40 protein-coding genes and 1 pseudogene (1 of these 41 cut by a window edge) are annotated in these 57671 nt (G+C 33.2%); 26 read left to right on the plus strand and 15 right to left on the minus strand.

Features of this window, described 5'->3' with window-relative positions:
- The 3 genes from ACF91D_RS09350 to ggt all read left to right on the plus strand — a co-directional run.
- On the plus strand, positions 1-105 hold the 3' portion of the coding sequence (locus tag ACF91D_RS09350) for an ABC transporter permease (protein ID WP_107527896.1). It extends 1059 nt beyond the left edge of the window; 105 of the gene's 1164 nt are visible here — the last part of the coding sequence; the start codon falls outside the window, past its left edge; it ends in the stop codon at positions 103-105.
- A gap of 16 nt (positions 106-121) precedes the next feature.
- Positions 122-1903 carry an ABC transporter substrate-binding protein gene (locus ACF91D_RS09355; RefSeq protein WP_107527895.1) on the plus strand — a complete coding sequence of 594 codons (1782 nt, stop codon included), beginning with the start codon at positions 122-124 and terminating at the stop codon, positions 1901-1903.
- A gap of 147 nt (positions 1904-2050) precedes the next feature.
- Positions 2051-4054 carry a gamma-glutamyltransferase gene (ggt, locus tag ACF91D_RS09360; protein ID WP_232161447.1) on the plus strand — a complete coding sequence of 668 codons (2004 nt, stop codon included), beginning with the start codon at positions 2051-2053 and terminating at the stop codon, positions 4052-4054.
- Positions 4055-4469: 415 nt separating this feature from the next.
- Here the strand turns inward: ggt and ACF91D_RS09365 are convergent, their stop codons facing one another.
- Positions 4470-5351 carry a LysR family transcriptional regulator gene (locus ACF91D_RS09365; RefSeq protein ID WP_107527994.1) on the minus strand — a complete coding sequence of 294 codons (882 nt, stop codon included), beginning with the start codon at positions 5349-5351 and terminating at the stop codon, positions 4470-4472.
- 93 nt (positions 5352-5444) lie between these two features.
- Here ACF91D_RS09365 and ACF91D_RS09370 point away from each other — a divergent pair, with 93 nt between their 5' ends.
- The 9 genes from ACF91D_RS09370 to gtfB all read left to right on the plus strand — a co-directional run bounded on the left by ACF91D_RS09370 (position 5445) and on the right by gtfB (position 19583).
- The gene (locus ACF91D_RS09370) at positions 5445-6014 is read left to right on the plus strand and encodes a LysE family translocator (protein ID WP_119503614.1); all 570 of its coding nucleotides are present in this window, start codon (positions 5445-5447) and stop codon (positions 6012-6014) included.
- Between the two features lie 405 nt (positions 6015-6419).
- The gene (locus ACF91D_RS09375) at positions 6420-8891 is read left to right on the plus strand and encodes a KxYKxGKxW signal peptide domain-containing protein (protein WP_392436911.1); all 2472 of its coding nucleotides are present in this window, start codon (positions 6420-6422) and stop codon (positions 8889-8891) included.
- 182 nt (positions 8892-9073) lie between these two features.
- Positions 9074-10276, plus strand: coding sequence for an accessory Sec system protein translocase subunit SecY2 (gene secY2 / locus ACF91D_RS09380; RefSeq protein ID WP_232165735.1), 1203 nt, complete (start codon positions 9074-9076; stop codon positions 10274-10276).
- Between the two features lie 10 nt (positions 10277-10286).
- Positions 10287-11846, plus strand: coding sequence for an accessory Sec system protein Asp1 (asp1, locus tag ACF91D_RS09385; RefSeq protein ID WP_157946372.1), 1560 nt, complete (start codon positions 10287-10289; stop codon positions 11844-11846).
- A complete protein-coding gene (gene asp2 / locus ACF91D_RS09390) occupies positions 11836-13395 on the plus strand; it encodes an accessory Sec system protein Asp2 (RefSeq protein ID WP_107526915.1) in 1560 nt (519 codons plus the stop codon). Before asp1 ends, asp2 begins: the two co-directional genes overlap by 11 nt.
- Complete coding sequence (gene asp3 / locus ACF91D_RS09395; protein WP_107526914.1) at positions 13382-14353, plus strand: accessory Sec system protein Asp3; 972 nt, start codon at positions 13382-13384, stop codon at positions 14351-14353. Before asp2 ends, asp3 begins: the two co-directional genes overlap by 14 nt.
- Complete coding sequence (gene secA2 / locus ACF91D_RS09400) at positions 14337-16730, plus strand: accessory Sec system translocase SecA2 (protein ID WP_107526913.1); 2394 nt, start codon at positions 14337-14339, stop codon at positions 16728-16730. Before asp3 ends, secA2 begins: the two co-directional genes overlap by 17 nt.
- Positions 16731-16747: 17 nt before the next feature.
- Positions 16748-18256 carry an accessory Sec system glycosyltransferase GtfA gene (gene gtfA, locus ACF91D_RS09405; RefSeq protein ID WP_119624610.1) on the plus strand — a complete coding sequence of 503 codons (1509 nt, stop codon included), beginning with the start codon at positions 16748-16750 and terminating at the stop codon, positions 18254-18256.
- On the plus strand, positions 18249-19583 hold the full coding sequence (gene gtfB, locus ACF91D_RS09410; protein ID WP_392436913.1) for an accessory Sec system glycosylation chaperone GtfB: 1335 nt from the start codon (positions 18249-18251) through the stop codon (positions 19581-19583). The genes gtfA and gtfB overlap by 8 nt, the downstream gene beginning before the upstream one ends.
- A 238-nt stretch (positions 19584-19821) precedes the next feature.
- On the opposite strand, the gene ACF91D_RS09415 is transcribed toward gtfB, so the two are convergent.
- Complete coding sequence (locus ACF91D_RS09415; RefSeq protein ID WP_107526910.1) at positions 19822-20211, minus strand: tautomerase family protein; 390 nt, start codon at positions 20209-20211, stop codon at positions 19822-19824.
- Positions 20212-20481: 270 nt separating this feature from the next.
- Here ACF91D_RS09415 and ACF91D_RS09420 point away from each other — a divergent pair, with 270 nt between their 5' ends.
- The gene (locus ACF91D_RS09420; RefSeq protein WP_107526909.1) at positions 20482-21909 is read left to right on the plus strand and encodes an aldehyde dehydrogenase family protein; all 1428 of its coding nucleotides are present in this window, start codon (positions 20482-20484) and stop codon (positions 21907-21909) included.
- A gap of 297 nt (positions 21910-22206) precedes the next feature.
- On the opposite strand, the gene ACF91D_RS09425 is transcribed toward ACF91D_RS09420, so the two are convergent.
- From ACF91D_RS09425 to ACF91D_RS09435, 3 genes are all read right to left on the minus strand, one after another.
- Positions 22207-23562: a dihydrolipoyl dehydrogenase family protein gene (locus tag ACF91D_RS09425; protein WP_107526908.1), complete on the minus strand. Its 1356-nt coding sequence runs from the start codon at positions 23560-23562 to the stop codon at positions 22207-22209.
- A gap of 18 nt (positions 23563-23580) precedes the next feature.
- Entirely contained in the window at positions 23581-24030 is a 450-nt protein-coding gene (locus ACF91D_RS09430) for a MarR family winged helix-turn-helix transcriptional regulator (RefSeq protein WP_107526907.1), read from the minus strand.
- A gap of 268 nt (positions 24031-24298) precedes the next feature.
- The gene (locus tag ACF91D_RS09435; RefSeq protein WP_107526906.1) at positions 24299-24874 is read right to left on the minus strand and encodes a LysE family transporter; all 576 of its coding nucleotides are present in this window, start codon (positions 24872-24874) and stop codon (positions 24299-24301) included.
- Between the two features lie 131 nt (positions 24875-25005).
- Between ACF91D_RS09435 and ACF91D_RS09440 the strand changes: the two genes are divergently transcribed.
- Positions 25006-25554 (plus strand): helix-turn-helix domain-containing protein, encoded by a 549-nt coding sequence (locus tag ACF91D_RS09440; RefSeq protein WP_042740521.1) that lies wholly within the window; start codon positions 25006-25008, stop codon positions 25552-25554.
- Between the two features lie 162 nt (positions 25555-25716).
- Here ACF91D_RS09440 and ACF91D_RS09445 read toward each other — a convergent pair whose 3' ends face one another.
- Positions 25717-26574: an oxidoreductase gene (locus ACF91D_RS09445; RefSeq protein WP_107526905.1), complete on the minus strand. Its 858-nt coding sequence runs from the start codon at positions 26572-26574 to the stop codon at positions 25717-25719.
- An 80-nt stretch (positions 26575-26654) separates the two neighbouring features.
- Between ACF91D_RS09445 and panB the strand changes: the two are divergent.
- The 7 genes and pseudogenes from panB to ACF91D_RS09480 all read left to right on the plus strand — a co-directional run bounded on the left by panB (position 26655) and on the right by ACF91D_RS09480 (position 44212).
- Positions 26655-27492, plus strand: a pseudogene (gene panB / locus ACF91D_RS09450) (3-methyl-2-oxobutanoate hydroxymethyltransferase).
- Entirely contained in the window at positions 27464-28315 is an 852-nt protein-coding gene (panC, locus tag ACF91D_RS09455) for a pantoate--beta-alanine ligase (protein ID WP_107526904.1), read from the plus strand. Before panB ends, panC begins: the two are co-directional and overlap by 29 nt.
- A gap of 261 nt (positions 28316-28576) precedes the next feature.
- Positions 28577-30064 (plus strand): malate dehydrogenase (quinone), encoded by a 1488-nt coding sequence (mqo, locus tag ACF91D_RS09460; RefSeq protein ID WP_107526903.1) that lies wholly within the window; start codon positions 28577-28579, stop codon positions 30062-30064.
- A gap of 368 nt (positions 30065-30432) precedes the next feature.
- Positions 30433-30789, plus strand: a complete 357-nt coding sequence (locus tag ACF91D_RS09465; RefSeq protein ID WP_042740516.1) for a hypothetical protein — start codon at positions 30433-30435, stop codon at positions 30787-30789.
- A gap of 124 nt (positions 30790-30913) precedes the next feature.
- On the plus strand, positions 30914-32434 hold the full coding sequence (exaC, locus tag ACF91D_RS09470; protein ID WP_107527708.1) for an acetaldehyde dehydrogenase ExaC: 1521 nt from the start codon (positions 30914-30916) through the stop codon (positions 32432-32434).
- A 255-nt stretch (positions 32435-32689) separates the two neighbouring features.
- Positions 32690-33019 carry a hypothetical protein gene (locus tag ACF91D_RS09475; RefSeq protein WP_107527707.1) on the plus strand — a complete coding sequence of 110 codons (330 nt, stop codon included), beginning with the start codon at positions 32690-32692 and terminating at the stop codon, positions 33017-33019.
- Between the two features lie 333 nt (positions 33020-33352).
- Positions 33353-44212, plus strand: a complete 10860-nt coding sequence (locus ACF91D_RS09480; protein WP_392436919.1) for an Ig-like domain-containing protein — start codon at positions 33353-33355, stop codon at positions 44210-44212.
- An 82-nt stretch (positions 44213-44294) separates the two neighbouring features.
- Here ACF91D_RS09480 and ACF91D_RS09485 read toward each other — a convergent pair whose 3' ends face one another.
- From ACF91D_RS09485 to ACF91D_RS09495, 3 genes are all read right to left on the minus strand, one after another.
- On the minus strand, positions 44295-44747 hold the full coding sequence (locus ACF91D_RS09485; protein WP_042740512.1) for a hypothetical protein: 453 nt from the start codon (positions 44745-44747) through the stop codon (positions 44295-44297).
- Positions 44744-45556: a DUF3100 domain-containing protein gene (locus tag ACF91D_RS09490; protein WP_042740511.1), complete on the minus strand. Its 813-nt coding sequence runs from the start codon at positions 45554-45556 to the stop codon at positions 44744-44746. Before ACF91D_RS09490 ends, ACF91D_RS09485 begins: the two co-directional genes overlap by 4 nt.
- A 347-nt stretch (positions 45557-45903) precedes the next feature.
- Positions 45904-47094: an MFS transporter gene (locus tag ACF91D_RS09495; RefSeq protein ID WP_107527490.1), complete on the minus strand. Its 1191-nt coding sequence runs from the start codon at positions 47092-47094 to the stop codon at positions 45904-45906.
- A gap of 115 nt (positions 47095-47209) precedes the next feature.
- Between ACF91D_RS09495 and ACF91D_RS09500 the strand changes: the two genes are divergently transcribed.
- The 3 genes from ACF91D_RS09500 to ACF91D_RS09510 are packed head-to-tail and all read left to right on the plus strand — an operon-like array spanning position 47210 to position 49220.
- A complete protein-coding gene (locus ACF91D_RS09500) occupies positions 47210-48094 on the plus strand; it encodes a LysR family transcriptional regulator (RefSeq protein ID WP_107527491.1) in 885 nt (294 codons plus the stop codon).
- Between the two features lies 1 nt (position 48095).
- Entirely contained in the window at positions 48096-48335 is a 240-nt protein-coding gene (locus ACF91D_RS09505) for a hypothetical protein (RefSeq protein ID WP_107528058.1), read from the plus strand.
- Between the two features lie 36 nt (positions 48336-48371).
- Positions 48372-49220, plus strand: a complete 849-nt coding sequence (locus ACF91D_RS09510) for a M23 family metallopeptidase (RefSeq protein ID WP_232161496.1) — start codon at positions 48372-48374, stop codon at positions 49218-49220.
- Between the two features lie 301 nt (positions 49221-49521).
- Here the strand turns inward: ACF91D_RS09510 and ACF91D_RS09515 are convergent, their stop codons facing one another.
- The 4 genes from ACF91D_RS09515 to ACF91D_RS09530 form a co-directional block, all read right to left on the minus strand.
- Positions 49522-50466 (minus strand): proline dehydrogenase family protein, encoded by a 945-nt coding sequence (locus ACF91D_RS09515; RefSeq protein WP_392436922.1) that lies wholly within the window; start codon positions 50464-50466, stop codon positions 49522-49524.
- A gap of 12 nt (positions 50467-50478) precedes the next feature.
- Positions 50479-51699, minus strand: coding sequence for a dicarboxylate/amino acid:cation symporter (locus tag ACF91D_RS09520; protein WP_392436924.1), 1221 nt, complete (start codon positions 51697-51699; stop codon positions 50479-50481).
- Positions 51700-51770: 71 nt separating this feature from the next.
- Positions 51771-52745 (minus strand): ornithine cyclodeaminase family protein, encoded by a 975-nt coding sequence (locus ACF91D_RS09525; protein ID WP_392436926.1) that lies wholly within the window; start codon positions 52743-52745, stop codon positions 51771-51773.
- A 30-nt stretch (positions 52746-52775) separates the two neighbouring features.
- Entirely contained in the window at positions 52776-53777 is a 1002-nt protein-coding gene (locus ACF91D_RS09530) for a proline racemase family protein (RefSeq protein ID WP_107527919.1), read from the minus strand.
- A gap of 215 nt (positions 53778-53992) precedes the next feature.
- Here ACF91D_RS09530 and ACF91D_RS09535 point away from each other — a divergent pair, with 215 nt between their 5' ends.
- Positions 53993-54541 (plus strand): helix-turn-helix domain-containing protein, encoded by a 549-nt coding sequence (locus ACF91D_RS09535; RefSeq protein ID WP_107527918.1) that lies wholly within the window; start codon positions 53993-53995, stop codon positions 54539-54541.
- Here ACF91D_RS09535 and pruA read toward each other — a convergent pair.
- Positions 54536-56080, minus strand: a complete 1545-nt coding sequence (gene pruA, locus ACF91D_RS09540; RefSeq protein ID WP_107527917.1) for an L-glutamate gamma-semialdehyde dehydrogenase — start codon at positions 56078-56080, stop codon at positions 54536-54538. The two genes, ACF91D_RS09535 and pruA, sit on opposite strands and share 6 nt — an antisense overlap.
- A gap of 268 nt (positions 56081-56348) precedes the next feature.
- Between pruA and ACF91D_RS09545 the strand changes: the two genes are divergently transcribed.
- Positions 56349-57194 carry a YitT family protein gene (locus ACF91D_RS09545; protein ID WP_392436927.1) on the plus strand — a complete coding sequence of 282 codons (846 nt, stop codon included), beginning with the start codon at positions 56349-56351 and terminating at the stop codon, positions 57192-57194.
- Between the two features lie 367 nt (positions 57195-57561).
- Here ACF91D_RS09545 and ACF91D_RS09550 read toward each other — a convergent pair whose 3' ends face one another.
- Positions 57562-57657 carry a type I toxin-antitoxin system Fst family toxin gene (locus tag ACF91D_RS09550; RefSeq protein WP_107513460.1) on the minus strand — a complete coding sequence of 32 codons (96 nt, stop codon included), beginning with the start codon at positions 57655-57657 and terminating at the stop codon, positions 57562-57564.
- Between the last annotated feature and the right edge of the window lie 14 nt (positions 57658-57671).

Raw genomic sequence — 57671 nt, forward strand, 5'->3', positions numbered from 1 at the left:
AGTAACTTAGCAATATTTCCTGGGTTATGTATTATGTTGCTTGTGCTTGCCTTTAACTTTATTGGCGACGCGGTACGCGATGCACTTGATCCAAAAATTCAATAGAATAGGAGGGCTGAATGTGAAAAAAATCATTGGTATTTCCATGGTTGCTTTAATGATGATATTAAGTGGTTGTAGTATACCTACTAAATCAGAATTAAAGGATTCTAAACAACATGTAAATGTTAAGGGAGAAAAACCTACTATAAAATTTTTAGGTCAGGCTAGTTATGAAAATGATATGAATATAGTTAAAGATCAACTTGAAACAGCTGGATTTAACGTAAAGATGAATATTCAACCTGATTATGGTAGTTATAGAACGCAACGTGAAGCGGGAAACTATGATATTGAAATTGATGATTGGACTACAGTATTTGGTGATCCAAATTACTCAATGAGTTCGTTATTTAGTTCAGAAGGATCAAATAGTTTAATTAAAGATGCTAATGTAGATAAAATGATAAATGATGCTAGCAAAGAGGATAAAAATAAAGCAAAAGAGACATATAAAAAACTAGAGAATGAAGTCATTTTTAAACAAGGATATATGGCACCTTTATATGGTGCTAAGAAAAATCTAGTTTACGATAATAAAGTATTATCTCCAAAAAGCGTAGGTTTACCAAACTCTCGTGCATTAATTTGGCAACAATTTGATTATAATAACAAAAATAATAGAGATACACGACCTCTTGTAATGACACAAGAAGATGGTGAGCTTCAGTCCTTAGACCCAATACGGTCAATTGCACCTTCTGTCTATGGTATAGATATGAATATGTATACTCGACTGCTAACATTAAATGACAATGATCAAATTACAACGGATGGTTCCTTAAGTAAAGATTATGCAGTTGCTAAATCCAATGATGAATTTTATTTCTTGTTAAGAGATGATGATTATTTTGCAAAGGTTGAAAATGGTATAGCGAAGAAAACAACTGAAAGAGTTACTGCAGACGATGTGAAATTTTCTTTAGATAGGGCAAGAGACAAGCATTCAGTACCAGATAATAACACTTATAATATGCATCAACATATTAAAAATGTTGAAAAATTATCAACTGCAGATATGAATCAATTGAAAAATGTTAATAGTAAAGATGGTAAGTCAATCTATGATAAATTGATTAAAAAACATGGAGTTAAATCGTTGGTTACAAATGGTAATAAAGTAAATAACAAAAAAGATGACTATCAGATTGTTAAGATATCTACAGATCAACCTATGCCTAAAGAAGTGAACTATCTAACACATTCTTCAGCAGGTATTTTGTCTAAAAAATATGTTACCCAAATAAATAATGATAAAAATTCACCTGATTATGGTGACGCAAGTGCGATTCCATCAAAAGATCATTTGGATAATCAGTTATATGCTAGTGGACCCTATATCATGACTAAGAAGAACAGCTATCAAGCTTCATTAATGCGTAATCCAGGGTTTAATGAAACTGAAAAAAGTGAATACGGACCTGCAAAAATTAAGCATATTACGATGAAGTTTAATGATGACCCTGATAACACGGTATCAGAAGTTAGAAATCACTCTATAGATATGGTTACTGATGTAGATCAAAAAAACTTTGATTTAATTAAATCTGATAAAGATTTAAGTATCGTTAGAAAAAATGGTCGTAAATCAGTATTTTTAATGATAAATAGTAAGAATGGCATATTTAAAGATAATGCTTCATTAAGACGAGCGGTAGTCTATGCGATTAATCAAGATCAATTTATTAAGTTTTATAGAGGGGATAAATTTAGAATTGCTTCACCAGTAACCCCATTACTAGATACAGGGAATAAGCAACATCAAAATTTAAACATAGTAGAGCAAGAAATGAATAAAAAATAGCATTAAGTATGTTATAGGTCGAACTTATAAGCATATTAACATTAGGAGATAATGTGGAATAATAATTTTATTTCATTTGATAATATGAAAATATCTCATGTTAGCTTTGGAGTTCGACCTTTTCTGCTAATATAGGAGGAACTTTAATTGAATGTAAATAATAAAGTGATAGATGAAGGTGTGACAAGTGATGAAGGTTTGATATCAATTTCTCACCCATTAGCTGCAGATGTAGGAAGACAAATTCTGGATAAAGGTGGCAATGCAATAGACGCTGTTATTGCAATGCAACTCTCATTAAATGTCGTAGAACCATTTACCTCTGGAATTGGTGGAGGCGGTTATTTACTTTATTTTGATAATAAAACTAAAAAAGTAAAAGCGTTTGATGCTAGAGAAACTGCACCTCAAAATATTGATCGACATTTCTATTTAGATGACAAGGGTAACCATAAAAGTTTTTTTGATTTAAGTACACATGGAAAAACTGTAGCTATACCAGCAATCCCTAGATTATTTGAACATCTACAGAAAAACTATAGTAATTTAACACTTTCGGAACTAATAAATCCTGCAATAGAACAAGCAGAAAAAGGACATAAGGCGAATTGGGCAACTGAAAAGTATTCCAAACATCAGATTGAGCGTATAAATAAATTCAAGGAAACACATCGAGTTTATACTAATAATGAAGGGGATTATTTTCATAAAGATGATTGGATAACATTTCCTGATATAGCTAAAACATTTCGAATTATTAGAGATCAAGGTTTTGAGGCTTTTTATACTAGTGAAATTGCTGATAAATTAGTAGATATCGTACATGAAAATGGTGGAACGATTACTAAGAAAGATTTATTGGAATATCAAATTCAAATTAAAGAACCAGTTACATCTAACTATCGTGGATATGATATATATGGAATGGGTCCTTCTAGTTCTGGTGGAATTACAGTTATTCAAATATTAAAGTTGTTGGAGCAATTTGATATAAGCGCTATGGGACCACGTTCAACAGATTATTTACATCATTTGATTGAAAGTATGCATATTGCATATAGTGATAGAGCATCATTTTTAGCAGATGAAAGCTTTTACGATATTCCAGTTGAGGCATTAATTGATGAAACATACTTGAAAGAACGCAGTAAACTCATTCACACGAATCATGCTAATTTTGAAATTGGACCGGGTAGTGCAATTCCTTCTGTTGAATCACATACTGATATAGACGAAAAACATACTGAAACTACACATTTTTCAGTTACAGATAAAGATGGAAATATTGCGTCATTTACTACTTCAATAGGAATGATCTATGGTTCAGGTATGACGATACCTGGATACGGTATTCTATTAAACACAACAATAGATGGCTTTGATGTAGTTGAAGGTGGAATTAATGAAATTGAAGCAAATAAACGTTCTTTAAGTAATATGTCTCCAACAATTGTTACTAAAGAGGGTCACCCAGTATTAGAAGTCGGTGCACCAGGTGCAATTAGTATAATTGCTAGTGTTGTCCAAACATTAGTTAATGTGATTGACTTTGATATGACAATCCAACAAGCAATTGAAGAGCCGCGCATCTATACAAGCAACCCATCCAGAATAGAATGGGAACGCCAGTTTAAACAAAGTACAATACTTAAATTAATTGCCAAAGGTCATGCTTTTGAATTAACACCTGAAGATTATATTGGCGATGTACATGGGTTGCAATTTGATCTTGAAAAAGGATTAGTTAGAGGTGGAACCGATGATACGCGAGAAGGTGTAGTGATTGGGAAAAATGATAAATACGTTAGTTCACAAGAAACTCCAATAGAACGATTAGAAGTCTCACCGTTTCAAGTATATTTAAATAAAGTCGAACTACCTTTATTTAAATCCCAGACTAAGATTATTGATAATGAATTTTTCCTTTTAACTGAAATTACTCAATATATATTTAATATTGAAGTAAACAATAAATACTCAAAAATAATAGAAGGACAAGAATTTGTAAATATCGCAGCACTTGCTAAAAGTTTGGAGTATAAAGTTATAAAAAATGAAAAAAATATTTTCTTATATAAGGATTTTGAGCAAAGAATTGATGAAAATGAAGCAGAATATTATCGATATGATAAAGAGAGTATTACACGATAATATTCTAATGGAATGCCGTTAAATCAACGATTAAACGTGTAATTATAATAAAAATATTAATTAATTGTAAGGTTATATTACTCAGTGTGTAATAACTATTTACACAAATTTTTAATTTTCTGAAAACTATAATAGAATTACATTATGCTTCAAACAAGAGGAGTGATTATATGTTATCTGGATTATTAAAACCAATCGTTGATTTAGTAGCTGCATTAGGTCTGTAAGGTGTAACAGGTGTGTAAGATAGCTTTCAATAAAACAACGCCAAGTTTTATTGATCATATTGTAATCCCAAAAAATGTCTAGTTTGAACGTTGTCGGTATACAATCTTCAGTAAATTTATGTACTGGTAATACTTCCTACATAAAGCCCATTCTATTTTAATTATAGAGTGGGCTTTTGTATTGCTAGTTAGTATTTTGTAAATAAGTTCATTTCTTGTAGAAACAATTTGATTAGCGGGTTATCCCATCCCATTTTCTTAGTTAATGCAAAGGTGTAAAAACTTGGTAATTCGCTATAAACTGGGGAGATTATTTTAAGTTGCTGATTTTGTAATTCTGTGGCAACTGTTCTGTAGGGTAATACACTAAAGCCAATGTTATCTAATAGGAATGTTTTAATTGTATGAATACTCCACAACTCAGTCGTCTTCTTTATTTCAATATTATGTGAATCAATAAATGACTCAAACGCTACTCGATAGGTGCTATCGCTTTCATTTATTACAAAATGATTGTATATATTATGATGCAATAATTCTGGTAAAGTGTCAGGTGCTTCAGGATGCGCAACGAGAACCAACTGCTCAGTAGATAATTTGCGTGTATGAATATACTTATTACTAATTTTTTCATTTACTACAAACGCAATATCCACTTCATTATTCATTAATAAATTTTGATTATGGCTACAAGAGTTGTTAAATATGTCGAGTTCTATTTCTGGATATTTTGCAATGAATGATTTAACCACATCACTCAGTCCAGTTGTCATAATAGATTCAGGAGCAGCAATTTTTAAAGTTCCTTTATTAACATTTTGATTAGAGATATTTAATATTTCCTCATGTGTTGCTATATAATTATTGATTAAAGGTAATAATTGTATTAAAAAATCAGTAGGGACAAGCTGTTTGTTTTTATGCGTAAATAAATTATTTTGTAATTCTGTTTCTAGCTGTTGGATTTGCTGAGAAATGTTAGACTGCGTGTAATTTAGAGTACGAGCAGTATCGGTGTAACTTCGAGTGGCTAATAAAGTTTTTAAAATCGTTAGTTGTTTAATGTTCATTATTTCACCTATAAATTTTATTTATAACATAATGATAACATTAATTTTACTTATTAATATAGCAGTCATAAAATTTCATTAGAGGTGATGAATATGACTGCATTTTTAATATATGTATTTGTAACATCTATTACACCAGGGCCGAGCAATTTATATATATTAGACTCAGCTAAAGCATATGGTATAAAAGGGGCTAAGCAATTTATTTGGGGAATTTTAACAGGATTTTTATTTTTAGCAGTACTTGCTTTATGCCTATTATTTGTATTTGAAAATATGATAATGAAAATTGAAGTTATCCTACAATATCTAGGATTTATCTATTTAATTTACCTAGCATATAAAACCTATCAATCTAGCAAAGAAAATATGAATAAACATACCTACCAATCATTTAAATCAGGATTCCTTCTACAAGTTTTAAATATGAAGTCGCTATTATTTTTTACTACATTAATAGGAGCATTTATTTTACCGATAGCAAATGATTCTACAATATTATATTTATATATGATCATTACCGTGTTTATAGGCTGGATTTGCTTATTAGCATGGGGCTTTTTAGGAAGCTATTTAAAAAAATATATAGAGCAATTCGACCGTCCCTTTAAAATTGTGATGTCCTTACTACTCCTATATTCTGCAATCAGTATTTTTCTGTAACTAAATCAATAATAAGGATAAAAAGAAAGACATAGATAAAGGAATTAAAGCATTAAAAGATAATGGGGAATTAAAAAAACTGTCTAACAAATATTTCGGGGAAGACACAACAAAAAAATAATATACATTGAGACACACTTTTTATTAATAAGTGTGTCTTTTTTGAGTTTAAAATTACAGTATTATGTCATATATTTCACTAATGTATGTTTTTTATAACATTAACCTAAATAAATATAAATTTATACAATCTTAACGTATTTCATAGTTGAAAAAAATAATTCAATAGTGCATAATCTTTTTATAGTTAATACATCTTGAGTACTATCATAGAGCTTTTTTCAATTAATTAGAGAGAATTGAAATGTTAGAGTTTTTGGGAGAAAAAATGAAAAGAGGAAGATCATGTCGAAGAGAGAAAGAGAGTTTAAGCGGAGTTTTAATGAAGAAAAAGCGCGTGTAAAACTTTACAAATCAGGTAAAAATTGGGTTAAAGCCGGCATAAAAGAGATTAAACTACTAGGGATACTTGGTTTACCAATTTTTAGCAAGAGCACTGAAAAAGCGCAAGAAGAAACAAAACGCACATTTGGGGACTCAGTAAAAAGAAATACATTAAAAACCACAGGCATATTAGGTGGAGCATTTGCAGCTAACATGTTACATAATCAACAAGCATTAGCTGCTTCAGAATTACCAGTCACTTCAGAACTATCATCACAAAGTGAAACAGTAGGTAATCAAACATCAACAGCAATTAGCAAATCAGAGACAAGTGAAAGCGAAGCATCAACGTCAGAAACATCTGAAAGCGAAGCATCTACATCAGAAAAAGTAGATAGCGAAAGTGAAACATCAACATCAGAAGAATCAGATAGCGAAAGCGAAACATCAACATCAGAAGAATCAGATAGTGATAGTGAGACATCAACATCAGACAAATCAGATAGTGATAGTGAGACATCAACATCAGAAAAGTCAGATAGTAAGAGCGAGACATCAACATCAGACAAATCAGATAGTGAAAGCGAAACATCAACATCAGAAGAATCAGATAGTGATAGTGAGACATCAACATCAGACAAATCAGATAGTGATAGCGAAACATCAACATCAGAAAAGTCAGATAGTAAGAGTGAGACATCTACATCTGATAAAGATGGAAGTACAAGTTCAGAGAAATCATCAACAAGCGATGACAGTAAGACAAGCAATCTAAGTACATCAGAAGATTTAGGATCAAATGCGATTACTTTATCAACATCAACATCCGAATCGACAAGCACAGCACCAACACAACTAAGAACATTAAGTAGATTAGCTACTACAAGTGTATCTACATTTGCTGCAGTAGCTGCAACAACATCACAAACACAAACGTATACAGGTGCGGGAACAGACACAAGATATAACATACCTATTTATTACAAATTGGTTGTAACAAGTGATGGTCAAAACATGACATTCACTTATACAGTATCTTACGATAATCCGAATACATCAACAGTTGAAAAAGCACCTACTGCTATGAGTAATAGTTATTCAATTAAAAATACAACTACAAGTACATCACCAATGTTTACGTTAGGTGATGGTTATGGGACACCTACTACCTCTTATAACTATGTTGTTAATAAATATGATGGTTCAGAGGTAACAGCAGTTCCATCAGGTAATCTACCAATAACTGCTACTGGTAGTGGTTATTCGTGGTCAAATGATTATGCGATGAATGGTTATTATGCGAAACAAGGTGCAGGGCTAGTTACAACTTGGACAGTACCAATCACTGGTTCTGGCAGTAACTATACTTGGACATTCACGCCATTTTCATCATCAACAACAACATCAAATAACTATTTCACTGGTACTATTACTGGTACTGATCCGGTATCATCAGCAAGTGCAAGCACAAGTACATCAACATCAACAAGTACATCATTGAGTGCTTCGACGTCTAAAAGTACATCAACAAGCACATCAACAAGTACATCATTGAGTGCTTCGACGTCTAAAAGCACATCAACAAGCACATCAACAAGTACATCATTGAGTACATCAACATCAAGAAGTACATCATTAAGTACATCAACAAGTAACTCATTAAGTGCATCAACAAGTACATCGACAAGTAACTCATTGAGTGCATCAACAAGTACATCACTAAGTACTTCAGTGTCTGACTCAGAAAGTGCATCAACATCATTGAGCACATCATTAAGTACATCAGTAAGTGATTCAGAATCAGCAAGCACATCATTAAGTACTTCAGTATCAGATTCAGAAAGTGCATCAACGTCGTTGAGCACATCATTGAGCGATTCAGAATCAGCAAGTACATCACTAAGTACATCAGTGTCTGACTCAGAAAGTGCATCAACGTCATTGAGCACATCATTGAGCGATTCAGAATCAGCAAGCACATCACTAAGTACGTCAGTATCTGACTCAGAAAGTGCATCAACGTCGTTGAGCACATCATTGAGCGATTCAGAATCAGCAAGTACATCATTAAGTACTTCAGTATCAGGAAGTGCAAGCACATCATTGAGTACATCAGTGTCTGATTCAGAAAGTGCATCAACATCATTGAGCACGTCAGTAAGTGACTCAGAATCAGCAAGCACATCATTAAGCACTTCAGTATCAGATTCAGCATTAACAAGTGCATCAACATCAGTGAATACGTCAGAATCAGTAACATCTAATAATGGTTCTGAATCAGCAGTGAATAGTCATAAAGAAAAAGTAGAATTACCTGATACAGGTAAAGATACAGATAATAGAAATGGCTTAGTTGGTGCAACATTAGCTATGCTTGCAGGACTTGGTTTGATTAGAAAATCAAGAAAGAATAAAAAAGAAAGCAAAAAATAAAGTATAGTTAAAACAAATAAATATTAATATCAAACAAAGAGGCTAAAACATCGTACATTAGAAAAATTAATTTTAAAAAATAAATTAATTTTTCAGGGTTAAAAATGATACATGTTTTTAGCCTCTTTGGTATAATATTTCTAAAAAAGAGGTATATTGTGGAAAATAATGTGGTAAAACGTATTTTTAAGCAAAATGAATATAGGGTCTTATATAAAAGGATATTGTTTACTTGCCTAATACTTATCATTTATATACTGGGAAGTAATATATCTATAGTTGCTCAAGAAAATACACATCAAGACGTTAGTTCATTTTACAAATTAGCCGTTTCCAATACTGGTGGAGATTTAAGCACGTTAAATATATTCTCGCTAGGATTAGGACCGTGGTTAACGGCAATGATTATTTTTACATTATTGTCTTATCGAGATATGGAAAAAGCAGCAAAGCAGACTAAGTTAGAGAAGCATTATAAAGAGAAGATATTAACGTTATTAATTTGTTTAGCGCAGGGTTATTTTGTCATCAATGAATATGTAATTAAAGATAAAATACATTCAGAAAATGTCTTTTTATTACTATTAGTATTAGTAACTGGAACGATGTTCTTGGTGTGGTTAGCAGATCAGAATACGCGTTATGGTATTGCTGGTCCAATGCCAATCGTTATGATGAGTATTGTTAAGGCACTATTTCAACAAAGATTAGCACATCTACATGCGAGTACAACTGTACTCGTATTGATTTGTGTTGTTATCGTAATTGCGTTATTAACATTACTAATTATGGAATTAATCGAGTATAGAACAAATTATAAAGACATCATGAATGCTTCAAATCAAGATATAAAAACGTATTTGGCTTGGAAAATTAATCCATCAGGAAGTATATCAATTATGATTAGTATTTCAGTATTTGTCTTACTGAATAATCTTTTAAATCTATTTGTAAATAGTTTTGTATCTGAAAAGCATGTGAATCTACAAACGCTCAGTTTCAATAATTGGATAGGTATAACGTTATATATTGTTCTGCAAATGATATTAGGTTATTTCTTATCTAGATTTTTATTAAATACACGAAATAAGTCTAAAGATTTCTTGAAAAGTGGGAATTATTTTGTAGGTGTGAAGCCAGGTAAAGAAACGAGAAGATATTTAAATCGCATGGCACGACGTGTGTGTTGGTTTGGTTCAATTGTTGTGACGCTGATCATTGGTTTGCCACTGTATAGCACGTTGTTAGTGCCTGAATTGTCGCAACAGATTTATTTTGCAATTCAACTCATCGTATTAGTGTATATCGGTATTAATATAACGGAAACTATTAGAGCGTATTTATACTTTGATAAATATAAACAATTTTTAACTAAGTATTGGTAAGGAGTTTATGATGAAATATTTTGTTCCAGCTTGGTATAACCAAGGTAGTTGGTGGGAAGATAAAACGAAACCTTATTATAGTAAAAGATTAGTCAAAGAATTTGATGACATGATTAGTTTAATGAATATGCATGTCAAAAATGACGAAACATTTGAGATGTTGATACTCAACTATTCACCAGATTTGCGTACATTTTTGCATAGATTTGATTTGTTTGAAGCACGTTATTGGTCTTTATTTGACGATATTCAGGGTTTTGAGTCACGGACACCATTACCGCTTGATTTCAAATCTTTGAATTGGCCTGAAGGTACAGAGTTTGTTTATACACCGTATCTTGTTCGTTGTGTTACAGGAGCAACGACTTATTCTAATGTTTACTTTAACCAAGATGGTTATATGGTTTGGATAGAAGCATTTGAACATGGCCAAAGGGTGCAACGTTCTATCTTTGATGACCGAGGATATTTATCTTCTATATTATATTTTGATGGTCAGGGCGTGCCGTTTAGACAGAAGTATATGACGATTGATGGAGATTGTATTCTTACATCAGAATTAGTTGATGGCACGGTACATGTAAGTGAACAGTATCAACACCGTTTTAATCAAACTGTATACAATAGTATGGAAGATTTATTACAAGAACGTGTTGCATTATATATGAAACAAGAGGTCAGTGTAGACTACCCAATTATTATTGCTGCGGATGAACGACACAATTATTTTTTAAGTGAAATATTAAGCGACTATCAATTGTGTTATTCAATCTTCAAGCAACGAAATAGTGAATTAACATCTTCATTACTTCAATCTATAAGTAATAGCCAATATTGGTTAGTTGATATGTTGGATAATGAGGAAACATTACAACAGTATAAAGTTGAACAACAATTAGACGTTGAAATTATGCGTATTACACCATTTGATGCACAGGTGTTGCCAAACAAAAGTAGTCAATATTATGAAACGTATATTGGTTTGTGGATTGATGGTATCGCTCATGATACTTTACAACAAAGTTTGCAGCAGGTGATTTCGTATATGGAGCGAGTTGAAAATACAAGGATCATATTATTGACGGAAGAAGACAAGAAATTATTGCCACAATGGCTGACAGAGCAAGTCCAAGCAGTAAACGATAAATATAACACGATTAATGAGGATGAAGATGGCATTAATTTGTTATTGGCTGAGGAAGAAGAATATGTCGAAGTGATTGAAATTAAGCATGTGCCTTTTGAACAGGATTTAAGAGCAGCATTGATGAATTTAAGAGTAGTCATTGATTTAAACCGCGAGCCAGATTTATTTTTACAAATTAGTTGTATTAGTGCGGGTATTCCGCAAATTAATTTGAGGAAAACAGATTATGTCGTCGATGAAATTAATGGGCGTGTTATTGAACGTGTTGATCAACTTGTCGAAGCATTGCAATACTTTTTAAATCACTTAAAGAATTGGAACTATTCTTTCGCATATGCAATTAAGTTAGTAGAAACGTTTGCCTCTAAGGAAATAGTCGGACGATTGAATCGATGGATTGAAGGTGAAGTAAGTGAAGCGTAAATTTAAGGCATTGCAAATAGGTGGTAATGATTTAGAGGCGCTATTTGATAGTAATAAGAAAGTGGAATGGGATTACTTTGATCCAGCTATAATGCAGTATGAGGAGAACTATTTGGATGCTGTACGAAATATTATTGATGAGCATGGACAATTTGACTTTGTCTTTGTGCAAGCGAGGTACAGTGAGCAATTAATAGAAATATTGGCATTGGTTGGTACACCTTATAACACTTATATAGATGATACCTATTGGGATACACAGTATGAGCAAGATAATACGATTAGTGAGTTATTAGCACGTCCGTTAAGTTATCAAAGTGAAGCAGATTTACATGAAAAGTTAAAAGCAGTTACATTTTCAGGGCAATATGGGGATAAATTGTATCCGAAACATTGTATTGTCAGTCAAACATTTGATGGCGATGTTGGATTTATGGGGAACAAGTATCTCGTATTGTCTGGAGATTTCGGACCCGAGTTAAAGCAAGTTGTATCTTGGAAGAACAACATTGTATGTGATAAGCATAAAGCTACACAAGTATGGCCTGAATTTGTAGTCAGTGAAGGTGTAGAGTTAGAGTTTACATTACGTATTATTCAAAGTGGTACGGTAGATACAATTATTGACGAGATTAATTTAGATCAAACACAGCTTGATGAGCCTATTATTATCGAGAGTAGACCGTATGATGTATATGCAAGTGTGAGTTTGAAGCTACGTGGTGAAGGACAGGTTAAGGTTGGTGCGATTCATAAGCGCTGGTCACGATATGATATGGGGGAATTCTTGTTTGGCGGTCAAAGATATGTAGATAACAATAGAGAAGAGTTCTTCTATTACTTTAATCCAGGTGATTTGAAACCACCATTGAACGTTTACTTTAGTGGTTATCGTTCACTTGAAGGCTTTGAAGCGTATTTTATGATGAATAAATTAAATGCGCCATTTATTCTGATTAGTGATCCACGGGTGGAAGGTGGCTCGTTCTATATCGGTTCTGATTCGTATGAAACAGCTATTAAAGATGTGATTCAAGATAAGTTGTCCTACCTTGGATTTGAAAGTGATGAACTCATCCTATCTGGTTTATCTATGGGTTCGTTCGGTGCGCTGTATTACGGTGCCCAGTTGAATCCTTCAGGTATTATAATTGGGAAACCCTTAGTGAATATAGGAACAATTGCTGATAATATGCGCTTATTAAGACCGGAAGACTTCGGGACTGCTTTAGATGTATTAATGACTCATGAACAAGATGTAACACCACAAGATATTGATCGTCTAAATAATAAATTTTGGAATGTCATGTCTCAAAGTGATATAGCAAATACCACATTTGCAATTGCTTATATGCAACATGATGATTATGATGCACACGCCTATGCAGAGTTGTTTCCGTTGTTGAGTAGGCAGCATGCAAGGGTGATTAGTAGAGGAGTTCCTGGTAGACATAATGATGATTCGCCGACAATTAACAATTGGTTTATAAACTTTTATCATATTTTACTGGAAACTAAATTTGGGAGAGTTAAACATGAAGGAAAATAATTATTTTGAAGTGTTTTGGAAGCAAGTTAATCCTTCAACATTCATGTATGGTTCGAAGCTAGCATTTAAAGACGGTGTTACAGTATTTGAGAATCCTTTAATGCCTTCAGGTATTATTATTCAAGATTGGGTTATGAAGACAAATTATGATTTGGATAAAGAACTGCCGACTTTACCCATTTTGAAAAGGGGTTCTGATTATACATTTCAATTTAATTATGAAGTTGAGCCACAGGGTGCGCTGTACTTTAAGATCATATTCTATAGCAAAGACGACACGGTACTATCTTCGCAGATTATTAAAGACAAAGAGGTTCATGTCACTTATCCTGAAACGGCACATACGTATAAGGTTCAAATGATTAATGCGGCTGCGCAAACCATTCGATTTGAAAAGTTTACCATCACTGAGCAACGATTAATCGATTCAAAGCAGCGTGATTTAACGATAAGTGGTGTAACGAATGTTGACACAAATGAAGCTGTACGTAATGTGGTCTTTGTAGAGCCTTCTCAATGGTTGGACTACCCATTGTCACAATCTGCAGTGTCACATTTAAAGAATGTAATCACTGTTGAATATTGGTCTGAAGCTGTCACGGATAATTGGAATGAAATCAAAGACTATATCGAGAGACTTGGTGAAGATTCTGAAGTGCATTTAATCAGTTATGGTGAAAAAGGAAATGTATTTGTGTCACATTTAAGTAATTTGCTACAAGTACCATCATTTATAACAGCAGACAAGGATAAGCGATTTAATCAACAAATCAGCGAGATAGTAAATGGAGAAATAACATCCGCAACAGGACCTACTGAAATATACTTTGATCCTAAAAGTGAAACGTATGATGTGGCTGATCAAGCTATTTTCACTGTGCTAAATCCTTCACGCTACTTAAAATATCTTGATGTAGTGCGTGTGAATTATGGAGGGGCCAATGAAACAGAAAATTAATTCAACAATTAACCAAATGCGCTTAAATCGTTTGCAGAAAACCTTACGTAAAATTAATAACTATAGTGAAATGATGAAATCATATTCGGATGAACAATTACAGGACAAAACAAAAACGTTTCAGCAACAATTAGCAAATCATCAAGCTACGTTAGATGATTTATTACCAGAAGCGTACGCAGTTGTTCGTGAAGCAAGTTGGCGTGTCTTAGGTATGTATCCTAAAGATGTCCAAGTCTTAGGTGCGATAACATTACATGAAGGTGATATCGCTGAAATGCAAACTGGTGAAGGAAAGACGCTTACGGCAACGATGCCACTGTATTTAAATGCACTGACTAAAAAGGGTGCATATTTAATTACGACTAATGATTACTTAGCTAAAAGGGACTATCTAGAAATGAAACCATTGTATGAATGGTTAGGCTTAACGGCGTCTCTTGGCTTTGTTGATATACCTGATTATGAGTATCAAAGAGATGAAAAGAAACAGTTGTTCCAACACGATATTGTATATACCACAAATGGCAGAATTGGCTTTGACTATTTGATTGATAATTTAGCTGATAGTTTGGGCGGAAAGTTTTTACCAGAATTAAATTATGCAATTATTGATGAGGTCGATTCTATTATCTTAGACGCTGCTCAAACACCTCTTGTCATTTCGGGTGCACCACGTGTGCAATCTAATTTGTTTCATATTGTAAAGACATTTGTTGAAACATTAGAGGAAGATGAACATATAGAAATAAATAAATCTCAAAAGGAAATTTGGTTAACAGAGCAAGGCATACAAGCTGCGAATCATTATTTCGATGTTGAGAATATTTATGAGGAAGGTTACTTCGATTTGGTGCGCAATATTAACTTAGCTTTACGAGCTAAATTCCTATTTGATAGTAATCTGGATTACTTTATTCAAAATGGAGAAATCGTACTAATCGACCGTATTACAGGACGTATGCTACCGGGGACGAAATTACAATCTGGCCTTCATCAAGCGATAGAAGCTAAAGAAGATGTGGAAATTTCAGATGATTTGAGTGTTATGGCTACGATCACTTTCCAAAATTTATTTAAGCAATTTGACCGTTTTTCAGGTATGACTGCAACAGGAAAATTAGGTGAATCAGAATTTTTTGATTTGTATTCAAAGGTCGTGATTCAAATTCCTACGGATAAACCAATTCAAAGGAAAGATTACGGTGATAAAGTATTTTTGAATGCAGAGGAGAAGAACCGAGCTATTCTAGAGGATGTGGTTGCCATACATGAAACAAAGCGGCCTGTATTATTGATTACACGCACAGCAGAAGTGGCGGAGCAATTTTCAACAGAATTATTCCAAATGAACATTCCGAATAACTTATTGATTGCGCAAAATGTTGCGAAAGAAGCGCAAATGATTGCAGAAGCAGGGCAATTATCAGCTGTAACGGTTGCTACTAGTATGGCAGGTCGCGGTACTGATATTAAACTTGCGAATGGTGTACACGAATTGGGTGGCTTGGCAGTAATTATAAGTGAACATATGGAAAATAGCAGAGTCGATAAACAATTACGTGGACGTTCTGGACGTCAAGGTGATCCAGGGACTTCGCAAATTTATATTTCACTCGATGATTATTTAGTACAACGCTGGGGAGAAGATAAATTAAGTGATAATAAACGGTTACAATCTATGGACACATCACGCTTATCTGATAGTCGTGTGTTTCAACATAGAGTACAAAGAATCGTAACGAAGGCACAACGTGTATCTGAAGAGCAAGGTATGACGATGCGTGAAATGTCGAATGAATATGAAAAGAGTATTAGTGTTCAAAGGGATTTGATTTATCAAGAACGTGATAAAGTGCTGAACATGCAACGCGTAGAGGACTTTAATCTTGAGCAACTAGCACAGGATGTTTTTCGACATGACGTATCGAAGCGGCAAGATAATTTAACACAAGAACAACTATCAGAGTATATTTATAGCAATATTAGCTTTAAATTTGAAGGTGATACATCACAATTAAACTTAAAGCAACACGATAACGTAATCGATTTTTTATTAACAGAATTTCAAAACCAGTTAGCAGAGAATAAAGTCCAATTAAAAAATGATTATTTCTACATTAGATTTGTACAGAAGTCAATTTTAAAAGCGATAGATAGTGCTTGGATTAACCAAGTAGATAATTTACAACAACTTAAAGCAAGCGTAAATAATAGACAAAATGGCCAACGTAATGCCATTTTCGAATATCATAAAGTTGCATTAGAATCGTTTGAGCAAATGAATTATAAAATAAAGGGAAATATAATTAAAAATCTTTGTCAAAGTATTATCACTTATGATGAAGATGGAGATTTGGTCATACATTTTCCATAATTATGAGGTGTAGTGAAATGACAATTTATAATATAAACTTTGGAATTGGTTGGGCGAGTAGCGGTGTCGAATATGCACAAGCTTATCGCGCTAAATTGCTCAGAAATTCTAAGCATCAGATGAAATTTGTATTTTTAGATTTTATTCAATCTGAGAATATTCAAACATTAACACATAATATGGGGTTTTTAGATAGTGAAATTATTTGGTTATACCAATATTTTTCAGATATTAAAATTGCACCGACGACATATACGGTAGATGATATTCAGCGCCATTTAGATAACGATGTCACGCATATTGAAACAACAGGGAAGGTTAAGCGATTAATATTAAATAACAAACAAACCTTTGTGACTTGTTATTTGAAAGATAAGGATAGCGACATTGTTGATCGCGCTGAATTCGTTGTCAATGGTATGCTCATTCGCAAAGATTTTTATAGTTATGTGCGTACATTCTCTGAGTACTATGCGCCTTTTGACAATAAAGCTAAGCTATATATGCGACAATTTTATAATGAAAATGGCAGCGTAGCATATCGAGAGTACATCGATGGTGACTCAAGTGTCTATGTATTTGATGATGCAATTTTATATAGTAAGGAACAATTTGTTGCTTATTTTATTCAAAAATTAAAACTAACAAGTAACGATATCGTTATCTTGGATAGAGCGACTCAAATTGGTCAATCTGTCTTGCAAAATAAAGGAGATAGTAAAGTTGGTGTCGTAGTTCATGCAGAACACTTTAGTAAAAGTATAATGAATGATACACACATTCTATGGAATAATTATTATGAATATCAATTTTCAAATGCGCGAAATATAGATTTCTTTATAACTGCTACAGATATTCAAAATGACTTGTTAACACAACAATTTGAAAAATATACAAGTTATGTACCGAGAGTTAGAACGATTTCTGTAGGTAGTTTGGACACATTAAAGAGACCGAAAAGGAAACGTAAACCTTATACGATGATTACTGCATCGAGGTTAGCCAGTGAGAAGCATGTTGATTGGATTGTACGTGCTGCGATTAAGGCGAAACAAGAAATTCCTGACTTAATATTTGATATTTATGGTGAAGGTGGAGAAAAAGGAAATATACAACAAATTATTGAAACATCTAAAGCAGAGGATTATATCCGTTTACGTGGTCATGTGAACTTAGATGATGTATATAAACAATATGATTTATTTGTGTCTGCCTCAACGAGTGAAGGGTTTGGATTGACATTGATGGAAGCTGTTGGTTCTGGTTTAGGAATGTTAGGATTTGATGTAAATTATGGTAATCCTACCTTTATCAATGACAAAAAGAATGGCTATTTGATTCCTATTGCATTAAATGAAGATAGTGTAGATACGATTGTTTCACGTCTGGCAGACCATATGGTGTCTTATTTCAACAAAGATTTGCGTAAACCACACGAAGAATCATATAAAATCGCCAAACCATTCAAGACAAAACATATAGAACAACAATGGAATAATCTATTGGAAGAGGTGCTCCATGATTAATTTATTTGAACATTTTGACCTGAAAACAGAGAGATTATATGAAACGCTACAGTTAGCTGGACATGATAACCAGACTATAGTATTAAATGATAGTGGTTTTTTACCTGATCAAATGACATCACCATATCAATACTTTGCTAACAACAACATTACCGCAGCGGATAAGCCCAAGTTTTTTAATGAAATCAATATACCGCCCTATTGGGTTATTGAGGGCACCAATGACAATGCAGAAATCAAAGATATGGGTAAGGTGAGAGGGCGTATACTTTACCAACCTAATTATCAAGCGAGAATCGTCAACCGTGTAGAATGGTTGGATGAAGATGGTCAAATTCGATTTGTAGACCACTATACCAAGCATGGCATTAAATTTGCGCAAACAGTCTATGATAAAAGAGGCGTAGCAATATTTAAAAAATACATGGATTGTGTAGGTAAGGATATCATCTATGAAAATTATGTAACGAAGGACATTGTCTTAGATTGGAAAGGGAAATCGTATTTCTTTGATTCAGAAGTAGCATTTATTATGTTTTATTTACAGGCCTTAAATCTAGAAACACAAAGCTTTGTTATTAATTCACTAGCGACATCATTTGCCGTTCTTTATAATTTGTCTACACCAGGAAATGATATGCTATTCTGGCAAGAAGAAAGTCATGGCAATATTCCTGGTAATATGCAACTGATATTAAATCATGAATTACAACGTAATATAATGATTCATATTCCTGAGCAAGATGAATATCAAACGATTACGCAGCAACTTGCTGAAACTAAGCGTAAACAAGTTATCCCTTCAGGTTATCTGTATAATTATAAGAAAAAGAACAGACATACGAAGGAAGCACTTATTATGACAAATTCAGATCAATTGATGAATATTGAGCTTTTTTTAGAAAAATGTCCAGATATTACATTTCATATTGCAGCAATTACGGAAATGTCTACAAAGTTGATGAATTTAAGTAGCTATGCCAATGTTAAACTTTATCCAACTGTTGATGCTGATACAATTGAACGTTTGTATCAAAGTTGTGATTTATATTTAGATATTAATGAAGGTAAAGAAATTATGGGTGCACTAAATAAAGCTTTTGAATACGAATTGTTAATCATGGGTTATAATGATATCGCTCATAATCATGTGTTGACTGCTAAAGCCAATTTATTTAATAAACAAAGCGTAGGTAGTGAGTTTATCCCTACATTGTTGAAGATTACGCAAGATAAAGCAACATTTGACAAACACTTAACAACTCAAAAAGAACATGCTAATGAAGTAAATAAACATTATTTCAATCAGCAATTATTAAAGCGATAAATGAATTAAAGTCATGGATAGTACGATTTGTGTACAGAAACAAAAGCGTCCTACCTTTGTTATAAAACAATAAAAACAGCAGTGAAGGCCAAAGTTAAAGGCTAACACTGCTGTTTTTTGATTTGGAGTAAACGGATTGTTGCTCATTATATTGATTGAATGAGCTAAAGTGAGGCGCATAATTTTACTGGCGATTTCTGATTCGCACCATTTAAAGTGCGATTTAGCATGATGATAATTATAAATCTCCTGTTAAGAATTGAGCTTTACCATTAAAGAAACTCCAGTCTGAATCCGTATTTTCCACTAAGCTAATCATGATATCTTCTGTGCGAATACCTAATTGTGTGTTTAACGCAGAAACTAGATTGTGATAAAAGTTGGTCTTTTGTGATTCTGTACGTGGACGTGTCACAAGTGTAAAGACAAGGACTTGATTAGAACGTTCAACACCTAAACCAGTGTCTAGAATTTGCATTTCATAGTCTTCATGTTGATTAACAATTTGATATCTGTCGCCTTCAGGAGCTTCGAAAGCTTCCAACATTACGCGATACGAAATATCTAAAATGGATTTAATTTCGTCTTTAGTTCTTCCTTTTAACATATCGATTTTTATTAGTGGCATGTGCTGATCACCTATCCTTATTTGTTTTTTGCGAAATGAACTATCACAATATTAACGATTTATCATTCCTAATACCCTAAAATGTGTAAAATAATTACCCAGGAAATAAGCATTTGTGACATATTAAAGGACGATACATTTTATTAACGATTTGGTAAGCCGATTATTTGAAATGTATTACACATGAGCGTAATATTCGTTTGGTCTTAATTTTTATTAGCTTGTTAAGTAAAGAGTTAAGCGTATAAAAGATACATGAGGAGCGGTAATATGTTCGAACAAACTAAACAATATATTAATGGGCAATGGGTTGAAAGTCATAGTAACGAAACAATAGATGTAATCAATCCAGCAACGGAAGAAGCATTTGGAAAAATTGCGAAAGGGAATGCGCAAGATGTTGAAGATGCAGTTAATGCAGCAGACAGCGTATACTTAGAATTTAGAAATACTACTGTTGAATACCGTAAAAATTTATTAAATGACATCGTTAAAGAATATGAAAATCGTAAAGAGGATTTAGTTAAAGCGATGACATTAGAATTAGGTACACCAGTAACTGCTTCAGAAAATGTACATTATGAAATGGGATTATCTCATTTTAAAGCTGCGAGAGACGCATTAGAGCATCTTAACTTTAAAGAACGTAGAGGAAATAATGTAGTCATTAAAGAAGCTATCGGTGTTTCTGGTTTAATCACACCTTGGAATTTCCCAACAAATCAAACAGCATTGAAACTTGCTGGTGCATTTGCTGCTGGTAGTACAGTTGTTTTAAAACCATCTGAAGAAACACCATTTGCTGCAATTATCTTAGCTGAAATCTTCGATAAAGTAGGCGTGCCGGCAGGTGTGTTTAATTTAGTTAACGGTGACGGTATGGGTGTAGGTAATCCAATTTCTGAAAATGAAAAAATTAGAATGGTATCTTTCACAGGTTCTGGTAATACCGGTAGTAAAATAATGGAAAAAGCGAGCAAAGACTTTAAAAAAGTTTCACTTGAATTAGGTGGTAAATCACCTTACGTTATTTTAGCAGATGCAGATCTAGATAAAGCGGCAGACGCTGCAGTGCATAAGGTTGTAGATAATTCTGGACAAGTTTGTATTGCTGGTTCAAGAACAATCGTTCCAGAATCAATCAAAGATGACTTTATTGCAAAGGTAAAAGAAAAAATGGCTGCCATTCGCGTTGGCGATCCACAGGATGCTAGTATCGAAATGGGACCAGTTATCAATGAAAAACAATACAATCAAATTCAAAAATTTATTGAAATTGGTATTGAAGAAGGCGCAACATTAGAATTAGGTGGATTAGGTAAGCCAGAAGCATTAGAAACAGGTTATTTTGTACAACCAACTATTTTCTCTAATGTAGATAACAGTATGACAATTGCTCAAGAAGAAATCTTTGGACCAGTCATGTCTATTATTACTTATAATGATATTGATGAAGCAATTAAAATTGCGAATGATACAAAATATGGTTTAGCTGCCTATGTATATGGTTCTGACATGGATACTTTACAAAAAGTAGCAACTGCGTTTGAAGCGGGTGTTATTGAAATAAATGAATATCCAAGAAGTGCAGATATGCCATTCGGTGGATATAAACAATCTGGTATTGGTAGAGAATGGGGAGACTACGGAATTGAGGAGTTCTTAGAAGTTAAAACTATTTCAGGATTCTTCCAATAATTTTCATCTTTTACTAGCACTACACATATAAATAGTAAAAATTAATTAAAGAAAGCACACATACATGAAGTACATTACATACTAACAAATTAATTAGTGTGTAGCGTCTATCGATGGATGTGTGCTTTTTTTCTATAATGTCTTACTATGAACAATATTATAGCAAAATAAAGATAATATCTTAGAAACGAAGTTAAAATAGAATACTTTGCGCTCAAACAGATTGGTAACACGATATACAACTGAGATGCTACAAACTGTTTGGAAATTAAATAGATTGCGTGATTGAATGACTTATTACATCATATTCATTTTTAATAAATCTAACACACCACTAGAGCTGCCAGGGAAAGCAAATACCATTTGATTTAATTCTTGTGCTGTAATTTGTTTGTTGACAATAAATGTGAGCAAGTTAATTAAATCAGGTGCATCATTAGCATAAATTTCAGCACCAACTAGATGTTTTTGTGAATCTAAGACAATATCCATTTCTGCTGTAGTTTCATTTTTATATTCGAATAGTAACTGTTTGCCGAATGGGATTGTTTTGATTGTATATTGATCTTCGTTTTGCTTAGCTTCTTCAACAGTTACACCAATTTGTGCTAATCGTGGTAATGAATATAAGACAGATGGAATAGCAGGGTATGCAATTGCTAAAGTAGTCATACCAAGAATATGAGCTGCAATATAATTAGATTCAAATGTTGCAGTTGGTGTTAATTTAGGAATTGCTTTATCTAACACATCACCACTCGCATAAATATTTGGTACATTTGTTCTTAAATATTCATCAACTTGTATACCTTTTGCACTGTATTCAATACCTAATTTTTCTAAGCCAATACCTTCAACATTTGGACGACGACCAGTTGAATCTAACACGTAGTCTGTCTGAATACTTTCTCCTTTAGCTGTAGTTACAATATAACCAGCATCTGTTTTACTTACTTTTTCAGGTGAATCTTCAAGATGGAATTGAACACCTTCATTAGCCAATTTATCTATTAACTTATCGACATGTTTACGGTTGAATCCAGTTAATGCTTCATCTGTGTGATGGATGATTGTTACTTCGCTACCATTTTTAATAGCGATTGAAGCAAATTCGATTCCAATAATGCCTGCACCTATAATAGTCATGTGTTTAGGGAAATGTTCTAATGATAAGAAATTACGACTATCAAAAGTATGTTCTGTACCTTCGATTGGTAATTTATTGCTGTGTTGTCCTGTTGCAAGAACGATATAATCAGCAGTAAGTTGTTGTTCGTTTACTTCGATTAAATGTTCGCTAACAAGTGAACCTGCACCGTGATATACATCAATACCATATTGAGTAAACATATGTTCTAACGTACCTGATAGTGGAGAGATAACTTGTTGTTTATAGGACATAAGATTTTCCCAGTTTACAGATAATTGCTCTTGATTAATGATATTTGGATAACTTTCAGCTGCTTCTAATATTTCGTAAGGGCCTTCTAATAAAATTTTGGCATTACAACCATAGTTTGTACATGTCCCAGCAATCTTATCTTTCTCAATAATAGCTACTGATTTGTTAGCTTGCTTTAAAGTTAAAGCAGCATGCCATGCTGCATGTCCACTTCCTAAAAATATAACATCATAGTTAAATTGTTCTGACATAATAAATTCCTCCTAAATTTATTTCACGATATGATTTAAAGACTGTTCTAAACGATCCATAATTTCCTTTGCGTGTTGATATTCACTTGTATCCATACGTTCTGCAACACATTGTGAAATTGCAGTATAAATTTCTTGTTCTTTATCTTTACCCATTTCGGTAAGGCTGACGAGTAATTGACGCTTATCAGATTCAATTTTCTTTCGCTCAATCCATCCAGCTTGTTCTAAGCGTTTGAGTAAAGGCGTAAGTGTATTGCTCTTTAAATTTAGTGCCTGTCCAATACGATATAAAGTTTGGTTGTCTTGTTCCCAAAGAGAGACTAAGACAATATATTGTGAATATGTTAATCCATAATCTGAGAGTACCTGTTCATAAAACTTAGAAAATAAACGGCTAACATTATATACAGAGAAACATAGTTGATTTGTTAATTTCATTGTGTCGTCCAAATAGGTCACCTCCATGAAATAAATTAATCGTGCGCGATTGATTAAAGTGTAACGCGCTAAATATAAAAATGCAAACAATAAATTTCGTGTAATCGAAAAAAGTAACATAAAAGATAATGGAGAAATATTTTAGTAGAAAAAGTGGTAGTAGCGATAGTTATAAAAAAGTGAGGTTAGAGTGCATTCAAAATGTGAAGCGTGTTCATATTTTGGGAAACAAACTTAATAAAGTGAAAGTTGCAGGCATAATTTATTTAATAGTGAGACATCTAACCTCGATTTCTTATTCAAACAGCATCATACAAGCTAAGATAACTAAACTAGCTGACATAATAAGCTTATATTGTGTGTTGTACTTAGTTAGTAATTGTTTGAAGCAAAGCCCCATCAACGACCAAGCAATGGCGCCAGAAACACCAATTAAGGCAATAATGAGTGTATAGCTAATCATCATAAAATAGCTAGAGCTTTGTACCGTGGCATAACTAACAATTGCAGTAAGTACATAAACAATTGTCTTAGGATTCATGTATTGTAGGTAAAGTCCATCACGCAATCTATAACAACTACGGTTTTCTTTTCCCTTTTCATGACTTTTAAATACAGAAAAAGCTAAATAAAGTAAGTAGATAAAACCTAAAATTTTGATCAGGGGGACGAAATTTTTAAAATAAAGCGTTAGATAGCTACTAAACACTAAACATATAATAGACAATGATAAAAATCCTAAGCCGATACCGAATAAAAAACGTTTCGTTCCTTTGAAACCGAAACGGAGTGATCCATCTAAAGCAAGTAAATTATTTGGTCCTGGTGTATAACTCATAAATACTGTATATAAAATAAAAGAAATAAGCATAATTGTATTCTCCTTGTCATTTCCTGTATGATGGATATATAAGCTAATAAATCCACAATAAAGGATAATCCTGTTAACTGGATTTTATATCCTTTAAACTGGAAAGTCAATATAAAGAAGGAGACTTAACTATGGAGTTCCATAAAATTGTAGCTAAAAATATTTATTTATATAGAAAGAAAAATAAGATTAGTTTGGAACAACTTTCAAAACTGACAGGCGTTAGTTCATCATCTTTAAATGAAATTGAAAAGGGAAATACCATACCTTCTATCAATACAGTATGGAAAATTAGTAACGGTTTGAAATTATCATTTAGTAGTTTAATGAATGAAAGTGAAGCGGATTATAAATTTATCAAGAAGGATGATATCATTCCAGTAACAGAAGAAGAGGGGAAATATAAAGTGTTTCCTTACTTTCCATTTGAAAAAAGTAAGTCGTTTGAATTCTTTCATGTTGAATTAGATCCTCAAGCAAAGCTTGAATCTGAACCACATTTATCAGGGTCTGAAGAATCAATCATTATTATTGAAGGGGAATTAGAGATGCACCTTGAGAATGAAGTGCTTACTTTAACTGAGGGGGATGCATTAAGATTTAAATCGGATATACCACATACGTATATAAATAAAGGAAATCATAGGACATTGATTTCTATGGTTATTGATTATAAATAATAGTAAAGCACTGTTGTTTCCTATAGATGTTCGCTTCTGTACGTTAGACTTTGAGTAAAACGTCTGAAGAGAATAATGGAAATACAGTGCTTTTTAAAATTTATTAAACAAAGGTATGGCTGAGGGTTGTCTTACCTCACAGTGCGCGCATAATTGTGGCACTTATTGTTGTTGTGCTAATAATAATGGATAGACGGTATCAAGTGTCGGGGTAGCTAGTTGATGCTTATGAGCAACTTGATAGAGAAAGCCTTGAATACCTGCAATTTCCAATGGCTTTCCTTCGATAATATCATAATACATACTAGTTCCCATTTGATCAGGATAACCTTGATAGATAGTCATAATTTCACTAATAACATCTTGGTGGAATATAACACCTTCCGCTTGAGCTATCTTCACGCCTTCTTGTAACAATCGTTCACATAAAGTTTGTATGCCTTCAACCTTTAGCACTTGAGCAGTTTGGCGACTTAATGCTGTTACTGTATTAATCGCTAAGTTAACCAATAATTTATACCAAATAGATTGATCAATATCTTCAACTAAAGTGATATCTAATTGCGTATTTGAAAATAAATGCTGAAGTTGTTGTGTTGATGGTGAATGCTGTAATATCAATTGATGATCTCTAAAATGAGTAATATGTTGTTGGCGCTTTTGCCCACTAATATAAACCACTGCTTGAAACACGTGTTTGTGTGGGATGCGTGGTAATTGACCTGTGCCATTTTGCGCTAGAATAATAATGGTGTCTTCATGAATGAAGTTTGGTAATTTTTGTATTATTGCATCTAGTTGTGGAATTTTAACTGCAATAAATAAAATGTCGACAAGGTCATCAAACTCATCAATCGCGGTCACGTTTAGTATTGTCTCAGTGTTTGGTGCAGTGCTTTCTGTGTAAGTGATGGTTTGTGACTGTCTACCCACTAAAGTGAGATGCGTAAATGTTGGTAATAAATCATGTGCAATCGTACCACCGACTGCGCCAGGTCCAATAATAGCAATCTTAGTCATTTCGTGTTTCCTTTTCTAAAAAATTTCGTTAATATGTGATTATTAATACAAATATAACAAAAATACGGGGGATATAGTAATTGAAAACATTAAATCAACTACTGGCAATGAAACAAGATAATGACAAAATTTCAATGGTAACTGCATATGATTATCCAAGTGCTAAGCAAGCCGAAGCAGCACAGATTGATACGATTCTCGTAGGAGATTCACTGGGCATGACGGTCTTAGGATATGAGAGTACTGTACAAGTAACTGTGGCAGACATGATCCATCATACGAAAGCAGTGCGACGTGGTGCGCCTGATACCTTTGTCATTGTTGACGTGCCATTCGGAGCTGTAGGTGTGAGTGAAGCGCAGGATATTCAATCAGCAATTAAGTTATATCGTGAAACGGATGCCAATGCGATCAAAGCAGAAGGTGCCCACTTAACAACATTTATTAAAAATTGTAGCAATATTGGAATTCCAGTTGTTTCTCATTTGGGACTTACGCCGCAGAGTGTCGGTATTATGGGATATAAGATGCAAGCAAATACCAAGGAAGCAGCACAACAACTCATTAATGATTCATTAGAAGTGCAACATGCTGGTGCAGTGATGATTGTATTAGAAGCAGTGCCGAGTGATTTAGCAAAAGTTATTGCTGAGAAAGTAGACATCCCTGTCATTGGCATTGGAGCAGGCAATGGTACAGATGGGCAGGTATTGGTATATCATGATATCTTAAATTATGGTGTAGAGCATAAAGCGAAATTTGTGAAACGCTATGGTGATTTTTCAAGCGGTGTAGATGCATTAAATCAATATAATAGAGAAGTTAAAGCGGGACAATTTCCTGATGCAGAACATACGTATAAAAAGCAAATTTTGAGTGAGGAATCATAATGACGAAGTTAATTACTACGATTGCTGAAATGCAACAACTTACACAAACATGGCAACAACGTGGGTTAAATATTGGTTTTGTACCTACGATGGGCGCGTTACATGAAGGTCATTTGACTATGATGCAACAATCTATCGCTGAAAATGATATTACTGTGATTAGTATCTTTGTAAATCCTTTACAGTTTGGGCCGGATGAGGACTTTGATGCATACCCGAGAAATATTGAACAAGACAGTGCTAAAGCTGAAAGTATTGGCGTAGATTATATCTTTTATCCAAGTGTAGCAGAGATGTATCCTTCAGAACCGACGATTCAAGTTAGAGCAGGTAGATTAGCATCAGTGTTAGAAGGTGCACAAAGACCTGGCCATTTTGATGGTGTCGTCACAGTGGTTAATAAATTATTTAATATTGTTCGTCCGACTTATGCATATTTTGGAAAAAAAGATGCACAACAATTAGCAATTATTGAACAAATGGTTAAAGACTTTAACCATCCTATTAAAATTGTAGGTGTGGAAATCGTTCGTGAAGCAGATGGACTTGCACGTAGTTCGCGCAACATCTATTTAACAGAGGAGGAACGTAAACAAGCACCTCATTTATATCAAAGTTTAAAGCTTGCACATGAGCGTTATATTGCAGGTGAGAAGGATAGTACTAAATTAATAGAAGCGGCATGTACTTATTTGAATGAACATACTGATGGAGAAATAGAAACATTTGCCATCTATAGTTATCCGGAACTTGTTGAACAGCAAACCATAACAGGTGATATATTTATCTCGTTAGCGGTTAAGTTTAGTAAAGCACGACTTATAGATAATATTATTGTAACCGATGACTAATTAACCAATAATTATTGTATAGCATTTAATATAAATTGTTAGAAGAAATGTAACACACACATTTTACATTTTCTTAACGTTGATTTATCATTAAACGTGAGAGAGATTTATCGAGAAAACAAGTAAAATGATCAGATTACATTAATTTGGGTATATACCTAATAACATTGGAAAAATGTTTGTATTGTATCATACCATGAAATAGTAAGTGCTATTTTTGTGGGCTATTCAAAGAAGTGAATTATGAAAGGTGGTAAAAAAATGAGTGATTCAAACTCTAAAGACGTCATTTTAATTGGCGCGGGTGTTTTAAGTACAACATTCGGCTCATTTTTAAAAGATCTTGCACCAGATTGGAATATTAAACTTTTTGAAAGACTTGAGAAACCTGCAATTGAAAGTTCAAACGAACGAAATAATGCTGGTACTGGACATGCCGCATTATGTGAGTTGAACTATACAGTTGAACAAAAAGATGGTTCTATCGATATTGAAAAGGCAAAGGAAATCAATGAACAATTTGAGATTTCTAAACAATTTTGGTCTTACCTAGTTAAGACTAACCAAATTCAAAACCCTCAAGAATTTATTCGTCCTTTACCGCACATTAGTTTCGTACAAGGCGAACGTAATATTAATTTCTTGAAAAGACGTTTCGAAGCACTTTCTCCATTATCTATGTTTAAAGGTATCGAATATACGGAAGACCATGAAAAGCTGAAAGAATGGATTCCGTTAATGATGGATGGACGTAACCCAGAAGAGAAAGTTGCTGCTAGTAAGATAGATGAAGGTACTGACGTAAACTTTGGTGAACTTACTAGAAAAATGGCTAAAAACTTAAACGAACATGATAATGCTGAAATCTTCTATAAACATGAAGTTCAAGATTTCAACCGTCGTAAAGATGGCAAATGGGAAGTTAAAGTTAAAGACCTAAACACTAAAAAAGTAGAAACATATATCACTGATTATGTATTTATTGGTGCTGGTGGACATGCGATACCATTGTTACAAAAAACAGGTATCCCTGAAAGCAAACACTTAGGTGGTTTCCCAATTAGTGGTGCATTCTTAGTTTGTAACAATCCAAAGGTTGTTGCAGAACACGAAGCCAAAGTATATGGTAAAGAACCACCTGGCACACCTCCAATGACAGTACCACACTTAGATAGAAGATATATCCAAGATGAGAATACGTTACTATTTGGTCCATTTGCTGCAATTGGTCCTAAATTCTTGAAGAACGGTTCTAACTTAGATTTATTCAAATCGTTAAATACAAGTAATGTGGGTACAATGTTAGCATCAGCATTCAAAAACTTCCCATTAGTGAAATACTCTATCCAAGAAGTATTGGCTAAAAAGGAAGACCGTATGAAAGAGCTACGTAGATTTGTGCCTAATGCCAAAGACGAAGACTGGGATATTCATATCGCAGGTAAACGTGTTCAAGTTATCAAAGATACGAAAGAACATGGTCGAGGCTACATTCAATTTGGTACTGAGGTAGTTAACTCTAAAGATCATTCAGTTATCGCATTATTGGGTGAATCACCAGGGGCATCTACTTCTGTTTCTGTAGCATTAGAAGTATTAGAGAAAAACTTCCCTGAATATATCAAAGAATGGGATGGCAAGATTAAAGAAATGATTCCATCTTATGGACAATCATTAATCGAAGATTATGTTTTATTGAAAGAAATTAGACAGGCTACTGGTAATGAGCTTGATTTAATCAATAAATAATAAAGTGCTTTATGTTGTATACTGTTAAAAAGCACTTCGGATATAAATCTGAGAAATATAACTCGTAAATGAGTTTTATAATAAGCTCCCTTCAAACGTTTATTTTGAAGGGGGCTTTTATAATTAAACACTGCGTATTATTAGTACGATTTACTAGTATAAGAATACGTCTCGAAATGCGTCTGCGATTCGCATTGTAATATCAGCAACTATGACACATTATTTTACATTAAAATATAGTAGGCTATTATCTATTCTTATTATAGTTGTAAAAATATTAAAATATAAATAATTATACATAATTTGTTGACAAAGAATTATATTAGAGTAAAAATATATTAAAAAGATAAACTATTGAGGTGTATATTTTGAAAGCGCGTATAGGATTTATTATTTTATCAGCAGTTTTGATTATTTTTACATTATTAGTTTGTGCAAAGTATTCGATAGGTGAACATGCAATTAGCTTTGAACAACCATACGAATTATTACTAAGTATTGCGACGATTTTATTATTATTTTTACCAGCACTTATCTTTGGAATCTTCAAGTATACAGCAACTGGCATCATATCAGGCATCTGGCAATTGTTCTTTGCTTTTATATTTATTATGGGTGGCTTGATACTTACATTTATATCACCGATTATCTTATTATTGTTTATGTTTTACTTAACAGGCATTGTCTTAATTGTTAGTGCCATCACATCAATGACAGTTAGATAGCTACATAATTTAGGTCATCCATTTTCACATATAATTCAAGTGAAAATGGAAAAAAATTCCTTCTAAAGAAAACGCTTACAACATTGTCCTATAGGGTATACAAGCGAATAGAGGAGGTTTTAATATGCTATATACAAATCCAACTGAGCAAGATGCGAAATACAAAGTGAAATCAACATATGCAAATTACATTGGAGGTACTTGGAAAGAACCAGAAGAAGGTCAATATTTTGATAACATTTCGCCTATTACAGGTGAAGTTTATGCACAGATTCCAAGATCAACAAAAGCAGATGTAGATTTGGCAGTTGCAGCAGCGAAAGAAGCACAGATTGAATGGGCAAAGCAATCACCTGCAGAACGTTCACAACTATTGTTGAAAATTGCAGATAGGGTTGAGGAGAATTTAGAATATTTAGCTGTAATCGAAACATTTGATAACGGGAAACCAGTTAGAGAAACATTAGCTGCAGATTTACCGTTAGTTGTTGATCATTTTAGATATTTTGCAGGAGTTATTCGTGCCGAAGAAGGTGGTATTTCACAAATTGATAATGACACCGTTGCATATCATTACAAAGAACCATTAGGTGTTGTTGGTCAGATTATTCCATGGAATTTCCCATTGTTAATGGCGACATGGAAGATTGCGCCTGCATTAGTAACTGGAAATGCTGTCGTGTTAAAACCGGCAGAACAAACACCAGTTTCTATTTTGCACTTTATCGAATTAATTGAAGATCTATTACCAGCAGGAATTTTAAATGTAGTTAATGGCTTTGGGGCTGAAACAGGTGAAGCTTTAGCTACACATACAGAAATTAATAAAGTGGCTTTTACGGGAGAGACTACAACTGGAAAAATAATTATGAAAAATGCGAGCGATAATATTATTCCAGTGACGTTAGAATTAGGTGGTAAATCACCGAACATATTCTTTAAAGACATTATGGATGAAAATGATGAATATCTAGATAAAGCAGTTGAGGGATTAGTTATGTTTGCCTTGAATCAAGGTGAAGTCTGTACATGTCCATCCAGAGCGTTAATTCACGAAGATATTTATGATGACTTTATTGAGTTGTGCATAGATAAAGTGAACAAGATTAAACTTGGCAATCCTTTAGATGACACAACTATGGTGGGAGCACAAACTTCTAATGAACAACAAGAAAAGATTAAAAAATACTTAGATATTGGAAAATCTGAAGGAGCAGAAGTATTAGTTGGTGGGGGTATCCGTACCGAAGGAGACGACTTAGAGAATGGATTTTATATAGAACCTACAATTTTTAAAGGAACGCAAGATATGAGAATTTTCCAAGAAGAGATATTTGGTCCAGTACTATCTGTTGCGACATTTAAAGATGAAGCTGAAGCCTTGGAGATGGCGAATGATACAGAATACGGACTTGGTGCAGGACTATGGACTAGAAATCAAAATACTGCTTATCGAATTGGGCGTGGTATTCAAGCAGGTCGAGTATGGGTGAATAACTACCATACATATCCCGCACATGCAGCGTTTGGTGGTTATAAAATGAGCGGGATTGGTAGAGAAAATCACTTGATGATGCTAGAACACTATCAACAAACTAAAAATTTATTAGTGAGTTATGATACTAAACCAACAGGTCTCTTTTAAATTGTGTTTTAGTTAGAAAGCGCACAAACAATTAAATAAACTGCTTTAATTAGGAGATTGCTATTGAGCTCATCCATGAATGCCATTTTGGACGGATAAGATATGTGGTAAAGGATTAGTGATAGGAATCTCTTTTCTTTTTTATGAGAAAATCAATCACTACATAATAAATTGCGCAAAATTAAGAAAAAATGTTTTGGAATTTCCTGAAATGTATATACTATTAATAAATGATAAATAAAGTGGTGTGATTTGATGTATTTAATTGTTAGATATAGTATGGGTAATACACTTTTGTATCTAAGAAATGACAGAAAAGAACCTATTAATTCTAGAGTCATTGCAATTTCAAATCAAGACTATATAAATCAATTAACGTTATACATTGAAGATTTAATAAAAAGCGTAGGTGCTGACGTTAATGTGATTCGCTTTATTGTATTAGAAATAAATGATATTAAATCATTACACTTAGATGCAGTGTGTATTGTTAGCCGAGTATTAGAAATGATTATAGCCACTAAAGTAATTGTTACAAATGATATTAATAGTTTTGATTATGACAAATATTTAAGAACGGCATAATTAAGATTTAAAATTAACACAAAGATTAACTCTGTGAATTAATTGTAAAAATGATGAATGTATTGAATTTAAAAGAGGTTTATTAGTGAGGTTGAAACACTGATAAACCTCTTTTTTTGTTGTGTTTAAATATAGAAATAAAAAGGTGTTTTCCAATTTTAAATGTAATTTAAAGTATGCAATACGTACGGTTTGAATGTGGATTTATAAATCAGGTTCGATTAATTTTATAAAAATTCGTTAATAATCTAAAATAAATACTTAAATTATTTATAGTATTGTGATATTATACGTATTAGAATTGTTTACAATATAATAACGTGGAGGAATCTAATGAACAAAAATTGTAATAACATTTCGAGTCAAAGGAACAAATACTCGATTAGAAAGCTTACAGTTGGTACAGCATCTTTACTCATAGGTGCTACATTAGTGTTTGGATTAGGTAATGAGGCATACGCCGATGAATTAGCAAGCCAAGAAAAAAACAACACAGTTGCTAATTCAAACGAAAATTCCGAACCACATGAACAACAAGAGAGCACAACGGTAGACAAATCACAAGAGCAATCCGTACAACAATCAACACAAGAGCAAACCGCACATGAAACAAAGCATATTGATGAAGCGCAACAGAGTACAAATGAAACAACAAGTCAATCTACTGCAAGTCAACATGAGCACATAAATAAAGACGTTACTAACGAACATGAGAGTAACGAAGAACAACAGAACAAAGAAGAAAGCATAGAGACACAAACTGAACCAATTAATAATAAAGAAGAATCTGTGCTAACAGAACATAAACCTGAAGAAACAAAGCAACAGATTACTGAAGCTGAAGCATCGACTGAAGAAAGCGAAACGTCATCGCTACAAGCACCTAAGAATTCAAATGTAAACAATTCTATTAATAAGCCACAAATTATTAGGCCCGAAGAACAAAAGAATGAAAATACAAAAGAAAGTCGCAAAGTTAACGGACAAGCACAACCAGATAAGCAAACACAGAATAAAAAGCTTAAAAAAGTTGTTGCAACACACGAAGCATCAACACGTTCATTAAAAAGAACAAAACGTCAAACTACTGCTAACAGAGATAAGACAGAAGACGCATCATTAGAAACTTTGGATTACTCAGACAATTATACTTTCCAGACATTAATTTTTGATCCAGAAAAATTAATAGATAATAATATATTGAAAGGAAAACGTATCCCTTTTAAAATTCATAGTTATATGATTGGAGCTAATTCAGGAGAGCGGTATAAAATAAATTTACAATTAGATGAAGTTATAGCAAATCATATCACTAAAGTTTCAGCAATTCCTGCTAATCAAAGTATGCCAGTTGAGTTTACAAGGTTAGAAAATGCCATCGGTAAAAAAACAAACATTTGGCAAGTAAATTATATAAGAGCGAACAACGGATTGTTTGGTGGAGCGGAAATTCTTAGTCAATATACTGCAGAAGGTGGTGTAATTGAATTAGATGATACTGTAGAAAATATATTAAATTCTCAAACAGATTTATTCGCAGATAAATTAAATTATTTAATTTATGTTAAAGATGCACAAGAAAATAAAAAAATAAAAACATCTGAAACAAGTGGATATTTTTTAACTAAAGCAGAAGAATCATATACAAATTTGAAAAAATCAACCTCTGATGCGGCCAATAATGCATTTAAAGCTAGCTGTGGTTCTGTACAATTTGATGCTTCAATTGGAGAGTATGGCGCTTTCGTGGGGGATCAACAGATTTTAAAAAATGGTATTTTAAATTATGGAGGTCCATTATTAGATTCAGGGCTTAACAAACAATGGACGTATCACTATAAAATTGATCCAAAATTACTCCCATTCGCTGGACAAATAGAATTGCATAGATATGATTTTAAAGGTTTATCTGGATTTGATAAAACATATTATGAAGATACAAGAGTAGCGATTTTACCAGTTAATGCAAACGGTGAAGGATCAATTACTTCGTATGACTTAAATTCTATAATCGAATTTAATAATTCCCTACCAGAAACTGTTGGAATCAGAATAGTTGTTAAATTTAATCAAACGCCGAATAATATATTAATTCGAGATGCAAAGTTTGATGATAATGGTAACTTAATAGCTGATACTTCGAAAATAAAAGAGGAATTTACGTTTTATGGTTATTTAACAGATAGATTCGGAGGATTGATAAAAAATACCTTTGGAACTTCTACATATTATATTCAAGATATAGATAGGGATGGTTTGACAGATAACTTTGAAATTCATAGCTCGCATACCGATCCCTTTAATTCAGATACTGATAATGATGGTAATACTGATGGTAATGAGTTTATGAATTTAAGAACTTCACCACTTGTTGCTAAACCAGTTGTTCAAGATGTGTCCACAGACATGGATGTAATTAAAGGGACAGTACGTGTTTTGGATGGTGCAACAGAACAAGAAGTTAAAATCATGGATTCGCAAAATAAAGAAATAGGTAAAGGAAAATTAGAGACGAATGGTGATTTCAGTATCAAAGTATCTAATTTAAAGCCGGGCCAATATACTGCAAATATCATTTCATCTAAATATAAAAATCCTGAAAAATCCACTTTTAATGCTTTAGACATTACAGAGATGTTGAAACCTGTTATAGAAGAGGTAAATGAAACAGATTTAGACATAGGAGTAACAGGTATAGAAGGTTCTACAATAACCGTTAAGGATAATAAAGGGAAATTTATCGGACGTGTAAACATTGCAAAAGGTCAAAGTGGTGCATTTATAAAATTAAAACAACCTCTAAAAGTAGGAACAGTATTAATTGCTACAGCTAAAAAAGGTAGAAATACAAGTGTGCCTTCAGATCCTGTAACTGTTATTGATAGCGCTTCAATTGATGCACCTATAGTTAATCCGGTGAGTAATAGAGACTCAAGTGTTACTGGAACAACTGAACCGAATGCAATAATTAGAGTTGTTTTACCTAATGATATGGAAATTTTGTCAAAAGGTGACGAAAATGGTCGATTTGAAGTTCTTTTACCTGATGATTATAAATTAAAAGTAGGAGATAAAATAGAAGTTATTGCTATTAGTGGGAAAGGTATTTCATCAGAACCAGCTAGTGTTACTGTGCAAGGATATATAGGTTTCCCAATTGTGCAGCCAGTAACGACTAAATCAAAAGTAATAACTGGCTTAGCAGCATCAGGTTCATTAATTAGTGTGAAATTACCAGATGGAAGTATTCTTTATGGTAAAGCAGCTGATTCTGGTGATTTCGAAATTTTATTACCAAGTCATATTAAATATACTGGTGGAGAAAGACTAGAACTTTCTGCAATAAGTCAACCGGGTAATTTTGCTTTATCAACACCTATTATTGTCCAGGATATGACTCCGCCAGAGGTGCCAATAGTAAATGAAATCAATAGTGAGAGTTCGCAAATTACTGGAACGGCAGAAGCAGGTTCAACAGTAAAAGTAGAGTTACCAGATGGAAGTGAAGTAATAGATGTAACGAATTATCAAGGTGAATTCATAATTGATCTTCCAGCTAACCAGAAATTCCGAGGTGGAGAACAGCTTAAAGTAACATCGACAGATGCATCAGGAAATAAATCAACTGCAGCAATTGTTGATGTGAAAGATATCACCCCACCAGTCGTACCAACGGTGAGTGAAGTTACGAGTGAAAGTCCACAAGTAAGTGGAACAGCAGAAGCAGGAAGTACGGTAAAAGTGGAATTACCAGATGGAACAGAATTAACAGGAGTGGCAGATGATCAAGGAAACTATGGCATCGACATTCCAGCAAACAAGAAATTCCGAGGTGGAGAACAGCTTAAAGTAACATCGACAGATGCATCAGGAAATAAATCAACTGCAGCAATTGTTGAAGTAAAAGATACAACACCACCAGTCGCACCAACGGTGAGTGAAGTTACAAGTGAAAGTCCACAAGTAAGTGGAACAGCAGAAGCAGGAAGTACGGTAAAAGTGGAATTACCGGATGGCACAGAGTTAACAGGTATAGCGGATGACCAAGGTAATTACACAATCGATCTCCCTTCTAATAAGAAATTTAACGGTGGAGAAAGTATTAAGGTGACATCAACAGATCCATCAGGCAACAAATCTGATGAGAAAGTAATAGATGTAAAAGATACAACATCACCAGTGACACCAACGGTGAGTGAAGTAACGAGTGAAAGCACACAAGTAACAGGCATAGGGGAACCAGGAAGTACGGTAAAAGTAGAATTACCGGATGGAACAGAATTAACAGGAGTGGCAGATGACCAAGGCAATTATGTTATCGATATTCCAGCTAACCAGAAATTCCGAGGTGGAGAACAGCTTAAAGTAACATCAACAGATGCGTCAGGTAACAAATCTGATGAGAAAGTCATAGATGTAAAAGATACAACACCACCAGTCGCACCGACGGTAAGTGAAGTAACGAGTGAAAGTCCACAAGTAAGTGGAACAGCAGAAGCAGGAAGTACGGTAAAAGTGGAATTACCGGATGGCACAGAGTTAACAGGTGTAGCGGATGACCAAGGTAATTACACAATCGATCTCCCATCTAATAAGAAATTTAACGGTGGAGAAAGTATTAAGGTGACATCAACAGATGCATCAGGCAACAAATCTGATGAGAAAGTAATAGATGTAAAAGATACGACGCCACCAGTCGCACCAACGGTGAGTGAAGTTACAAGTGAAAGTACACAAGTAACAGGCACAGGAGAACCGGGAAGTACGGTAAAAGTAGAATTACCAGATGGCACAGAGTTAACAGGAGTGGCAGATGATCAAGGTAATTACACAATCGATCTTCCAGATAATAAGAAATTCAACGGTGGAGAGAGTATTAAGATTACATCAACAGATGCATCAGGTAATAAGTCTGATGAAGCAATAGTTGAAGTGAAAGATACGACGCCACCAGCCGCACCAACGGTGAGTGAAGTAACGAGTGAAAGTACGCAAGTAACAGGCACAGGCGAACCGGGAAGTACGGTTAAAGTAGAATTACCAGATGGCACAGAGTTAACAGGTGTAGCGGATGACCAAGGAAACTATGGCATCGACATTCCAGCAAACAAGAAATTCAGAGGTGGAGAACAGCTTAAAGTAACATCGACAGATCTATCAGGTAATAAGTCTAATGAAGCAGTAGTTGAAGTAAAAGATACGACGCCACCAGTCGCACCAACGGTGAGTGAAGTTACTAGTGAAAGTCCACAAGTAAGTGGAACAGCAGAAGCAGGAAGTACGGTAAAAGTAGAATTACCGGATGGCACAGAATTAACAGGAGTGGCGGATGACCAAGGTAATTACACAATCGATCTCCCTTCTAATAAGAAATTTAACGGTGGAGAGAGTATTAAGATTACATCAACAGATGCATCAGGTAATAAGTCTGATGAAGCAGTAGTTGAAGTGAAAGATACGATGCCACCAGTCGCACCAACGGTGAGTGAAGTTACAAGTGAAAGCACGCAAGTGACAGGCACAGGGGAACCAGGAAGTACGGTAAAAGTAGAATTACCGGATGGAACAGAGTTAACAGGAGTAGCGGATGACCAAGGTAATTACACAATCGATCTTCCAGGTAATAAGAAATTCAACGGTGGAGAACAGCTTAAAGTAACATCAACAGACCCATCAGGTAACAAATCTGATGAGAAAGTAATAGATGTAAAAGATGCGACGCCACCAGTCGCACCAACGGTGAGTGAAGTAACGAGTGAAAGCACACAAATAACAGGCACCGGCGAACCAGGTACAACAGTAAAAGTAGAGTTACCAGATGGAACAGAGTTAACAGGAGTGGCAGATGATCAAGGAAACTATGGCATCGACATTCCAGCTAACCAGAAATTCCGAGGTGGAGAACAGCTTAAAGTAACATCAACAGATGCATCAGGCAACAAATCTGATGAGAAAGTAATAGATGTAAAAGATACGACGCCACCAGTCGCACCGACGGTGAGTGAAGTTACAAGTGAAAGCACACAAGTAACAGGCACAGGCGAACCAGGAAGTACGGTAAAAGTAGAATTACCGGATGGAACAGAGTTAACAGGTGTAGCGGATGACCAAGGTAATTACACAATCGATCTTCCAGGTAATAAGAAATTCAACGGTGGAGAACAGCTTAAAGTAACATCAACAGACCCATCAGGTAACAAATCTGATGAGAAAGTAATAGGTGTAAAAGATACGACGCCACCAGTCGCACCAACGGTGAGTGAAGTTACAAGTGAAAGTCCACAAGTAAGTGGTACAGCAGAAGCAGAAAGTACGGTAAAAGTAGAATTACCGGATGGCACAGAATTAACAGGAGTGGCAGATGATCAAGGAAACTATGGCATTGACATTCCAGCTAACAAGAAATTCCGAGGTGGAGAACAGCTTAAAGTAACATCAACAGATGCATCAGGTAATAAGTCTAATGAAGCAGTAGTTGAAGTGAAAGATACAACACTACCATTTGCACCACTTGTATTTATAGTATCAAGTGAAGACACACAAATATCAGGAGAGAGTGAACCAGGTTCAATAATTAAAGTAGAATTACCGGATGGCACAGAATTAACAGGAGTGGCAGATGACCAAGGAAACTATGGCATCGATCTTCCAGCAAACAAGAAATTCCGAGGTGGAGAACAACTTAAAGTCACATCAACAGACACATCAGGCAACAAATCAAAAGAAATACCTGTAAAAGTTAGAGATGTTACACCACCAAATGCACCAACAGTAAATGAAGTAACAAGTAAACATTCTCAAATCACTGGAACAGCTGAAGTGGAAAGTGAAGTTAATATAGAATTACCAGATGGTACAAAACTGAAAGGTGTCACTGATGACCGAGGAAATTACAGTATTGATATTCCAAATGGAAAAGAATTCCGAGGTGGAGAACAACTCAAAGTCACATCAACAGACATTTCTGGTAATGAATCACAAATTACAAATATTATAGTCAAAGATACAACTCCACCATTTGCACCACTTGTAGAAATAGTAACTAGTGAAGGAAATCAAATAAGAGGAGCGAGTGAGTCAGGGTCTATCGTTAAAGTTGAATTACCAGATGGTACGAAACTAACTGGTGTAGCAAATACAATAGAGAAATTTGTAATAGATATTCCAAGTGATAAAAAACTCCAGGGTGGAGATATCTTGAAAGTAACGGCTACTGATCAAGAAGGGAATAAATCGTTAGTAACTACAATCAATGTTATAGATACAACGCCACCAAAAGCACCGTCAGTTCTGCCATTAACTTCTGAAAATGTAGAAATAAGTGTGGTTGGTGAACCTGGTAGTACAATTAAAATTTTACTCCCAGATAATACTGAACTAATAGGTCAAGCAGATAATCAAGGGGTAAGTGTCATCGCTTTACCAGGCAACAAAAAATTCCAAGGTGGAGAAAGATTACGAGTTACCTCTACAGATGCAACTGGAAATGAATCACTGGAAACAGTGGTAGAAATTATTGATGTAACACCACCAAAAGCACCGTCAGTAAATCCAGTTACAAGTGAAAGCTTACAAATTACAGGTACAACTGAACCGAATACGTCAGTAAAGGTTATAATGCCGGATAGCACTGAATTAGTAACTATAGCTAATGACCGAGGAGAGTTTACAATTGATTTAACAGTATCGAAAAAATTACAAGGTGGAGAAAACCTAAAAATTAAATCAATAGATACAGCAGGAAATGTATCTCATGAAGCAATTGTTGAAGTTAAAGACACAACACCACCATTAACACCAATTGTAAATCCAATTAATAGCGAAAGTACAAATATAGTAGGACGGGCAGAACCTAAAACAACGGTTAAAGTAGAGTTGCCAGACGGTACGAATCTAATGGCGAAAGTTGATTCAAATGGTAATTATACAATCGATATTCCAAGAATCAATAAATTCCAAGGTGGAGAAAATATTAAAGTATCATCAATTGATGATGCGGGTAATAAATCACAAGCTATAACAATTAATGTTAAAGATGCAACTCCTCCTACAATACCAACTATAGATGAGGTTACAAGTGAAAGTACGCAAGTAAGCGGAACAAGTGAGCCAGGATCAACAATAAAACTAGTATTACCAGACGGAACGGAATTATCAAATGTAACAGATGATCAAGGAAACTATGTGATTGATTTAACTAATGTATTATTTAATGGTGGAGAGGAATTGAATGTGACATCTACTGATATAACTGGAAATAGATCTGAAATATTAAAGTTAACTGTTAAGGATGTAACAGCACCAGAAGCACCTTCAGTGAATCCAGTCACAAGTGAAAATATGAGTGTCACTGGTATAAGTGAACCAGGATCAATAGTTAAAGTGGTATTACCTAATGGTTCTGAATTAACTGATGTAGCGAATAATCAGGGTGAATATACAATAGATTTATCTCAAATTAAATTAACAGCTAATGATAAATTGAAGGTAACTGCAACAGATGCAGTAGGAAATAAATCTGAAGTAACAACAATTGAATATAAAGATATAACTCCTCCAATTACACCTAAAGTCAACCAAATCACAAGTGAGTCTACTCAAATAACAGGTTCTGGAGAACCAAACACGGCAGTTAAGTTGAAATTACCAAACGGTTTAGACTTAATAGCAATTATTAATGATCAAGGCAACTTTACCATTAATTTACCATCTGATTATAAATTGCAAGGTAATGAAAAAGTAATAGTTTTTGGTATAGATGAATCATTAAATATATCAGAAGAAAAAATAATAGACGTACGAGATATAACACCGCCTAAAGCACCTCAAGTTTATCCAATAGCAAGCTCAAGTTTTTCATTATCTGGTATGTCAGAACCTGAAACACAGATAATAGTGAAATTACCAAATGGAAAGTTAATTTATGGTGAAGCTGATAAACAGGGAATCTATAGTGTGAAAGTATTAGATGAGTATGTTTTCCAAGGTGGAGAAACAATAGAAGTTACAGCAACAGATAAAGCAGGTAATATGTCAAAACCAACAACGATTGTAGTTGATGATGATACACCACCAAGTCCTCCTGTAATTTATGAAGTGACAAGTGATAGTAAATCTATTAGTGGAAAAACAGAACCATTTGCAACGATAAAAGTTGCTGTATCATACAAAGATCTGATAGTCGGCAAAGCAAATAAAAAAGGTGAATTTAATCTACCGATTCCTAAAGGTTATAATTTAGATGGTGGAGAAGAAATGAGAATAACATCTACAGATATCTCAGGTAATGTTTCTGATAAGACATATATAATAGTTAAAGATGTTACAGCACCAAAGCCACCATCAGTACTTCCAATAACAAGTGAAAGTGAAGAAATAATTGGAAAAACAGAGCCAAATGCAATCATAACAGTAAAAATATCAAATGGTAATAAATTTACGGAGAACGCAGACAACTTTGGAAATTACGTTATTAGTATACCGAAAAACTTTAAACTAAATGGTGGCGAAAAGATTCAACTTAGTGCAACAGATCCATCGGGCAATGTTTCTGATGTATCAGAAATTATAGTTGCAGATATAACACCACCTACTGTTCCTACTGCAAAACCTTTAACGAGCAAAGACTTGCAAATCATTGGAACAGGAGAACCACAAAGTACGATTAGAGTAGAGTTACCGAACGGAACGCAATTATTAGGTAAAGTAGACAATAATGGAAAATATGTCATTGATTTACCAAATAAAGTAATCTTTAATGGCGGAGAAAACATTAAAATTGTATCAACAGACAAAGCAGGAAATATGTCATTACCTCTAATTTTAATGGTAAAAGATACAACACCACCAGTTATGCCAAAAATTGATTCGTTTACAACTGAAAGTAAACAATTAACAGGTATCACAGAACCAGATGCGGTTGTGAATGCTCAATTACCTACAGGTGAAAAATTATCTGTAAAAGCTGACAATAAAGGTGCTTTTGTTATTGATTTACCTTCTGGATTAGTATTTAAAGGTGGAGAAAAGTTAAGCATTACCGCAGTAGATGCTCAAGGTAATGAAACATCCCCAATTATAATCATTGTTAAAGATACAACAATTCCAGAAACACCTAAAGTAAACAAAGTAACAAGTGAAAGTACTCATATTACTGGTACAGCAGAACCAGGGGCTATTGTAAAAGTTAAACTACCGAATGGTAAATTATTAACTGCACAAGTAGATAAACAAGGTACTTTCAATGTTAAATTACCGAGCAAAGGTACATTTAAAGGTGGAGAAGTGCTAGAGGTATCGGTTGTGGATCCATCAAGTAATGAATCGTTAGCTACAACAATTCATGTAGAGGATATCACGGCACCTAAATCACCAACTGTGAAACCAATAACAAGTGATAATCCACTCGTTGTCGGTACAGCAGAGGTGGGTTCAACGATTAAAGTTAAACTGCCAAATGGTAAAGTTATATCTACAAAAGTGGATAAACAAGGAAATTACAAGGTGAAAATTCCTAATAACTTTAAATTAAATGATGGAGAATCATTGATTATTACAGCAACGGATGTGTCTGGTAATACATCAGAAGAAATTACTGTTAAAGTTACTGATAATACAGCACCGACAAATCCTAATGTTAATCCAATAGATAAAGATAGCAAAAATATTTCAGGAACTGCTGAAGCAAATGCAACAATTAAAATTAAATTACCGAATGGTAAAGTTTTAGGTGGAAATGCAGATAGCAAAGGTAGATTTGATATTAAAGTTCCAGAGACTGTAGATTTGAGTAAAATGAAATCTATTAAAGTGATTGCTATTGATGCTAATGGTAATACATCCAATGAAGTAAATGTAGACATTGAACAAACAAATCACACTCAAGAGGTAATCCATAATAATGGAACTGTAAATGACCAACAAAGTAATATGAGTCATAGTCAGGCATTAGAGCATGTACAAAGTGGTATTGAGCAAGGTTTGAATGGACAACACGATGCAGATAAATCAATGAATTCAGATCATGAGAACGAAGCAAGTGGTAGCAACCACGAGCAAGGTGAATTACCATCAACAGGACAAAATGATGCTGTGAATACAACAGCTTATGGTAGTCTGATGGCACTTATTGGTTCATCGTTATTGTTTACTAGACGCAGAAAAAGCAATGACAAAAATAAGCAAGATAATTAAATAGATGCAAGTCTCCCTAACCATTAACTTGGATTAGGGAGACTTTTTTAATAAGTGAAAATGTATGAGCTTTATGTTCCGATTATACTAATCCTTGAATACGCAAGATGATTTCTGCAACTAAGGCAGCACCAAGATAGGTACTGATTAACATTACAATGCCAATGATAACAGTCTTCCAACCTAATTTTGCAAAGTCGACCCAAGAGCTACCGATTGAAACACCCGCATAGGCTACAACTGGCGTGGCAAGGGATAGTAATTCAACTTGTTCAGTCCATTTTACGATATATGAGGAACCTGGCATTCCAGGGATTGTGAGTATTAAACCAATAATCCCAATGTAGGCGATACTAGGAACATTAAATGGAAGTAATTGATGTAATATTAAACCTATAAATGCGATAAACATAAGTGATAAGATGCCAGGTAATGCTTTGAAAGGCATTATACTCTGTCCAATCCAATTACTGATAAGTGAAATGAATCCAACAACAATAAGTGTGAGAAACCAGTCTAAATATTTAGATGTCATTCTATTTCTTCTCCTTTGCTACTGAATTTTCCTTTTATGGCCATCATTAATTGATAGTATTTTTGTGTTAAAGGGAGAGCTATAAGTATACCGATATATAATCCTGTCACTGATGTCAGTAAGTTACTTACCCCTGAAAAAGCAGTGATCGTACTTGCTTGATCTGGATACATTGAAACCAAAGGACCTAATGCGGCAGCTGTCATAACTCCACTACCAACACCAGATGCCATAGCATATGCAAGTGGACTTAGTGGAACAATAGAAATGATTAATCCAGCAAATATACTAAAGAAAATAGCACCAAATATGGTTCCGAATATGTAAATTGACATAACACCGCGCCATTCAGGAGAAGATATGCCAAACTTTTCAGTAATCAAAGCTAAATTTGCTTCTCTACCAATAGAATGAGTCATTCCGATAGCTTCTTTGCGTAATCCCAAAACTAAAGCTAGTGGCAATGCAAAGATTATAGTTGCTAGGTGTCCAATTTCTTGTAGTATTAAGGCCGGTCCAGCAGCGATAATTTTGGGTAAAGCGGGACCTGCTTCAACACCGAATTTCGCGATAAGTAACGCTACAGAAATAAAAACCATTGATTCCGCATGTTTAGCTTGTGTCTTCTTAATAATTGGTGTGAAATAAACAGCTAAACCTAGTAATACGGCATATACTACTGGCAATAACAGGAGTGACGTAGGACCTAAAGGAATTTTATGTGTTCCGATGAATTCAGATATAATCATTATGACGAAGACGATACCATGTAGACGCCAATCTTTCCATAAGCTCGTTTTTGCTTTCATAGTGTATAACCTCCATATATAATTTTGAATTTTCTGACATTAATAGCGTCTATTTTATACTTATTTTTCTGAAAATTAAAGGGCGTAAAAAAGATTTATAAAAAAGTTAACTTCTAACGAGGTGAGCTAAGTGCAATTTATGAAAAGTGATAATGTTGCAGAATATAATATATATGAAAGTAAGAGAGCCCACCTTGATAGATGAGCTCTCTTGTTGCTTTGTAGAAAAACTTATTAGCATTGTGATGCTTTTTAAAAAAATATAGTTAGTGCTGCGATGCTTTTTCTAAAAATATAACTATTGGTTATTAGGAATTTAATCAGAACAGTAATAAATAATATAGTAATCAACGCTGTTTAATAGTCATCGAAATGATAAAGGCAATTGCCATAAATATAGTGATCATTGCGACGACGCCAGGCCATTGAAACATACCATAAAAATAACCTGCTAAAGTACCACCAACTGAAGAACCAATATAATAAAACAGCAAGTATAAACTAGAGGCTTGAGCTTTATGATGTTCTGCTCTACCTGCAACGACTGCACTGGCAATAGCATGACCGCTAAAAAAGGCGTAAACACTAAATGCGAGACCAAGTATTTTAAATGGAAGCGGTGGTAACAATGTAATCCAAATACCAACAATAAGTAGTAGAATACTGAATTTTAATGCATTTAATGTGCCTAATGCGCGGCGTAATTTGGCATTTAGAATTGAGGACAACATGCCAATTAAAAATAATAAATAGATAAAGCTAATAATTGTATCATGTAATTGATAAGGCTTTGAAGCTAAGACAAAGCTGATATAGTTGAAAGCAGCTATATTACAGCCCAATAATAGAAAACCAACCATAAATGGTTTCAACAATCTAACATTTTTAAGGTGTTGGCTATAACTTTTGAGTAAATCTGTAATTGAAAAGCGTTGCTTTTCAAAGTGTTGTGATGTTGGTAATAAAATTGAAAATAAAATTGCAGCAATGACACTGATAATGCCTATGGACAATAAACCGATTTGGTAACCATATATACTGGATATGATACCTGTAAATATTCTGCCGAATGCGCCGCCGAAAGCATTTCCGCTAATATAAATACCCATAGCTGCCGGGAGACTTCGCGCTGATACTTCTTCGCCGATATATGCCATAGCAATAGAAGGGAGACCTGCTAAACAGATGCCTTGGACAAAACGAATAATTAGAAATACATTGAAATCTGTAATAAATGATTGCAATAACGCTAATAGTGATACTGAAATCACAGAAAATATCATTATCGGCTTACGACCAATAACCTCTGATATTGCACCAAAAAATAGCATGGCAAGCGCTAGTGTTAATGTTGTGACAGATAAAGCTAAACTTGCTACAGTCTCACTTACATGAAATGATTTTGTGAAATGAGGTATAAGTGGTTGAACACTATACAGAATTGAAAAAATAGTGAACCCGGAGATAAAGAGTGCAATAATAATTTTTGCATATGCTTTAGTCCCTTTTTCTACGAAATTGTTTGTTTGATAATCCAATGAAATTTACCTCACTTTTAGTTGATAGATTTATCGTAGCATGTATATAATGATTTAAAAAATGCATAATTATCATATAACTTATGCATTTATAGCATAAGGGAGGATTTTTAAAATGGAATGGCATCATTTTGAATACTTTAAACAATTAGCCAAATTAGAAAACATGTCTGAGACTGCGAAGATTTTAAATGTAAGTCAATCTGCATTAAGTAGAGCTATTAAAAACTTAGAAAAGGAATTAGGTGTGCCACTATTTAATAGAATCGGTAGAAAGTTGAAGTTGAACCAGTATGGTATAGACTTTTTACATACAACGAATAATATTGTGGGAGAAATGGAAATATATAAGAATCAAGTCGCACATGATACTAATATTGAGAGTGGTAAATTAACGATTGGCTTCTTGCATTCAGTGGGTGTGACATACATTTCAGATTTTCTGAAAGCTTTTAAAAAGAAATTTCCGAATGTACGTCTGAAATTAATTCAAAATCATGCCAAAAAATTGCTAGAAATGTTAGATGATGGAGAAGTGGATATCATTGTCACTACAGTATCGGAAATAACACCCAATACCCAATTTGAACCACTGTTAGAAGAGGAATTATATATCACATTAAATGACACACATCCATTAGCGCATTGTGATCAGATTTCGATTAAAGCCTTATACGATGAAAAGTTTATACTATTAAAGCAAAATTATGTATTGAGAGAACAGATTGATGAATTGTTTAAGCATTTTGATTTTGTTCCTGAAATTAACTTTGAAGGAGATGAAACGATAACAATAGCTGCCTTCATAAGTTCAGGATTAGGGATTTCGATTTTACCGCATTTACGTAATATACAAATTGCGAATTTAAAGCAAATACCAATCAGTGACTACGTAGCTAATAGAAAAATTGGACTCTGTTATAAAACTAAAAACCAATCCGTCCCAATTATCAATCAGACTAGGAAAAGTTTAATCGACTATTTTCAAAGCGTGAAATAGAGTGGACAGGAATAGTGACAATTACTTAAGGAAAATAACCGATAATAAAAATGAAAAAATCACTAAAATATATCCAAGAGTTTTAGCTCCATTTTTAGGTAGTAAAGTACTTGGAAAGAATGGTAATACTATAAATATTAATAACAAGGCTATTACAACAGAACAAGATGAAAATAAATACAGAATTATTTTATTAACAAGCAATCAAAATAGTTATGAACACGAGAAAATAGAAAAATAACATTAAATGTTAGGAGAGTTTTATAGATTGAATAATGTGTCTAATGACATTATAAATAATGTTGAAAAAAAAGATTATAAAAGATTATACAATTTTTTTGATGACAATCTTAAGAATAATATAAAAAAAAGAACTGTAAAAAAAGCACTAAATTCTTACTTAAAAAGAAATACTGAACATTACTTGTACAAAAAAATAGATTTACAATTTTCTACGCAATATGTATTTTTTGATAAATCATATCAAAGAGGGATGAGCTTCACACTTAATTCAGATAATTTAATTGAATACATTCTCTTTAAGGCTTTTAATATCGAGGATAACGGCAAATATACTCAACTTCAATATTCGATGCCTATAGATAAAACATGGTCTGTTGTTTGGGGAGGGCATAATGAATTACTGAATTATCATTATCCTTACATAAATCAACGATATGCATATGATTTGGTTATAAGAAAAGATGGTAGAAGTTATAAAGGAAATGGTGGGGATAACAATGATTATTTTGCATTCAATCAAAAGATTTTCTCCCCACAAGAAGGAGTCGTAGTAGACATCAAAAATAATGAAAGGGATAATATACCTGGTGAAATGACAAAAGAAAAACCATTAGGCAACTATGTTGTTATTCGTCATATGGAAAACGAATATAGCCTAATTGCGCATTTTAAAAACCAATCTATAACGGTAGTGCCAGGAGATATTGTAAAAAAAGGGCAATTATTAGGAAAATGTGGGAATTCAGGAAATTCTACAGAGCCTCATATACATTTTCAGTTGATGGACAGTCCAACTTTATTTAATGATTGTCATTCTCTTAAGATTCATTTTTCTAACGAAGATATACCAATCCAAGGCGATTTAATAAACTGGAATAGTTAAAACAAAGGATCGTTTTAACTATAATAGTCCTTTTATCAATTATTATAATATTAGTATATGACGATAATACTTAAAACCTTCGTTATTAAGACAAAAATGATTATGTAATAGTTAAGAGCCTCTTTTTAAAAGGAGGCTCTTTTAGTATAACTGCTGATAATCATCGATTATGTAAATTGAAACCTCAACCTTCGGTAAGAGGTCGAGGTTTCTTAGATAATTTTGATTTTTCAGTTTTTTGAGGCCATTGTTATATGATTAATAAATATGTTTCTTGGTCATCTAAATTTTGAATTATTAATTAAATACTATGATTTTTACTTACTTTTTTATTATTAAATCTACTTATAACTTGCTTTAATAATAAATTTATATTTTTAGGTCTTTCAGCTAATCTGCGCATAAAATAACCATACCATTCAATACCGTAAGGCATATAAATACATAAGTTAAAACCTTCGTTAATCAACTCATTTTGTAAATCCTTTCTAAAACCGTATAACATTTGAAACTCAAAATTTGTATTAGATATTTTATTTGTTAATATGAAATTTTTAAGTTCTTCTATAATGTTATGATCATGTGTAGCAATTGATGTGAATCTACCATGTAATAGGTGCTGCTTAGCTATATTTATGAAATTTTCATCTATATTTTTTTGATTTTGAAATGACACTTGCTCTCCTTCTTTATAAGCTCCTTTTACAATACGTAAACGCATATCAAAATTATTTAATATGTCGTTTTCAGCTCTATATAGACATGATTGAATAACAGTTCCAATATTAGAATAACTTTTCTTCAATTCCTTAATTATGTCCCAAGTAGGTTCTAAATGATTAAAATCTTCCATATCAAAATTAACAAAAATATCATAAGCTTCAGCTTTTTCTATAATTTCTGTAGTGCAATTTTTACATAAATCATAATTAATATCTAACCCTAATTGAGTCAATTTTATAGATAAATGTGCATTTAATTTTTGGTTATGAATAATTTCTAAAACCTCTAAAATATTTTTCTTTGCTAAATACACTTCCTTTTGACTAGTCACGTACTCACCTAAATTATCAATTGTTGTAGAAACATTTTTATTATTTAAGATTTTTACACTTTCTATTAATTCATTAGCATTAGTTCCTTCTATCATTGAGTTTATACCTAGTTTAGGCCCCAATTTTTTCGATAATTTATTCAAAGATTCGTTTTTTGATAGAGAATATACTAAGTTCTTTATTAATTTCATAAGCATTCTCCTTTAACTCGAAACTTCAGTTTGAGTTTTTTCTTTATTTGTATTATGTACTATTTTTGTTCCAACTAAATCACCTGTAATATTAACTACTGTATTACCCATATCTACTATAGGAGATACAGCTGCGATAATTGGAACTAAAGTTAAAGGCAAACCTAATGTAGATAATAATAATGATGCTGTAATTATATCTGCCCCTTTAACACCAGCACATCCTAAAGCAAGTGCTACACCTAAAAAAGCCGTTTGTATTATAGTTGTAAAAGTGATAGGTGTATTATATAAATTTGCTGCAAAAACTGATATTACTCCTAGTGTAGAAGCCAACCCATTCATATTGATTGTGGCACCTAGAGGTAATGTAAAACCATATACACTTTCTGGAATACGTAATCCTTTATCTGCTACTTCCATACTAGAAGGTAGAGTAGCGCTACTAGAAGTTGTACTAAAGGCTATTAACATTGCCGGGCTAACTTTTTTATAGAAATCTATAGGATTTACTTTTGCTATAAAAAATAATAACAAGGGATAAACTACTATCAATATAATCAAGAAACCTAAAAATGCGCATATTACATATTGAATGATTTCCATAATCATATCGGTTCCCATTGTTCCAACAACATTTGCAACTAAAGCTAAAATACCATAAGGTGCAAATTTAATTATGATTTCTGCAAAATTAATCATTAGGTCAGAGGCTTCATGTACAAATCCTCTTATTCGTTTAACTCTATCGCCTAAAAACACCATAGTAATTCCTATAAATAATGCAAAAACAATAACTTGCAACATATTAGTTTCCGACATTGACTCAATAATATTTTTTGGTATCCATTGAACTATATTATCTACAAAGTTAAAGTTGTCTTGTTTAATATCTTTTCCTTTACTTAATAATCCTTCCTCACCTTTTCCAGGATTTATAGTAAGTGCAATTAAACTTCCTATAAATACTGAAAGTAAAGATGTTCCAATATAGATAAGCATAATTTTTCCACCGATAGACTGTAATTTCTTTATACTTTCTAATTTATTAACACCAGAGATAATAGTAAAAAAGGTGAGTGGTATGATTAACATTTGTAAAAGTCGGATGAATATATCTCCAATGGGTTTAATTACTTTGATACTTGGCCCGAAAATTATACCCAACACAATGCCTAAAATTACACCAATTAAAATTTTTACGTAGAGTTTCTGATTTTTCCACCACTTCATTTGTGATTCCCCCTTTGAAACCCATTTAAAAGAAAGCGTTTACAAAATATTGTAGAACTAGCACTTAAGTGCTAGAAAGATACATGAATTCCCACATTATTTTGCAATGCTTTTTTATAAAAATAATTAGCTACTGCAATGTCAACAATAGCTAAACCGACCGATTTAAAAACTGTTATATCGTCATCATTTTGTCTGATCTTTAAATTTTGCGAAATAATATTACCTAATTCTTCAGTTACTTGATCTTCTGATAATTCATTTTTTTCTAAAGGTATTTTTAAATCTCCAGTTTCTTCAAGCGCTGCTTCTTTAGATTCAACGATTATACTATCAGCGCTAGTTAGAACATGAGACGGTAATTCTTGCATATCTGGTTTAAATGAACCAACTGCATTAACATGAACACCTTTTTTTAAATTCGAATTAAATACAGGTGTGTTTGAATTAGTACATGTAATAATAATTTCTCCATTACTTACTGCATCATCAGCTGTGTCATATAACTCACATTCGATATTATATTCAGACTTCATTTTCTCTAAAAAAACTTTTGCTTTTTCATATGTTCTATTAAATATATGAATCTTTTTAATATCTCTAACAGCTAGTATTGCTTTAACTAACCCTTCAGCTTGATCTCCAGTTCCTATGACACTTAGAGATTTTGCACTTTTTTTAGATAAATGCTTTGTAGCTACACCAGATATAACTCCTGTACGAATTTTAGTTAGATAAGAACCTTCTAAAAGAGACAACAAATCTCCATTTTCATAATCAATTAATGTTACAAACCCAGTTATAGTTTTCTTACCAATACCAGGATTATTTGGCGCAAAAGTAACTGTTTTAAGACCAACAATTTCCATGTTATCAGATAAGGATGGCATAACTAAAAAACGATTACCTTTATGAAACGGCAGTGAATACCTAATTGGTGTTACAGTTTGATTCTTAGAATAATTTTCAAAGGCAATTTCTACCTCGCTTATCAACTCTTTCATATCTAATAAGCTATCTTGATCTTTTTCATTTAAAACAATCATTAAAACGCCTCCTTCAATTAATATAATAATTTATTTTAATAAAAATCCATTTTTTAATGGATCCTCAGGATCTACTACGAACTGGTGGAAACCTGTTATAAAACCAGAACCTTTGATTTTAGGTATAATAGCAGAATAATTTTCTAATGATGTTATTTCATGAATGGCAACTTCAAATTCACTGTTAGTTAAACAACTATGTTTAAAGAGACCATCAGAATTTAATATATTATATTCATATAAGTTTGCAGCACGAGCAGCTGTACCAGAACCACATGGAGAGCGATCGATTTGTTTATCTGCAAATACAGTTATATTTTTATTTGATTCATCTAAATTTTGAGGAGTGTTGGAGAAAATAACCCCGTATATGCCACTTATATTTTCAAAAGGATGTTCAATGGTGAAGCTACGCTCTAATTCATGTTTAATTGCGTCTCCCCAATTCTGAAGTTCAGGAATGTTCTTGTTATCTACAGTTAAATTTAAATCATCTACATCTACAATGGCATAAAATGCACCACCATATGAAATATCAACATTAAATTCTAGATTATTAATAGTTAATGGTATTTGTTTTTTATATACAAAAGATGGAACATTTTCAAAAGAAACAGATTTAACTTTATTTCCATCACAATTAGCATATGCTGTGACAGGTCCACACGGACAATATATAATAAATTTTTGATTTCTTTCCTTTACCTCTACCATTCCAGTTTCTATAGCCATTGTCACTACAGCTATAACGCCATGGCCACACATAGTACTCCAGCCTTCATTGTGCATAAATAATACTCCTATATCTGCATTAGGGGTAGATGGTGGAGTTATGATACAACCATACATCCCATCATGGCCACGTGGTTCATACATTAAGGTTTCACGAATATAATCTAAATTTTCAATACAATATTGTCGTTTATCTAATTGTGTTTCACCTTTGATTTCTGGTACTCCATGAGTAATTATACGTAAGGGTTCTCCTGCGACATGCAAATCAATTGTTGAATATGATTTATTAAAATTCATAGTAAAAAACCTCCGTTTTAACTTAATTTAAATTTCGTCACCATAATTACAGTGTCACTGTAATTATGGTGTAAAATTTAAGCCTTTATCAAAAAATTATAAAGGAAATCATAATATATTAATATTAATTTTATTAAATCTTGACCTTTCTTTACTTAAAATTTAAGGTTATATATAATTTATATCATACATGAAAATTATACAAGGAGAAACATATGAGAAAAGATATCGGTCATTTAATAAAAAATTTAAGAAAAGAAAAAAAATTAACTTTAAAAGATGTTTCTAATTCTTCAGGATTGTCAATTAGTTTTTTATCGCAAGTTGAACGCTCACATAGCTCAGTTACTCTACATTCACTCAGAAAAATTTCTGAGGCCTTGAATGTAAGTCCTAGTTATTTTTTTCCTGATACTATCCAAAAAGATCATGATATTATTCGTCGAGGAGGTAGACACGATCAAATAGCAAATAAGTCTAGCTTTGTTTACTCAGATTTATCAGGAAATATAGAAAATCCAATATTTGTTCCAACAATTGTTACATTATTTCCTGGAGATAAAAGGAAAACTCCATTTACTCATAAGGGAGAAGAGTTTATTTACGTAATTGAAGGTACTTTAACAATATTATTGGATCAAGTTGAATATGACCTATTGGCTGATGATAGTATTCATATGTCGTCAAAACAACCACATAATTGGTTTAATAAAACGAATCAACTAACAAAATTCATTTTTGTAACGACGAATGATTCTTTATAAATGTTCTGAAACTGTACGACCTAACATGTGTAAAACTAAGTAGTCGGGACCACCTGCTTTAGAATCGGTACCTGACATTTTAAAACCACCAAATGGCTGATATCCGACTACGGCACCTGTACAACCACGGTTGAAATATAAATTACCTACCATAAAGTCCCTACGTGCTTGTTCTAATTTATCACGATTATTAGAAATTACTGCTCCTGTTAAACCATATTCAGTTGCATTTGCATATTCAATTGCTTGGGTAAAATCTTTTGCTTTTGAGAAACCTACTACAGGCCCAAAAATTTCTTCTTGCATGATAGTAGAATCATGAGCAACATTTGAGAATACTGTTGGTAGTACAAAGTTTCCTTTATCTTCTAAAGTTGTTCCTCCAGTAACTAAACGTCCTTCTTTTTTTCCAACTTCTATATAATCTTTTATCTTATTTAAAGCTTTCTCATCAATGACTGGTCCCATAAAATTATTATAATCTTTTGCATCACCTACAGTGAGCTTTTCTGTTTCTTTTTTTACTTTTTCCACTAACTCATCATAAATTGATTCTACCGCAATAACTCGAGAACAAGCAGAGCATTTTTGCCCAGAAAAACCAAAAGAAGAGTAGATAATAGCGTCTGTTGCAGTCTGTAAATTAGCTTCCTCATCTACAACTATAGTATCTTTACCGCCCATTTCAGCTATAACTCGCTTAAAATGATTTTGTCCTTCTTGAACTTTAGAAGCTCTTTCCATTATTCCCGTACCTACATTTTTAGAGCCTGTAAAAGAAATTAAATTTACGTCTTTATGGTCAATTAATTCATTCCCGATTTCTTTTGATGATCCAGGTACCCAATTGACTACGCCTTTGGGTAAACCAGCTTCCTCTAAAACTTCCATAAATTTATATGAAATAATAGGCGTATTAGAGGATGGTTTTAATAAAACCGTATTTCCTGTAACTACAGGCGCTACAGTAGTACCTGCCATAATAGCGTAAGCAAAATTCCAAGGTGAAATAACTACAGAGACTCCGATAGGTAAATAATCAAATTGGTTATGCTCTCCAGGGCGACTTTCTACAGTTTTTCCATCTTTAAGTTCTAACATTTGTCTACCATAATATTCCATAAAATCAATGGCTTCAGCGGTATCTGCATCAGCTTCTTTCCATGGTTTTCCACCTTCTTTTGTCAATAGCGCAGAAAACTCATGCTTTCTACGACGAGTAATAGCTGCAGCTCTAAATAAAATCTCAGCGCGTACTTTAGGATCAACTGTTCTCCAAGTTTCAAAAGCCTTTTTAGCAGCTTTTAAAGCTTTTTGTGCATGCTCTTTGCTAGCTTTAGATACATAACCTATAGTTTCTTCTCTATTTGATGGATTATAGGAACGAATTTTATCATCAGTAAAAATCCTCTCTCCATTAATTATTAATGGATATTCTTTACCTAAATTTGATTCAACTAAATCTAATGCCATCTCGTATGCTTTACGATTGTCTCGATTATTAAAATCCGTAAATGGTTCGTGTTTGTATGGTATCAATACAAGACCTCCTTAATAATATTGTTGACTGATAATTCTGTAAATTCTAATATAAACTTTATCATAAATTAGTAATAGGTCAACAAAAATGTAATCGCATACTAATAGATCTCATATTATATTTGTTATATATACACTCAAAAAGAAACATGATAAAATTTTATCTAAATATTAAAAAGAAAGGAGGAGTTTATATGTTTAAAGCACCCCTTTTTGAGAATGATGTACCATCACACTTCTAAAATGACAATATTTTAGGAGGATTTAAATGAAAAAATTATATATAAATCATAGTAAAAATGTAATTATTGCTACAATCGGTGCTTTTTTTAATGCCTTTGGAGTTAATTGTTTTATCGTTAGTTCAAAATTAGGAGAAGGTGGGACAATAGGCTTGTCGTTACTTTTGAAATATACGATGGATTTATCTCCTGCAATTAGCTCTTTAATAATTAATATGATTGTTATTGCAATTGGATGGAAATATTTAAACAAACAAACAGCTATTTATACTTTAATTACTGTTATTGTGACATCCATATTTTTAGATTTAACAGAACCTTTAACTTTAGGAATAAATGATTCTATGGTAAATGCAATATTCGCAGGCGTTTTCATTGGTCTAGGTGCAGGTATGATTATTGCTTCAGGTAGTACTTTAGGGGGTCCCTCGGTTATAGCGAAAATAATGAACAAATATCTAAATATAAGAACTGCACAAGCTATTTTTATATTGGATAGCCTTATTGTTTTATCTTTTTTGATTGTTCTACCTGTTATTAAAATATTATTTACTATAATTATGCTTTTTGTTACAGAAAGAGTAACGTCTTTTATCGTAGAAGGGTTTAATCCTAAAAAGGCAGTTACGATTATTTCTGAAAAGAATAATTTAATTAGCGCTCAGATAAATCAATTAACCGGAAGAGGGGCAACTTTATTTAAAGCAACTGGTAGTTATGAACAAAATGAGATTAAAGTGTTATATGTTGTTGTACCTCAATCTCAAATAACTAAAATTAAAAATATTGTTTTATCTGAAGATGAAAATGCTTTTTTAGCTGTTCATGACGTAAGTGATGTACTGGGACGTGGGTTTATAAATTTAAATTAATCTATCAGTAGTATTAACATTTCAAAAATGTTTGTTATTGAGACTGAAATTTAATAGTAATGCTACACAAAAAGAGAATGTGTATTCACACTTTCTTTTTGTGATAAATGAATAATTAAGAAAATAGTTCATCTACGGTTGTATCAAATAAGTTAATTAGCTTAGGAATATTGCTAGCAATTATATCATTTATATATGATATGCTTTTAAAAAATAAAGGAAATAAGTAATTAACTATATAGCTATTACACTTTGCAGCAATAACCACTTTAATGTTATAATTTAGTTAACAAAGATGTCGTGCATGTATGCACCAAATCCCCTCACTACTGCCATAGTGAGGGGATTTTTTGGTGTGGCTAGTCGCCTATTTATCGTTTCGTTTGCGTAGCCAGTTCGCAAATAAAGCAACGATGCAACCACTGATGACTGCGGTCATGATGTTGACAAAGATATCGTTCATTGTGTATGCACCTC

Source organism: Staphylococcus sp. 231237_7MaSpsaltlick (assembly GCF_043107035.1).

What these genes read in the sequence shown, in the direction of transcription:
- ACF91D_RS09365 (WP_107527994.1), bottom strand. Translation starts at nt 5,351, where the DNA reads ATGAACATTAAACAACTAACGATTTTAAAAACTTTATTAGCCACTCGA.
- ACF91D_RS09370 (WP_119503614.1), top strand. Translation starts at nt 5,445, where the DNA reads ATGACTGCATTTTTAATATATGTATTTGTAACATCTATTACACCAGGG.
- ACF91D_RS09375 (WP_392436911.1), top strand. Translation starts at nt 6,420, where the DNA reads ATGTCGAAGAGAGAAAGAGAGTTTAAGCGGAGTTTTAATGAAGAAAAA.
- asp1 (WP_157946372.1), top strand. Translation starts at nt 10,287, where the DNA reads ATGAAATATTTTGTTCCAGCTTGGTATAACCAAGGTAGTTGGTGGGAA.
- asp3 (WP_107526914.1), top strand. Translation starts at nt 13,382, where the DNA reads ATGAAGGAAAATAATTATTTTGAAGTGTTTTGGAAGCAAGTTAATCCT.
- secA2 (WP_107526913.1), top strand. Translation starts at nt 14,337, where the DNA reads ATGAAACAGAAAATTAATTCAACAATTAACCAAATGCGCTTAAATCGT.
- gtfA (WP_119624610.1), top strand. Translation starts at nt 16,748, where the DNA reads ATGACAATTTATAATATAAACTTTGGAATTGGTTGGGCGAGTAGCGGT.
- gtfB (WP_392436913.1), top strand. Translation starts at nt 18,249, where the DNA reads ATGATTAATTTATTTGAACATTTTGACCTGAAAACAGAGAGATTATAT.
- ACF91D_RS09415 (WP_107526910.1), bottom strand. Translation starts at nt 20,211, where the DNA reads ATGCCACTAATAAAAATCGATATGTTAAAAGGAAGAACTAAAGACGAA.
- ACF91D_RS09420 (WP_107526909.1), top strand. Translation starts at nt 20,482, where the DNA reads ATGTTCGAACAAACTAAACAATATATTAATGGGCAATGGGTTGAAAGT.
- ACF91D_RS09425 (WP_107526908.1), bottom strand. Translation starts at nt 23,562, where the DNA reads ATGTCAGAACAATTTAACTATGATGTTATATTTTTAGGAAGTGGACAT.
- ACF91D_RS09430 (WP_107526907.1), bottom strand. Translation starts at nt 24,030, where the DNA reads ATGGAGGTGACCTATTTGGACGACACAATGAAATTAACAAATCAACTA.
- ACF91D_RS09435 (WP_107526906.1), bottom strand. Translation starts at nt 24,874, where the DNA reads ATGCTTATTTCTTTTATTTTATATACAGTATTTATGAGTTATACACCA.
- ACF91D_RS09440 (WP_042740521.1), top strand. Translation starts at nt 25,006, where the DNA reads ATGGAGTTCCATAAAATTGTAGCTAAAAATATTTATTTATATAGAAAG.
- ACF91D_RS09445 (WP_107526905.1), bottom strand. Translation starts at nt 26,574, where the DNA reads ATGACTAAGATTGCTATTATTGGACCTGGCGCAGTCGGTGGTACGATT.
- panC (WP_107526904.1), top strand. Translation starts at nt 27,464, where the DNA reads ATGACGAAGTTAATTACTACGATTGCTGAAATGCAACAACTTACACAA.
- mqo (WP_107526903.1), top strand. Translation starts at nt 28,577, where the DNA reads ATGAGTGATTCAAACTCTAAAGACGTCATTTTAATTGGCGCGGGTGTT.
- exaC (WP_107527708.1), top strand. Translation starts at nt 30,914, where the DNA reads ATGCTATATACAAATCCAACTGAGCAAGATGCGAAATACAAAGTGAAA.
- ACF91D_RS09475 (WP_107527707.1), top strand. Translation starts at nt 32,690, where the DNA reads ATGTATTTAATTGTTAGATATAGTATGGGTAATACACTTTTGTATCTA.
- ACF91D_RS09480 (WP_392436919.1), top strand. Translation starts at nt 33,353, where the DNA reads ATGAACAAAAATTGTAATAACATTTCGAGTCAAAGGAACAAATACTCG.
- ACF91D_RS09485 (WP_042740512.1), bottom strand. Translation starts at nt 44,747, where the DNA reads ATGACATCTAAATATTTAGACTGGTTTCTCACACTTATTGTTGTTGGA.
- ACF91D_RS09490 (WP_042740511.1), bottom strand. Translation starts at nt 45,556, where the DNA reads ATGAAAGCAAAAACGAGCTTATGGAAAGATTGGCGTCTACATGGTATC.
- ACF91D_RS09500 (WP_107527491.1), top strand. Translation starts at nt 47,210, where the DNA reads ATGGAATGGCATCATTTTGAATACTTTAAACAATTAGCCAAATTAGAA.
- ACF91D_RS09515 (WP_392436922.1), bottom strand. Translation starts at nt 50,466, where the DNA reads ATGAAATTAATAAAGAACTTAGTATATTCTCTATCAAAAAACGAATCT.
- ACF91D_RS09520 (WP_392436924.1), bottom strand. Translation starts at nt 51,699, where the DNA reads ATGAAGTGGTGGAAAAATCAGAAACTCTACGTAAAAATTTTAATTGGT.
- ACF91D_RS09525 (WP_392436926.1), bottom strand. Translation starts at nt 52,745, where the DNA reads ATGATTGTTTTAAATGAAAAAGATCAAGATAGCTTATTAGATATGAAA.
- ACF91D_RS09530 (WP_107527919.1), bottom strand. Translation starts at nt 53,777, where the DNA reads ATGAATTTTAATAAATCATATTCAACAATTGATTTGCATGTCGCAGGA.
- ACF91D_RS09535 (WP_107527918.1), top strand. Translation starts at nt 53,993, where the DNA reads ATGAGAAAAGATATCGGTCATTTAATAAAAAATTTAAGAAAAGAAAAA.
- ACF91D_RS09545 (WP_392436927.1), top strand. Translation starts at nt 56,349, where the DNA reads ATGAAAAAATTATATATAAATCATAGTAAAAATGTAATTATTGCTACA.
- ACF91D_RS09550 (WP_107513460.1), bottom strand. Translation starts at nt 57,657, where the DNA reads ATGAACGATATCTTTGTCAACATCATGACCGCAGTCATCAGTGGTTGC.